The organism is Scytonema sp. UIC 10036 (assembly GCF_009725235.1).
This window is the reverse complement of the sequence record NZ_WJFC01000057.1, coordinates 1-57,671: the sequence shown is the minus strand read 5'-3', so window position 1 is coordinate 57,671 and position 57,671 is coordinate 1. Positions and strand designations below refer to the sequence as shown.

Below are 57,671 nucleotides of genomic sequence, written 5' to 3'. Positions count from 1 at the left end.
AAACCAGAATTAAGCTGTGGGTTCGCACATAAGATAAAATTTTAACAACGGAGTGAAGCAGGTTTGAGACGACGCAATTCGCGCATAAAGTGAAATCGATTGTAGCACAACGGTCTTAGCCTCAAGCGTCAATTCGCACACTATATGAAATTTTCCGACTTTGATTTAACGACAGCCCGAATGCTTTTTAAAGCGCACTTTTGAAGGACAAAAATACACACAACCCAAACGATGATAACGGGGGTGGGTCGGAAGATACAAGAGAGGATAGACTTGATGGAAGAAAAGCAGCTGGAGTTGATATCCCAGATATCTCGAGAGCAGAACAAGCCAAACCTACTAGGATTGTTCGCCAACTTGGGGGGCTTGAACTATAAGCTGTTGGGTGTGTTTGGAGGAATTCTGGTGAGCGCTTGTACTGCCACTGCCGTGATGACGAGAGCTGTGTTTGAGATGTCGCCTGCTCCTCTGCCAGTGGCTGAAAGTGAGAAGATACAGTATACTCGCGAGCAAGCGGGCTACACGAATGTGAAGTTACAGCGGGTTGAGAAGAAGCTGCGTACTGACCCACGGCAGAGATAATGACAGCACGGGCGATTAGCCCAATTGTCCTGTCAGCTGGTGTTGTAGTGCGGTTTGGTGCTGCTCTTTGAGTTGATTGAAGGGGTCTATGTTGCGGCGGTTGTTGAGTTGACCGCAGGCTGGGTGGTGATGTGAGCGCAAGCGTCCGAGGAACTGCCTGAGCCAATCGCCCGTCTGCTATTAAAAAAATGCACTGCTATACAATTAGGTTAAACTTCAATAAATTGCTGATATGGCTTCACCCCAATTTTGTGTTCGGATACCACCAGAACTCGAAGAACGGCTTGTTGCTTATGCAAAACAGAGTGGCATAAGTAAAACCAAGGTCATGGTTGATGCTTTGGCGTATTACTTGGGTTGTGCTGATGATGTGCCGTTGATACGTCGGGTGCTTGAACTTGAGGAAAGAATGGCAGCAATAGAGGCGGAAATAAAGAGCAAGTAAAAAGTAAGTAGCTCCTATTACAATTCTTCTCGCCGAATTTCAAATTCACGTAGTTTCTTTCTTGCTGGTGGTTTATTCTTTAGAATTGCTGTCACTATATTTGTATCAAGCAAATAAGCCATTCTTAAATTATCTCCCTGCGACAGCAGAATCAAACATTTCTATTTGTTCTGGTGTTAAATCATTTAATGTTCCCGAAACCGCCTCTATGACTAGCACACCATCTATTCTTTCTTTCAAATCATCATCATCAATAGCCTTTAATTGCTCTATTGAAAAGTTTTCTAGCAATAGATTTGACACAAGTTGAATCATTTCATCCTTATTTAGTCTTTCTCTAAATAAAATATTCTCTTGAAATAATTGCTCTACTATGGGTGATATCCGATTAGAAAGTTTGTTTTTATCACTAGAAACTTCGTACATAATTTACTCCTTATATAGTTGAATGAATTCATATACAACAAATTATTCTAAGCATAACTTATTTTTGTGAGATTAATGAAACGATCGCTGCTACCGCAACAGGTAGCTGATACTTTTTCCAAAATTAAGGTGCTACCAAAACAAGTGAGTATCAAGGAAATTATTTGGAACGGCAATGCGGAATATAAACTCCCTGGCGTAGATAACCAGGAGTTTTTTGGTAAGAGTGATTAACTAACATCATTACAAGCGATGCAGCAAGCTTAAGCCATGAGTATCAGTCCCACAACTGTTAAATAGGTGGTATTCACTGGCTAATTGTTGCACCTGTTCTGATTCCCTAACACTGGGTTTCCACGGGTTGGGGTTGTTGTAAGCGTAAAAAGATTCTACGCCATCAATACCAGCGGCGGCGGCGGCGGGAATCAAATCAAAGTGCGATCGCCGATAACGAGCCGGATGAGCCAAAACTGCCAGTCCTCCTGCTTCATGAATAGCAGATATCACGTTAGCTGCTTGATAGTCTTCGCCTGTGGTGACTTTTCTTTGAATGTAAGGTCTGATACTGGTTTGTTCTACATCGAAAGCATAACCCAGAATATGAACTTCTGTATTGAGAAGATTGGCGTTAATTTCTACACCAGTCCAAAGCTGGGGTGCAGTTGCACCTGGATGATTCCATCTCCATTGTTCTAACCAATTTTGCGCTACTTGATAACCAGCTATACTATGGTGGTCAGTAATGGCAAGCCCTTTTAAACCAATGGCAATCGCCTGCTCCATCAATGCACTTGGTTGTAATTTACCATCAGAGTGGACGGTGTGCATGTGAAAGTTGAAACTCATCGGACAACTCAATGCATTTATGCTTTGAAATATATACTTCAATTGTTCGCTTGAGGTGGATACCTCGGCAACCTTTACAGTCATACGTACCTCTTTTTCAAATAGGTCATTTTTTACACAGAAAAGCATGACGCTAATAGCCCAGAATACACCAGCACTACATAGGTGTGTTGGTAATAAGCTTCTGGGCATCTTTGGCAAATTTTTTCAATATGTTAAGACTACGTTAGCAAATTCAAAGGCTGACGGTCATGCGTATATTCGATTGGTTTTATAAGGAAAAGTAAGAAATATTGCAGCCCGTCTCCGTTCAATTCACAAGCTACAACTAGTAGGAATCATTTATCGAGAAAGGCAGAGGACAGGAGGAAATTCTAGTTCCTGCCCTATCTCAAGTGAGCGAATGTTCAAATGCACAAGAAAAAAATGGGATAAAAACGAAAAGAGGTTTTTAACAATATGTATAAAATATACTATTTAAATTGGTAATCCCAACAATTCACCAGAACCTGTAATAACCTCGCCAATGGAATGGGCTGTAATATTTTGTAAAGTAAAATGTGCCATTGCCGGCTCTACTTCATGAGGGGGAACAAGCAGTACAAACCCGATCCCCATGTTGAAAGTGTTATACATCGCTTGTGAATTCACAGATCCCTCTTCGGCTAGCCACTGAAATATAGGCGGGATAGACCAACTCTTGGGATCGATCTTAATCGCTTGACCTTTACCCAAGCAACGTGGCAAATTTTCAGGTAGTCCTCCACCCGTAATATGTGCCATCCCGTGGATTTCTAACCCTGCTTTCCGCGCCGCCAGCACGGGTTTAACATAAATGTAGGTAGGTGTGAGGAAAATTTCTCCCAGTGTTTGCCCTCCTAATATGTCAGGGCGATCGCTCCAAGAAAATCCTTTGTCGCTGACAATTTTCCTCACCAAGCTAAAGCCATTGCTATGTACACCAGCACTTGGAAGAGCGATCGCGACATCTCCCACCTGTACTTGAGAACCATCAAGCATCTGGCTTTTCTCCACAATTCCCACACAAAAACCCGCCAGATCGTACTCACCCACTTGATAAAAACCGGGCATTTCTGCAGTTTCTCCCCCCAGTAAGGCGCACCCCGCCTGCTTGCACCCAGAGGCTATACCTGCAACCACCTCAGTTAATTGTTCTTTTTCCAAATGACCCGTTGCCAGGTAATCTAAAAAAAACAGAGGTTCTGCGCCAGATGTCAACACATCATTAACACACATTGCCACCAAATCAATCCCTATGGTGTCGTGACGATTGAGAGACTGAGCAATTTTGAGTTTTGTTCCCACTCCATCAGTTCCTGAAACCAGAACTGGTTCCTGATAACCGTATGGTAGTTGAAAACAGCCGCTAAAACCGCCCAATCCACCAAGCACCTCTGGTCTAAAAGTACTATGAACTAAATTCCGAATTTGATTGACAAATTCTCGACCCGCCTCAACGTCAACCCCCGCCTCTTTGTAGTCCATCTGTCAATAATTGTTAGTAGTTAGTGGTTAGTGGTTAGTGGTTAGTGGTTGGTGGTTGGTGGTTAGTGGTTGATGGTTGGTGGTTGGTGGTTGGTGGTTGGTGGTTGGTGGTTGGTGGTTCGTACCCAATATCAACTAACCACTAACTACTATCAACTAACCACTAACTACTATCAACTAACCACTAACTACTATCAACTAACCACTAACCCTTAAAATACCTCATCTTCAATACCAATCCACCATTCCCCCAAATTCATCAAGTCTTGGCGGATATCCTCTAACTCTTGAATATAATCAACTTCCGTCATCGCGTCTTTACGCTCTTGAAGTTTTTTCAATCGCAACTGTACTAACAGCCAAGGCTTGGTTATGCTGTTAGTTTGTTCTAAGTACTTTGCCAATTGTATACTATCCATACATTCACTTTACCACAGCCCAGCATACGTAACTAAAAAACTATACCAATTGGTATGGCTTGAGCAAAAACAGCCACGAGCGAAGTCGTGACTGCTTCTAAAGAGCGTAAATCAATTATTTTTGTCTGACAAATTTCGCATAACCTACTATCGTTACCAGCACATAACTGACAGATAATTAGTAGGCTTTGGCATAATTTTCAGCCGCAAAATCCCAGTTTACTAACTGCTCTAGGAAGTTCTTGATATATGCAGGGCGAGCATTTCTAAAATCAATGTAGTAGGCATGTTCCCAAACGTCTAGGGTCAGAAGCGCCTTCTGTCCGTGAGCTAGGGGATTTTCTGCATTTGGTGTTTTAGTGACTTTTAAAGTACCACCATCATCAATTAGCCAAGCCCAACCGCTACCAAACTGAGTTGCAGCAGCGTTAGAAAACTCTTCTTTGAATTTGTCAAAGCTACCAAAATCTTTCTCAATCTTAGAAGCTAGTTCACCTTTTGGCTGACTACCAGCACCGGGTTTTAGGGAGTTCCAAAAGAAAGTGTGGTTCCACACTTGGGCGGCGTTGTTGAAAATCCCTGCTTTGGAGGAATCTTTGAAGGAGATTTTAATGACCTCTTCTAAGGATTTGTCGGCAAGTTCTGTACCGTCAGTCAGCTTGTTCAAGTTGTCTACATACGCTTTGTGGTGCTTACCATAGTGATACTCGAAGGTCTCACCTTTCATGCCGTATGGCTCTAAAGCATTAAAGTCGTATGGTAGTGGTTCCTGTACGAATGCCATTGTGTCTAATCCTCTCTTTACCGTATTTCAGTTTAAAGCCACCGGGGTAGCTATGGAAATGACAGGTTTGTGTTAAGCAGTTTCAGGAGCTTAAAACTACGATACCAAACTTAACAGTTCGATTTTACCTAAAAATCTCACTTGAATGACCCATTCTTCAGTAGGATTGAGACTTCGATCTGTTTGAACTGCAGCGAGCGGCGATTCCAATGGGGTTGCATACCTTTGGACAACGATTGCAGGGTGAGGGTTTGGTTGATTATTTGGCGTTGGTTGGGCGTGACGATCGCAGTGAATCGCCTGCTTTGTTGAGGCTGCTGGCGGAGAAATACGGGCTGGATTATGACTGCTTGCTGGATGAAGCCGATCCCCGTTGGGAGGATTTGTATGGTGAGGGCTAGTAACGGTTGTGGGATGATTCGAATGTAGACTTAGAAGCAAGGTTTTGGCAAAAAGTAGAGCAGTTTACTATTGACCCTTTCGAGCCAAGCTTGAAAACTCATAAATTGTCAGGCAAGCTTAAAGACTTATGGAGTTTTAGCTGAGAATATGATGAAAGAGTATTGTTCTACTTCATAGAGGATGGTAAAGCTGTGTTTGTTGATATTGGTAATCACGATGAAGTGTATTAAATAGTGCCAATCCTTACTTATTGTATCTGCTTCACCACTTACCCTACTGTCATAACTATTTTAACTTATTCATCATCGCTCTATAAAGAGCAGGATTTTTTGAGCGAACGAGGATAAAGTATGATTTTTTCATACTTTATACTTTATCCTTCTTCAAATGTTTCCCACTTTTTTGCCATCTCAAGTTGAGCAAATACAAGATGCAGATGCGATCGCTCTGCTTCAAAATATTGAACGAATTGCCATTACGAGTTCCTTAAGCCGCCAACCAATTCTTACAACATATATCCATCAAGGGAGTCAGGGAATACCAATTTTACTATTGCATGGTTTTGACAGTTCCATTTTAGAGTTTCGTCTTCTTTTACCGTTACTTGCACCTTACAATGAAACATGGGCAGTAGATTTGTTAGGCTTTGGCTTTACGCAAAAGCAAAAAGAAATAAACTATAGCCCAAGTACCATCAAAACTCACCTTTACCATTTTTGGGAAACCGCGATCGCTAAACCTGTGATATTAGTGGGTACATCAATGGGAGGAGCGACTGCAATTGACTTTACCCTAACTTATCCTCAAGTTGTGAAATCTCTAGTCCTGATTAATAGCATAGGTTATACTTCCGCTCCAGCTTTTAGCAAATACTTATTTCCACCATTTGATTTTTTAGCTGTAGAATATCTGCGTCAACGCAAACTTATGGTATTTAATTTAGGTAGTTCTTTTGCTAATTTAGACAAGAAAACGCTTGCAGATATTCAATGTGCTATGCTACATCAAGAAATGCCTGGGTGGCATGAAGCTATGATTTCTTATGCCAAGACTGGTGGATACGATGATTTAGCCGATAAAATTCCTCAAGTTGACAAACAAACGCTAATTTTATGGGGAGAAGCTGATGATATGCTAGCACCAGAAGACGCAGAAAACTTTCATAAGGATATTAAGCATTCTCAATTGATAAAGGTAAAGAATTGCGGTCACGCTCCCCAAATTGAACAGCCAAAAATTATAGCCCAATGTATTCTAGAATTTCTAAAAAATGGTACCTTTTAAATAGGTCAGCAATAACAAAGCGTCAAATTTTTAGGTTCCGTTCGTAGTTGCGCTTTAGCGCATACACTGCGTAATAGTAAAATTTGATAAAAACTATTACCACTGTCATCTAGAAAAAGTACGCCAACGCACTCCAAAGCTATTAGAAGATATTGTATGCCTAGAACAGCGCGAACAGTTACTGCTAGCCCTACTAGCCTATTGGAGTTGAACCTTGAGTAATTTGAGTTAAAGCTGATTTTACTTTCTCCAAGTGTCAGAAAGTCAGTAATAAGTCGAAGGTAACTCGAAGTTCTTGCAGTTGAACTCGGAATCAGTCATGTTTTGATGGAAGCGAATATGTCAATGTCAGTCTTATTCTTTCCAATGGAAAAACCCTAGCCATCAAGCTAGGGTGAGAATGGGAAGCCCAGATGTCGATAAGAGTTTCAAATAGCAAAATCCAAAAGACTTAACCAACTGCAAAAGCAACCAAAACTAAAGTAGTGACAAGTAACGTAGCAAACACGCCTTGGCTCACATATTGACGTTGCTCCCAAATAGCGGGGTATTCAGCAAAGTGCATTTTTGGCTCAGTTGGGTAGTTGTTAAGAACACCATCTTCGTTAACAGTGGTATACATAGCTCGTTTCCTTGTTTGTTATCTTATGTAAATAAAGATAACGATATTGTTACAAAACTTCAAGAGTGCTTGACATAGAAAAATGAATAGCATCCATAAGAGAAGTTAATCTGTAGGTGTTACAATACAGCTTTTAAATAGTTCTAACCGAACATTTTAGTTCGGTAAACACGACTTGATACTATTGCAAACAATACGTTTTGATATCAATTTAAAATAGAGACTTTATTAATGCCCAATACCCGAAACATTGGTTTTGTTGGCTTTTCGGTTGTAATAAACTCTTCTAGTTATACTTTGCACAGTCATAAGCTGAGCATTCAAATGAACAACATCCTTTGTAGGGGTGCAAGGCATTACGCCGCTACACTTGGTTCAAAAGCGCAATCTATACCCATGGGAAGTATAGACGAGCGATCGCGCTTACCGAACAGTGAAGCGCGATCGCACAACCGATAAGGCTTAAGCCATTAAGCGAAGCTTATCGCTAACAACGATAAGCACAAGCCGTAGGACAACGTTTTTTTGCATCATTTTATTCTGATGGTTTATTGAACTCAACTGCATCACGTTTAATTGTGATGTCATACTTTCCAAAAAAGTTTTGTCCTAAAAGACCAGTTTCTTTGTTAGAATTTAAAATAGCAACTTCTACATTATCAACCTTTACACCACCAACTTCTATTGAATTAACATAACCAACGGGAAATTTTTCTACTTTACCACTTGCCATAATAAATTTTTCTTCTCTCACTGGCTTAACCTTTAAATTATCTGCCGTCTTCTTATTAATAACTGTTGTACTAGCTCCTGTATCCAACATCATTTCTTCTTCTTCGTTGCCATTAAAAGTCACATCTAAAATTGGACAACCAGCATCTCTTCGTTTAATTTGAGCTGGACCGTCCTTACGTGGATAATAAATAATTAAAGCTGCTAAAAGAATAACTATGGCAAATTCCATGTCACGCCCTCCGTAAATCAACTCACATTTCAACTTGTTTGCAGAGTAAAGACAGTGGCGATAAGCTGGGTACAGCTTGTGTGCTCGATCGCTCGCACCAGTATTGTTGCTTAAAGCAACCGATGTATCTGCATTTGATAAATAGCGTCTTAACCGCGCTAGTCAAGTTTATATTTTCACTCTAAGTAATGTCATCAAACTGCAATAGTACCCTGGAGGGTGCTTTGCTATCGGGTTGTCACCAATTCACATCTAGCATGATAGAATCAATTCGTTATCATTAAGGGTGTGCTGAATTTTCTTCAGCTATACTTGCAGATTCTTAGCAGTCTAACTATTTCTCAATAAATTATTAGTAAACTTGGTTTTTCCAATCGAGTGAGTAACAACATAGCTGAACCTACATCACTTTAGGTTTCAACAAAAGTGCATACTTATTTACCTGCTTCGAGCGTTACATTATCCCATTTATAACTTTCATAAAACTTATGTCCTCAAAAAAAAAGCAAAATCGTCGCTCTAGACAACCTAATTCTAATCCGCCCTTAGTAGCATCTAATGACCGAATCTCTAAATTACTACAAAGTGAAGATTTAGTGCCAGATCCAAGTCAAGGTAGCGATAAGTTTTTCGATCTCATAACTTGGAATATCAAATTCTTCAACAACCGTGACCCGAAGCGAGTAGCTATTATCACAAACATTTTACATGAATTGAATGCTGACATTTTCGTATTCCAAGAGATTGAAGAGCATTCCCTTGACGTTGTAGCGCAAAATCTCATCGATTCCAGTGCTGGGCTTTATAAAGTCGCTTACGGAACTACAGGTGGCGACCAACGTGTAGCTATTATGTATGATACGGAATGGGTGAAAGCGTCAGAAGACATCAAAGAACTATTTGGTAACGAGGATTTAACTGTCAACGTAGAAAATTTGAAAAAGCAAGTTTTCCCACGTCTGCCATTAGCAAGCAACTTTGTGGTTCGCACGGCTGACGATCCCTTCGACTTTAACTTAGTAGGAGTACATCTTAAGTCTCAACGTGGTGGCGGTTTTGAGCAACGCAAAGCAGCAGCACAACGACTTGCAGAATACATTCAAAATGATGCAGCAGATGAAGATATTATTATTGCAGGTGATTGGAATGCCGATCCGAATCGACCTGAATGGGAACCTATTCAAGATCTAGAAAAGCAAGGCTTGCTCAAGTTTGAGGGTTTTAACTTTGTTAATTCTCAAGTGGAAGGCAGTCACCTAAGTGTAGGGGGTCGTCGGTCAAAACTCGATGTCGTAGCTGTCACTATCGATGCAGCTAAGGCAGTTGTCAAAGAAGCAGATGTGGTAGAGTGGACAATTCTAGACGATAGCCCTTTAGCATTAACAGAAAGGGAAGTTCGTAAGAAGGTGATTGATACCATTAGCGACCACTTACCAGTACTAACACGTTTCAACTTTACAGATCGCGATGCTGATGACGAGGCTTGAGCCTTTCACCGTTTGCTGATACAAATACCTCTGTAGGGACGCAAGGCCGCCGCGCCCCTACGACTAATAGATATGTATCATACATTTCGTTGTCCTCAATTTATAGTATCCATGTACTAAAAGGGTTACCTATCTCTTTTTACTGAAGATGAGGATAAGATTTATCTGCTACGGGCTGCGTTCATCTGCGGTTCCATAACTTTTTTTTATGTATTGCACCCAATTGAAAAGCCCTATATACGTACAAATCCACCGCCAAATGCAAAAGCACGGACGCCAAAAGGTGCATCCGGTTTGGGAGTCGTAGTAATAATACTAATCACACCTCCAAAAGCATCAGCACCGTAAATAGATGACGCCGAACCTTTAAGAACTTCTAATCGTTCGACTCGAAAGGGATCGCTTCCCAAATCCAGACCAAATTCTAAATTCGGTAAGCTTTCCCCATCCACCAGTACGCCAATCCGTTCTCCTGTCAATCCGCGAACGTTAGCAGAACCACTCAACACACCCAAACGGTTAATAACAATTCCTGGAAAAGCTTGCAGTTGTTCGCCAACAGTCCGAGGAAGGGCTTCTTCCCTCTCCAGTTCCTCTTCTGTTTTGATGTCTACCGTCGCTAGTATTTCCCGTAGAAGAGTCGTGGGGCGATTGGCGGTAACACTCAGTTCAATATCTGACTCTTGTTCTTGTTTTGCGGTGAGTTCTTGTGGTTCAGCGCTTGCAGATGTCTGTGCTGGTGCAGCTACTGTCAGCACCAAGTTACCATCACTTTGTTCTATCTTAACGGCAGGTGGACTATCAATACCAGTCACTACAGTACGTACACTACTGGTATTGAAGGAAGTGACGGTAACACTAGTGATACCATTAGCAGGATTGCTGACATTAAAAGGTTTTCCTGACTCCAAACGCAGTTGGGTATTTGTCAGTTCAGCGATATAAGTCTTTTCATAGGTAGAGCTAACAACTTTTGACAACTTGGGGCTTGTTGTCTGCAAGATAACCTCAATTCCTTCTTTAGCAGGATTGACGGTAACATCAGTGACTTGGTTCATTTCAGCCCATACAGGCTGAGCGGATAGGAGGGCGATCGCTCCTACGATATAACAGCTTGTTAACACGGGCAATTGTTGCACCATGACTCCTCACATAACATCCTATTTAATTTGGATGCAGAAACACACTTTGCTTTGAAAATTTTTCTCATAATATCATTCTACGGGACTAAATTCTACTTAAATTCCCTACAAAGATATAATTTTTTTTACAGGAGCTAGTTGTGCGACGTTACGGACTTCCAAATAAAAAATATGGCGTTGCTGAATTAAAATATGAATTATTTTTTAGCCTCACGCAAAGACGCAAAGACGCTAAGGTTTTTCTGTGACGAGTGCGTGCGATTTTCATACTATCAATCAGCAATGCTAAAAATAGCCTACAATTTCTTGTGGTGCAGAAATAACTTCTTCTCGCGCTCGGCTGCAAAAGCAAGACAAGCTTTTATGTCTTCCGAAGTTAGTTCAGAAAAATCTTCCAAGATTTTTTCTTCTGTCATACCGCCTGCAAGGTATTCTAAGATATCGTACACGGTAATTCGCATTCCCCTAATACAGGGTTTTCCATTACGTTTTCCAGGCTCGCTCGTGATAATGTTGTTATAATTCATGAATTAATCAATATATTGGCTCAGTACTAGTTGGAAGCGCTCGTAAAGTGTTATTGGTAGCAGGAACTACTTAAGACGATACAGTATTTCGCCAGCTTTCGGCACAAGCAAAATACCTTCATTCTCCCGATTAGCCCATTCTGTAGGTCGAATGGTAGCCGGATCGCAATAGTTTAAGTTATGAGCAGCACAGCGTTCGGGGGAAATACCAGTCGCTAGGGTGACACGAATCCGTGCTTGTTCGCCTTTTTTAGGATCGAAAGTACCCATACCTTTCAAGTGAGTACTGTGGGCTAGTACTCCACCGGGATAACCTTGGAATTTATCCCACTGTTTGAGGAAGTAATCTCGCACGTGGTAGCCAACTTCAGCCAAGATTTTACCGTGTGTATAGCTAAACTCACTAATGTGAGGTGCATATATAATTAATTCACCTCCATCAGCCACTACAGGCTCTAGCTTGTACATTCCTTTAGCTGCTGTCCAAATGTCATCATACATTTTGGGCATGACAGAAAGCACTTGTTTAAACGGCTTGTCTACGTATTTGATATGCAGTTTGGCTGATAATTGTGAAGCCGCTTCCCACGCTTCCTCTGGTTTCTCGATGTAAAGCCCAGCTAATTGATTCGTTTTTGGTGCGACTACCATTGCCAAACAAAGCTTTGGAGTAGGAATTAGGCTGGCGGCTCGGTTAATCAATCGCCGAACGGGTGTTATTCCTGGTGTACCAATGATTTCATAACAGGTAATTAATGCCCCCAGCCAGTGTGATAAATTGATGACTTCCAGACCACTAATACCAGGAAAAAAATATTTATTTCCACCGGAAAAACCAACAACTTCGTGAGGAAAGACTGGACTGCAAACAACAATTAAATCGTATTCTGTTACAAGTTTGTTAATCCTCACTTCTACTGGCTGATACAGCATTCCATTGCTGATTTCTCCTATTTCCGAAGCTGAAATAACTCCACAAGAAATAAAGGTATCCGGTTCATTCCAAAGATGGTTAAAGATGCGAACTTTTTTAAAAGTTGTTTCTCTCTCTTCGGGGGTTACTCCCACCAAGCGATTGATTTGTTCTTCACTCATGGGATTATGTGTACCCAAAGCAATCAAAAAATCCAGAGATACAGCCCTCTCACTCAATTCTTTGTGTAGCAATCGAAACATTTGAGGAATGGGAGCAGAGCGAGTTCCATCGGGAATTAACACTAGGATGCGCTGTCCATCTAACTTGGGGTCTGCCAAAGCTTCATGAACCAACTGAGAAACTTTTTCTTCGGAAAGTATTCCGTTAGTTATGGCTGCTGAATACATTTTTAAACTCCACTATAAATACTAAACCCACCGTCTACTGGCACGACTACCCCGTTGACAAAACTAGAACCAGCACTGCACAACCAAATTAAGGTGCTGAGTAATTCGTTTGGTTCTCCAAAACGACCTGCTGGGGTATGCTCAATGATTTTTTGCCCGCGAATGGTTAAACTGCCATCTGGATGTAGTAGTAAATCTCGGTTTTGCTCGCCTATAAAGAAACCAGGTGCGATCGCATTCACTCTCAGCCCAGCTCCATACTTTTGCGCGAGTTCTACAGCTAGCCATCGTGTAAAGTTATCTATCCCCGCTTTAGCGGCTGAGTAACCAACCACGCGACTGATAACACGTGTAGCGGACATAGAAGAAATATTGACAATACAACCGTGGGGTTGACTATCCATTCCATCTCTTTCGATCATTGCTTGACCAAAGACTTGGCTGGGTAGTAAAGTCCCCATCAGGTTGAGGCTAACCACTTCCTCAAAAGCTTTATGTGGCATATCAAAAATAGTAGCATCTGCATTAATGGTGGCGGCGGGGATATTGCCACCAGCCATGTTGACTAAGATGTCTATTTGACCCCAATGTCTTAAAATAGAGGCTCTGGCTATTTCTAATTGAGAGCGATCGCAAACATCTGCGAGCACAGCCATGCTTTCTCCACCGCTAGCAGTAATCGCAGCCACAATCGCAGCCGCCCGTGCTTCATTGCGACCTAAAACAACGACTTTTGCTCCAGCAAGAGCCAAACCTTCTGCCATAGCCCCACCAAGCACACCAGAACCTCCCGTGACCACAGCTACCCGGTCTTTCAGACTAAAAAGTTTATTCAAAATCAAGTCTGGCATTAATAATTCCTCAATACATAAAAAAGTTATGGAACCGCAGATGAACGCGGATGGACGCAGATCGATCTGTACTTGATTCAACTGAGAACCGCTATAGTTTATAAGCAGCTTTAGCGAGGTCGTAAGCTAAAGCCTGAGCCATCTCATAGCCTTCTTCTTCCTCAACCAATCCACGCATAACCAATCCAGCTATCCAGTTACAAGCAACACGCCGCCAGACAGCATGACGTGCAGGAATGGAAACAAAAGCCCGTGTATCATCGTTAAATCCTGCCGTATTGTAAAGCCCAGCCGTTTCCATGACCATATTGAAGTAGCGCTCCATACCATTTACGCTATCGTGAAACCACCAGGGTGGACCGAGCAAGACTGCGGGATAATGACCAGCAAGAGGAGCTAGTTCGCGGCTATAAGTGCTTTCATCCAATCCAAACAGGATTAAGTGAAAGTGTGAATTGTTACCATAAGCGTTCAACAGAGGGCGCAGATTTTCAGTCCACTCTATTTTTAAAGGAATATCAGCACCTTTGTCAGACCCAAAGCGTTCAAAGATATCGGGATTATGATTACGCATAATCCCGCAATGCATTTGCATCACCAACCCATCCTCCACACTCATACGAGCCATTTCCACGAACATATGACCAGTAAAACGCTCTGCATCACCTGGATTTAGCTTGTTAGTTAATGCTCTTGCAAAAATCGTTTCTGCTTCTTGCGCGGAAAGACGCGTAGTATAAGGTGTAGCTGCACTTTGGTCAGTAGCCGTCGCACCCATTTTTTTAAAGAAAGCCCGACGTTCTTCTAAAATTTGTATAAAAATAGCGTAAGTGTTAATTTCTCGTCCTACAGTGCTTTCTAGCTTAGTCAGATTTTCGCGCCAACTTGGAGTGTCTAGATTAACCACTGCATCTGGTCGAAAAGTAGGTTTGATTTGAGTAAAACCTTCTTGGTGGAGAGATTGATGGTTCTCAAGAGTATCGCTCGCTGCATCAGTAGTACAAAGCACTTCAATGTTAAAGCGTTTGAATAAAGCACGAGGTGAAAATGCTGGTAACGCTAACTGCTTTTCTAAATAATCGTAGATATAACCAGCATTGCGAGCATTTAAAGGCTCATCCACCCCAAAGACGTTAATAAGTTCGTCTTTCAACCACAAACCCGATGGAGTACCCCGAAATAGGTAAAAATGTTCGGCGAAAATTTGCCAGATTTTGCGGTGGTCAGTTTCTACAGGCGAACCATCGCTTGTAGGGATACCCAAAGCTTGCAAAGATATACCCCGACTGTAGAGCATGCGGAAAATGTAGTGATCGGGGATAATAAATAATTCGGTCGGCGACCCAAAACGGGCGGTTGGATTAGCTAACAAGGCTGGATCTACGTGACCGTGAGGACAGACTAACGGTAGAGCAGAGATGGTTTCAAAAAATTGATGGGCTAGCCGTCTTTGAACGGGTTCTGGAGCAAAGCAACGATTAGGAGATAAACTCCATTTTTTGGTCAACATATTTTTTTGGTTATTTGTCATTTGTCATTAGCAATTAGCAATTAGCAATTAGCCATTAGCAATTAGCCATTAGCAATTAGCCATTAGCAATTAGCCATTAGCAATTAGCCATTGATTATTGGTTCTGTAGTGCTACCTCGTTTTACTAGAAAAGGAGATAAAACAAGATTTTCTACACTTTTTTCCTGTAATACATCAAGTAACATTTGCATAGCAGAGCGACCAAGTTCTAACATTGGTTGGCAAACTGTTGTCAGTGGCGGGGTAACGTAACGCGACAGTGCAATACCATCAAATCCAACTAGGCTTAAATCTTGCGGTACTGAAATACCTAGCTCTTGACAAGCAAGCATTGCTCCAACGGCTACCATGTCGTTATAACAAAAAATGCCAGTTACGCCATTATTAAATAGTGTAGGTAGCAGTTGTTGACCGATCGCAACATCGTTGGTTCTGCCATATTCTTCATCACTCATTGCCACCCAATCAGTCTTTGGTGATAAACCAGCTTCACTCAGAGTCATGCGATATCCTTCCAAGCGCAGCTGGTTCGATCTACTGCGATCGCCTACACCCAAGTATCCAATAGAGGTATGTCCTAGACTCAAAAGATGCTCTACAGCCAATCGCGCACCCAAACAGTCGTCTATGGCAACAAAGTGAAACATTTCGGGCTGCTCTTGAGTCTGGCTATTGAGAAAAACTATTGGTACGGCAATTTGCGCGAGTTGCTGTGTATGGTGTTTGCTAATTCGCGAATCGGCTACCAAGATACCGTCCACCCGGCGGCGGTGAAAACTATCAATAGCTGCTACTTCTTGCTCAAAATCTCGGTGTGAAGTACTTAACAACACACTCAAGCCCGCCGCTCTAGCTACTTGTTCTATTCCTTCTACCACCTCAGCAAAAAAGGGATCTGCGATGGAAGTGACGACGACTCCGATAGTATTCGTGCGTTTATTTTGCAGGCTTTGAGCTACAGCATTAGGCACATAGTTCATTTCCCGCGCTATTTTCTTAATTTCCTCTCGCACCTGAGGGCTAATGAGAGAGTTATCTCGCAATGCGCGTGAAACCGTGGAATGAGAAACGCCTGCTCTTCGAGCAATATCTTCTATGGAAATTTTTCGTTTGCTCATTTGTCATACTTAATTTTTCTTTTGCACACGTGTGCATAAATATATTATAGTAAATTTTAGACAGTGCGATCGACAAATTACAAATCAATGATTATTATCTTAATGGGTGTTTCAGGAGTCGGCAAAACTACCATAGGAAAACTGCTAGCAGAGTCTTTACAGTGGGAATTTAGTGACGCTGATAACTTCCACTCGATAGAGAATATAGAGAAAATGCGAGGTGGTATCCCCCTCAGTGACGCGGAGCGAAAACCCTGGTTGCAAGATTTGCAGGCAGCTATTAAACACTGGTTGCAGGAAAATAAGAATGTGGTATTGGCTTGTTCCGCATTAAAAGACAGCTACCGCGAATATCTTGTATTGGATAGCGATCGCACCAAACTAGTGTACCTCAAGGGGTCTTACCAGTTGATTCAACAGCGATTGCACGAGCGTCAAAATCATTACATGAGCGAAAAATTGCTCAGCAGCCAATTTGAGACACTTGAAGAACCATCAGATGCTATATACATAGATGTTGCCGAGCCACCCCAGGTAATTGTACAAAACATTAGAATGGTTTTGGGAATTTAGCTGACTTTAGCTTTATCAGTATATTAATAATAAGTCAATACCACCAGGCGACAGCTTAACGCTAATTTTGTAAAGCGTTTATCTCTAGAAACAAAAAATGGCACTAAGAGGATGTTTGAAAAGTCATGATTGATGTATTAAATATTTTTTACCCCACCCTAACCCTCCCCTTGGAAAGGGGAGGGAACCGAATTTTTCTTATTTCCCCCCTTTACAAGGGGGGACTAAGGGGGGTAATAATGTGATTAAAATCACAACCAACCACTTTTCAAACATCCTCTAACAACATTAACCAACTCCGGACAAATTGCAATTCCTTTAGAAATTCGCTCTTGGCTCAAATTGCAACCAGGGGACTCGATTGATTTGGTCATTGACAAAGATGGCAAGGTTTATTTACAACCTATTAAGATTGATGTCAGAGAATTATCTCGGATGCTATATGAAGCAGACAGAAAAGCCATTTCTCTAGAAGAAATGGAAGCAGCGATTTCTCAGTGTGCAGGAGATTCTGCTTGAAAGAACTAGAAACTAACACACTCGTGCGCTTTTTGGTCAGGCTTTCTGTAGTGGGTACAATAAGAAATTTAGTCTTGAAAAACAGCGATCGCAAAGTCAGTAAAATGTTAAGCAGAAGAAAAACCCTAGCTCTATTTAAAGTAATTGCATCTACAGTGCTTGCTGTATGCATACCTAGAAAGTCCGTGTCCGCACAGACAGAATCAAGCGTATCCGTTAAAACATCTCCTCAAATAAGTGCTGCCACATTGCCTGGGTGTGTTGTCAGACCGGAACAGACCGAGGGACCTTATTTTGTAGAGGAAAAGCTTAAACGTTCCGACATCCGATCTGACCCTTCGGATGGTTCGGTGAAAGACGGCGTACCGCTCAAACTAACGCTTCGTGTTTCTCAGGTCACCAGTACTGGCTGTACGCCACTCACAGGTGCCACTGTTGATATTTGGCATTGTGATGCCCAGGGCATTTATTCTGATGTGACAGACCCAAGTTTTAATACCATTGGCAAAAAGTTCTTGCGCGGGTATCAGGTGACGGACGCAAATGGCAGCGTCCAGTTTATGACTATCTATCCCGGTTGGTACCAGGGCAGAACCGTTCATATCCACTTTAAAGTACGTACAGATGCAACATCAAGGCAAAGTTATGAGTTTACTTCACAACTCTACTTTGATGACTCTATTACGGAGCGCGTGTATACACGGGCACCCTATGCCAGTCAGGGACAGCGCAGGCTAAAGAACGCGCAAGATGGAATCTTCAGAGACGGTGGCGAGCAATTATTACTCACGCTTACCAAAACAAGCTTTGGTTACGCAGCAACGTTTGATATTGGGCTTCAGATAGCTTGAGCAATTTTAGCCATAGTTTACCGTAAACCACTCGTTAAAAAACTTAATACACGCTTTTGCACACGTGTGCAAAAATAAAAATAAGAAGAAAAAACAGTTTATGCACACCTGTGCAATACCGATTAGAACCTGAAACTACGATTTCATATCAACTACAAAAGCAGCGAAGATATGTTTCAAACTCTCAATAATTCCATCGAACTCGCTCAAAACAATCCCTTACATTCGTTAGAAGAATGGGAAGAAGATTTACTTAATCGCTATCCCGATCCGCACAGCATAGTTAAAGAGGGTAAAACCACTCAAGAGTACAGGAATTACGAAACTCCAACTAGAGATACAGTCAAAGAGTTCTATCGGTTAAATCATATTAACCAAACATATGACTTTGTATTGCAAAAAAAAGCAGAATTTCTGAAGTTTGACAAGAAAGAAATGGCTTTTTGGGATGCAGTTGAATTTTTGAATCAATTGGTGGATGATTCAGATCCTGATACAGATTTAGACCAATTACAGCATTTGTTGCAAACATCAGAAGCTATTCGGGCTGATGGTTACCCTGACTGGATGGTACTAACAGGCTTCTTACATGATATGGGTAAAGTACTGTGTCTGTTTGGGGAACCCCAATGGGCTACTGTAGGCGATACCTATCCTGTAGGTTGTGCATTTTCCGATAAAATTGTTTTCTCTGAATTTTTCCAGAATAATCCCGATTACAATAACCCAAAATATAACACTAAATATGGTATTTACGAGCCTAATTGCGGGTTAAGCCAAGTACATATGTCATGGGGACATGACGAGTATTTCTATCACATGATGAAACCCTATTTGCCCGAACCTGCATTGTACATCCTCCGCTATCATTCATTTTATCCCCAACACCGAGAAAACGGTTACACTCATTTGATGGATGAACGCGATCGCCAAATGTTTCAATGGGTAAGGCTATTCAATCCCTACGATTTGTATTCCAAAAATCCCAACCCTCCCAATTGGCAAGAACTCAGACCATATTATGAAGATTTAGTGGCTAAGTATTTGCCTGCAACATTAAAGTTTTAAACATCCGTTGATAGTGAAAACGAAGATGAAAAAATACAGGACAGAAATCAATACTTGTCAGTTAAGCAGAAAAAACCGAAAACACGTAGGTTGGGGAGCCACTCGCGTGCGGAGAGCAGCGCCGTGCGGGGGTTCCCCCCGTTGAGGCGACTGCGGAGGGTTTCCCCCGTTGAGCGATGTGGCGTTTGAGGAACGAAACCCAACATTGACAGACATTTGTTGGATTTTCCCACAGGTTTACCCAACTACAGCGTAACCAGTCAAAAGAAAAGTTAGTTTTTGCTAAAATTTGTTTAATGTAACAATATATTAAAAAACTAGCTTGAGCGACTTTGTATAACAATTAAGTGCATTTAGCAACTATAATTGGGTTAAGTCTGAAAACAAGGTAGAAGGATTTTCAGATTGATTACTGTACTACAAATTCACAGCCACCAAAATTCCAATTGACAATAGAATATTTACCTAGCGTGCTGTTAAATTTTGTGAATGCAATTTAAGGTTAAGCTGTGAAATTGTTAAATTAGACTTAATCTGACAATCGGTTAATTATCTCTATGAGATGATTGATAAAGTAAAAATTCAGAATCTGTAACCTGGGTTGAGGAACGAAACCCAACCAATATACAATTGTGTTAGTTTTCGCTGTGGTTCAACCCAACCTATATAATAGATTTTGCAATTTAAAATTTACTTTAGAAAACACCTCTAAATACCCATAGGGAAAGAAGTTGAATGACATAGAGAAGTAATAGCCTTCTTTATTTAGTCAAAGTCTTTCAAGAAAGGGAGTTTATTTTTGCATACTTGTAAAAATAAACGAATAGTAACTTCAAAGAAAAGAAAGATTAGCTCCTTTTATAACACAAACTGTAGTTAAAAACAGTGACCAGTGACCACTGGCGCTTTTTGACATACTTTATTTAAATACAAATGAACGTGAAAAGAATTTCGCTTGCAGTCGGCGTAATAGGTCTCATTAGCAGTACTGTTATAGGTTGTACAAAAACCTCTCAAAATACCGAAAGTGCTATAAATGGCTTCCAAAATAGTAGCAATGTTATAGAAGTTAAGGATAGCCATGAGGATGTAAAATTGCGCTCGGTTGGCGTCAGCCTTGGCGACTTGGGTAATCCCTTCTTTGTAGCTATGGGGAGAGGATCTGAGGCAGAAGTGAAGAAAATCGGAGGTGATGATGTCAGAATTAGTGTGGTTTCTAGCGGCTTTGACTTAAACCAGCAATTCAACCAAATAGAAAATTTCGTTGCTGCCGATACTGACATAATTATCCTCAGCGCCGTTGATAACAGAGGAATTAAAGCAGCGATCGACAAAGCAAAACTTGCAGGTAAAATTGTCATTGCAGTGGATGCAGCCGTTGATGCAGATGTAGACGCAATGGTTAGCTCTAATAATCTACAGGCGGGAGAACTTGCTTGCCAGTATATTGGCGATCGCTTGAAAGGTAAAGGCAATGTAGTTATCCTGAACAGCATTCCGATGGACTCAGTTATCCAGCGAGTGAAAGGTTGCGAGAAGGCATTATCCAAGTATCCCAGTATCAAAATACTCTCTAAAGACCAGAACGCAGAAGGAAGTCGGGATGGAGGGCTAAGAGTTATGAGCGATTTGCTGACAACCTTTCCCAAGATTGATGCTGTTTTTGCTACTAACGATCAAAGTGGTATTGGAGCAGACTTGGCAGCCCAGCAAGCAAGACGCAAAGAATTTTTTATTGTTGGGGTTGATGGAGGACCAGATGCAGTCAAAGCGATGGCTACCAAAGATAGTCTATTTGTTGCAACGGCTGCTCAAGATCCAGCAGGAATGGCTCAAAAAGCTGTTCGGGTAGGCAATGATATTCTGCGCGGGGACAAACCGGAAATACCCACGATTCTAATTCCAGTTAAGTTGGTAACTCGAAACAACCTTAGTAGCTACAAAGGTTGGTAAGACCGATTTTGGATTTTGGATTTTGGATTTTGGATTTTGGATTTTGGATTTTGGATTTTGGATTTAAAGTTGAGGAGCAAGATGAATGTGAAAAGGATTGCAACTGTCACTAGTGTATTAAGTATCATCAGTGGTGCTATTGTAGGATGCACAAATACGGCTCCCAACGACAACACCGCTACTAACACTGATACCAACACTGCTACCAACGTTAGCGTACAAACTCAAGATGGTGGTGATGCCAAAAAATTACAATCTGTCGGCGTTACTCTTGGCGATTTAAGTAACCCCTTCTTTGTTCTGATGGGGAAAGGTGCTGAGAAAGAAGCAAGAAAAATCGGAGGTGATGATGTCAAGGTGACTGTGGTATCCAGTGGCTACGATCTCAACCAACAAACCAACCAAATCGAAAATTTCGTTGCTGCTGATACTGACATCATTATCTTGAATGCTGCTGATAGTAAGGGAATTACACCAGCCGTTGAGAAAGCAAGACAAGCAGGTAAGATAGTCATTGCGGTAGATACAGCCATTAGTGGAGAAGTGGATGCCACAGTAACTACCAATAACGTGCAAGCAGGAGAGGTAAGTTGTCAATACATTGTCGATCGCCTCAAAGGCAAAGGTAATGTGGTCATCGTCAACGGTCCCCCAGTCGCCTCAGTGATCGATCGAGTCAGTGGTTGCGAAAAAGTCTTGTCTAAGAATCCCGGTATAAAAGTCCTCTCAAAAGACCAGAACGCAGAAGGAAGCAGAGATGGAGGGCTGAGAGTGATGAGCGATTTGCTCACAACCTTCCCTAAGATAGATGCAGTCTTTGCCATTAACGATCCGAGCGGTGTTGGAGTAGACCTCGCAGCCAGTCAAGCAAAACGCAAAGACTTTTTCATTGTTGGGGTTGATGGTGCTCCAGAAGCCATCGAAGCGATCGCATCTAAAAACAGTCTCTATGCTGCAACTGCGACTCAAGATCCAAGAGGGATGACTCAAAAAGCGGTTGAGGTTGGCAACAACATCCTGCATGGCAAAAAACCCAGCAATCCTAACATTCTAATTCCAGTCAAGTTAATTACCAGAGAGAACGTCGGTACTTACAAAGGCTGGTAATACAATTTTAGATTTTGGATTTTAGATTTTGGATTTTGGATTGAAAGAGTTTCAACGAGGTTGTTTTCAGCCAACTAAGTAGGTAGGTGGAAATAAACACAATCACATTACAAAATGTAAATGTTTTTAAAACCCTTACCAACGACCAACAACAAATGACAAATGACCACTGACAAATGACCAATAACAAATGACAAATGACCAACCACACTGAAACCCTGTTTCCTCACGCATCTACCACTACCCCTGTATTGGAAATGCAAGGGATTACGAAACGATTTCATGGTGTACCTGCTCTCCAAAACGTGAATCTCACGATTTATCCAGGAGAAGTTCACGCCCTGATGGGTGAGAACGGGGCGGGTAAAAGCACCTTGATGAAAATCCTGGCTGGGGCTTACATCGCTGATGAAGGAGAAATTCGCATCAATGGCGAACCCGTAAAAATTACCGATCCGGGTACAGCACGCAGATCGGGCATTAATCTCATTTATCAAGAACTGAATGTCGCACCCAACTTAACCGTTACCGAAAATATTTTTATGGGTAGCGAGTTGCGACGGGGTCAGTTTTTAGACCGCAAAGGTATGCAACTGGAAGCAGAGCAAGTGCTAGAAAGCCTTGGAGCTAGCTTTGGAGCTAACGATGTGGTTGGTACTTTGTCTATCGCCGAACAGCAACAGGTAGAAATTGCGCGGGCGTTGAAGGATAAAAGCCGCATTTTAGTGATGGATGAGCCAACCGCCGCACTGTCCGATCGCGAAACCGAGCGTTTGTTTGAAATTGTTCGCAAAATGCGGAATGATGGCATTGCAATTATCTACATCAGCCACCGCATGGAAGAAATATATGCCCTAGCTGACCGAATTAGCGTACTGCGCGATGGTCAATACATTGGTAGTTTAACACGGGATGAAATATCTCCACAGCGATTGGTGCAGATGATGGTGGGTCGTTCCATGCAAGACTTTTACGAGCATCAACGGCAAACCAATCCAGGTGCGGTAGTGCTAGAAGTCAGAAATATGAGCGACGGACGCAAGATTGAGCCAGCTAGTTTTAAAATTCGTGCTGGAGAAATTCTCGGACTAGCAGGGCTGGTGGGTGCAGGACGCACGGAGGTGTGTCGGCTCATTTTTGGTGCTGACCCTAAAGCAAGTGGTGAAGTTTTCTTAAACGGTCACAAATTAGATATTCATAGCCCCAGTGATGCCATTGCAGCCGGGATTGGTTACGTCCCGGAAGACCGCAAAGACCAGGGTTTATTTCTGGAAATGAGTTCCCGCAAGAATATTGCCCTCAACACACTTAAGGAGGATGCAAAAGCCGGTGTTGTTAACTGGGGTTCAGTGAATAAGCTGGCTACAGAAGCAGTGGAAAACTTTAATATCCGGCTCGCTAATTTGGAAATCAGAGCGGTGGATCTTTCAGGTGGCAATCAGCAGAAGCTACTGCTAGCAAGGTGGTTAGCCATTAAACCGAGAGTCATCATGTTGGATGAACCGACACGGGGTGTAGATATCGGTCCAAAAGCGAAATTTACCGAATTATGAGCGAGTTAGCAGCACAGGGCGTGGCTACTTTGATGGTTTCCAGCGAACTACCAGAGATTGTTGGGATGAGCGATCGCGTCCTAGTGATGCGGGAAGGAAAGTTAGTGGGCGAACTTGATGGCAGCTCTGGGAAAGAAATTACCCAAGAAAACATTATGCACTATGCAACTGGAGCATCGGAGGTAGTAGCATCATGAGTCAAACCTTAAAGCCTGTTAATAATAAAGTGGGCAAGAATGCAACACGCAAGCGCAAACCGATTAATACTCTGCTTGAGGTTGCAGGGATTCTGCCAATATTATTACTTATCTGCATCTTATTTACGGTCGTTTCTCCCAACTTCCTGACAGTCGGGAATGTTGTTAACATATTGCGTCAGGCATCAATTAATATTGTGCTGGCAACGGGAATGACCTTCGTGATTCTCACAGGAGGTATTGACCTTTCCGTTGGGTCAATCTTGGCTGTTTCGGCTGTAGTTGCAGTGTTAGTCTCGCTAATTCCTGCTTTAGGTTGGGCGGCTGTACCTGCTGGGTTGCTCACAGGATTGTTTTTAGGCTTAGTTAACGGCGCTCTCATCACCTTTTTGGATGTACCACCGTTTATTGTCACCTTAGGTTCGCTAACTGCTTTACGGGGTGCTGCCTTTTTGGTTGCTAACGGTACAACGGTTATTAACCGCGACATAAATTTTGCTTGGATAGGTAATAACTATTTAGGTCCCCTTCCCTGGTTAGTCATCATTGCCCTACTCACTGTAGCCGTTACTTGGTTTGTCCTGCGACAAACTGTTTTGGGGGTACAAATTTATGCTGTTGGTGGTAACGAACGAGCAGCACGACTGACTGGTATTAAAGTTAACCGCGTATTGTTATTTGTTTACGGTGTCAGTGGATTGCTAGCAGGCTTGGCAGGAATTATGAGTGCTAGCCGTCTTTATAGTGCCACTGGTATGTTAGGTCAAGGCTACGAGTTAGACGCGATCGCTGCCGTTATTTTAGGTGGAACTAGTTTTACAGGCGGTATTGGCACCATTGGCGGAACACTGTTAGGTGCATTAATCATTGCTGTTCTCAACAATGGTTTGACCTTGTTGAATATGTCTTACTTCTGGCAACTCGTCGTCAAAGGACTGGTAATTATTGTCGCGGTAATGATCGATCGCCTCCGCAGACGTTCGAGAAGATAGTAACAGTGACCAGTGACCAGTGACCAGTGACCAACTTCTAAGTCCTGGTCTCTGACCCCAATCCAAAATCCAAAATCCAAAATCTAAAATCCAAAATCTAAAATCCAAAATCCAAAATCCAAAATCCAAAATCCAAAATTACTATGCCCACAACTACAACTCGTCGTAAAGCTAACACGTATTACGTCATTCTGATTGCTGGTGCTGCTGCCCTCGGCGGCTTTTTATTCGGTTTTGATACTGCTGTCATTAATGGTGCAGTAGCAGCTCTCTCTAAAAACTTTAACGCTAATAGCGTACAAACTGGTTTAGCAGTATCACTAGCCTTGTTGGGTTCTGCAGTAGGAGCCTTTTATGCAGGGAAGATTGCAGATCGCTATGGTCGAGTCAAGGCTATGGTGGTGGCTTCAGTACTGTTTACTATCAGTGCTATTGGCTCTGGGCTTCCCATAACTATCTGGGATTTTACTTTTTGGCGAGTATTAGGTGGGCTAGCAGTCGGTGCTGCTAGCGTAATTGCACCAGCTTACATTGCAGAGTGTTCTCCTGCCCATTTGCGGGGAAGACTGGGTTCTCTCCAGCAACTCGCGATTGTAGTTGGTATTTTCATTGCTCTGCTATGTGATTACTTTATCGCCGTCTCAGCAGGTTCAGCTGAATCACCGTTTTTGTTTGGAATCGCCGCTTGGCGTTGGATGTTTTGGACAGAAATTCCGCCTGCCGTGTTTTATGGAATGGCTGCTTTAACGATTCCCGAATCTCCTCGGTACTTGGTGGCTCAAGGACGGGAGCCAGAAGCTGCTAACGTTCTTACCAAGATTGTGGGGGGAAACGTGTTCGAGAAAATTGAAGAAATTCGACAAACAGTGCTGCGAGAGCGCGAGCCTCAGTTTTCCGATCTTTTAGGAAGAAGCGGTAATCTGCTCCCTATTGTTTGGATAGGAATAGCTTTGTCGGTATTTCAGCAATTTGTTGGAATTAATGTAATTTTCTATTATAGCAGTGTTTTGTGGCGGGCAGTTGGATTTTCCGAACAAGATTCCCTCACCATCACGGTGATTACGGGAGCTGTAAATATTCTGACTACACTGATTGCGATCGCATTTGTGGATAAATTTGGTCGCAAGCCCTTACTCATTCTAGGGTCACTTGGGATGATCTTGACCTTAGGAACAATGGCTTCCATTTTTGGGAATGCTCAACTTGATGCTGCAGGTAACCCCACTGTCACTGGCTCTGCAGGTACTATAGCTCTCATAGCAGCCAACCTTTATGTGTTTTGCTTCGGTTTTTCCTGGGGTCCAGTGACTTGGGTACTGTTGGGAGAAATGTTTAATAACAAGATTCGAGCTGCTGCACTTTCAATTGCTGCGGCAATGCAATGGATTGCCAATTTTGTTGTTTCCACAACATTTCCTCCCATATTGCAATATTTCGGGTTGGGTGCTGCGTATGGTTTGTATACAACTGCAGCAGCTATCTCATTGTTTTTCGTTCTCTTCTTTATCAAAGAAACCAAGGGCATTGAGTTAGAAAATATGTAACTAATATGTTCGGTTCGTAGTAGCGCTTTAGCGCATGTATCTTAACTATGAACCGAATATATTTAACATTCATAGAAATCATTTATTTAACCGCAGAGACGCAGAGGACGCAGAGGTAAGAGATGAGAGGGTTGCGCGGGATAAGTGAGAAAATTCAACAAATGTCTGTAAGTGTTGGGTTTCGTTCCTACGTGTTTTCGCATTTTTAGGTTTAACCGACAAGTATTGGGCTTGCTATTTCATAGAGTTGGCTTTTACATAATACAAATTAGAACTGTTTATGCTTAAAAAAATTTTATACACCTTTCCCTTGATGTTGTTAATATGTCCATCCGTCTGGGCAGCACCTTTAGAAGAGAATTCTAGAAATTTGCAGGGACAAGTCACTTCTGTTTCTGAACTTTCTGATGTCCAACCAACTGATTGGGCATTTCAGGCATTGCAATCGTTAGTGGAACGCTACGGCTGTATTGCGGGTTATCCTGACTCTACCTATCGCGGTAACCGTGCTCTCAGTCGTTATGAGTTTGCTGCTGGTTTAAATACTTGTATGAACAGGATTGCTGAGTTACTTGCAACCAGTACTGGCGAACTAGTTAGCAAGGAAGACTTAGCTATGCTGCAAAAGTTGCAAACAGAATTTACGGCGGAATTAACAACTTTACGCGGGCGGGTGGATGTACTTGAAGCACGGACTGCAACACTGGAAGCACAACAATTTTCTACAACGACTAAGTTAAATGCCCAAATTATTACTGCTATCAGCGATACTTTTGGCGGTAGCGTGGGTGGTAACGGCGATCGCTCGGAAGTTTATTTTGCAGATCGAGGACGTCTGAACTTTGAAAGCAGTTTTACGGGTAAAGATTTATTACGGGTTCGTCTGGAGTTTGGCAATTTCTTAAATTCTAATGGTACAAGTCAAATCGCTTCAGTCACGGGTACAGGTATGACGCGGCTGAATTTTGATACTAACAGTAATAATACAGTCAGTATTCCTCACGTCCGCTATTACTTTCCGGTCAGTGACTCTGTTTCTTTTGTTGTTGGACCCACAGGTATAGGCTATACAGATATTACAGAAACAGTGACTCCTCCTAGTATCGCAGATGATGGTAATGGCGTTCCATCATTATTTGGGCAATACAATCCCATCTTCCGACGAGGCGGTGGCGGTGCGGCTGTTAACTGGAAGTTCACCGAAGATTTAACTTTGACATTAGGCTATTTGGCAAATAATCCCAATGTTTCATCTGATAAAAATGGGTTATTCAATGGTGGATACAATGCACTAGCACATTTAATGTATTATGGCAAACAAGGTGCGCTTGGTGTTGCTTACTCCCACGGGTATAACCCCAGTGGAACAACCAGTGTCATCGGTGGAACGGGTAGTGCCTTGGCAAATTCTCCCTTTGGAAACAACATTGCGACTTCTAATAATATAGTAGGGGCGCAGGGATACTATCGCTTTTCACCAAACTTTCAAATCCATGCTTGGGGTGGATATATCTGGGCAAATGCTAAAAACTCGGGTTTCAGCGATATTTCCAATGGAACTGGTGGCACGGATTCACTGTTTGTCAGAAGTGGTGACAATGCCAATGCCTGGTATGGGGCTATCGGTTTGTCTTTTCCAGATGTCGGCGGCAAAGGCAATTTACCAGGAGTCCTCTTTGGGTTACCACCACGCGTTTCTAGCAGCGATGTTCGTAAAGATAGCGATCGCTCTTACCACATTGAAGCATTCTATCGCTGGCGTTTAAATGACAACATTTCAGTAACTCCTGGTTTCTGGGTGATTCTTAACCCAGAAAATAATAGCAGAAATGATACTCAGTACGTGGGGGTGATTCGCACAACCTTTGATTTTTGAATTGCTTAGGACTTACGTTCAATAGCTAACCTAAATTAGGGTCTGAACCATAGTGTTTTTGCTTTTTCAAATTTGAGCAGTTTCAATGCAAACTGTCTGCTCTGTTGATTTTGGCAACGAGTTAGCTCGGAAAGTGCGGAACATCCCGAATCGGCAGAGTCCCGTGCCGAATGCAAGCCGCATCAGTAGCAGGGTAGGTACTTCTCGCAGAGATTTCATGAAACCAGATAGACCAAAACGCACTAATCCCTCTGGTCGAGCCACTCCTTGCCAAATGGAATCTAGCCAAGAAGGAAGTGTTTGTTCAGTCCAGTCTGCCGTCATCACTTTCCCTTCGACCAATCCCGTCGCTACCAAAAGCTCGGAAAAGCCTTCAATGCTGGAAAAAGCGGGATGAGACCACTGATCTAGGAGTTGTCGCATTACCGGTTTCTCCCAAAAATTGAGCGGATTTTGGCGATCGTCTCTTTGATTCCAGTCGGCTAAAACCATGACTCCACCCGGCTTTACCACCCGCATCAACTCTCTGGCAAAAATGGCCTTATCTGGCATATGTGGTCCAGCTTCAATCGACCAAACTACATCAAAACTAGCATCTGGGAAAGAAAGTGCCATAGCATCATCCACAAGAAACTTTACATCCAGTTCTTGAGAAGTTAACTGCTGGGCGCGTTGGACTTGTTGGGGACTGATAGTAATACCTGTGACTGCAAATCCGTAATCCCGTGCCAAAATGCGACTGCTACCCCCAATTCCACAGCCAACGTCTAAGACAGTGGTACCAGGGGGTAATTTATCGAAACCACCCCAACGCACCATTTCATGTACAAAGTCAGATTTAGCAGCTAGAAAATCTTTCCTTTGCGGAGGTGAACCATAATGACCTAAGTGGATATGTTCGCCCCAGTAGAACTCTAGAATACCGTCTTCAGTCCATTGGTCATAGGAATTGGCTACGGAGTTAGATGATTGATAACGCCTCGCAGTCATGAGATACAACGCGAGCAACACCGTCAGTAGTGCAAGAAGAACTCCCAGCGCAGAAAAAAACCAATTCATGGAAATAAAGCCTTAATATTCCTTTACAAGTTTATCCTATTGCTATAGCAATCCTATGTGATTTGTGAAAAAATCTCAGTACTGTAGGTAGGGCTATGCTGCACACATAATACTACTGGTGGGCTTTAGCCCTACCTACGTGTATTTCAAAAATTAAATAGGAGTCCTATAGACTAGAAGCAGCTCAAATTGCTCACTGAGAAATCATCCCAGCCTTCAATGCTAGAAGAAATGACTTGACATCTTCCCCGTGACGTTTCTACAGAAGTTTGTACTGTAGAAGAAGCGTCCTCAGTTTAGTCATTGATTCGGAGGCGAAGGAGCAGTTTTTCAAATAAACGCTGAAATTGTTAAAAGCCATTCTATCTGGGGAACCCTAACTCTAGTAGGTACAATTGGAAACTCAGTGATGAAAGCTACCTCTGGTTGGTTAGGTGTAATCAATGGAATTTTGACGGGTGGAATGTTGTTACCATTATGGATAACACTCCTGAACATGGGTTGTGCCAACGCCCAAGTGAGTGCTGATGGCACTCTCAACACCAGTGTCTCTCAAAGTGGCAATCATTTCACCATCACCAATGGCAACAGGGTAGGGAATAATTTATTCCATAGTTTCGCTCAGTTTTCAGTTCCTACAGGAGGAACTGCAATTTTTGACAATACCAGTGATGTACAGAACATTTTCGGTCGTGTTACAGGGGGTTATGCTTCTAATATTGATGGATTAATTCGGGTAAATGGTGCTACCAATCTGTTCTTGCTGAATCCATCTGGTATCTTTTTTGGTCCCAATGCTCAATTAAATATTGGTGGTTCTTTTGTAGGAACAACTGCTAATAGCATTAAGTTTGCCGATCGTACACAGTTTAGTGCTGTTAATCCCTCAGCTGCTCCTTTGTTGACGGTTAGCGTCCCTGTTGGGTTACAATTTGGACGAGATTCAGGACCGATTGCAGTGCAAAATTCAGGTCATCGTCTGAGAGTTGGTAGTTTTGTTCTCGCCTACGATCCAGCGCAAAATCCGATTGGATTAAGGGTAAATTCAGGGAAAACACTGGCATTGGTGGGTAATAAAATTGACTTTTCTGGTGGTGTTCTCGGTGCTACCAACGGGTCTATTGAACTCGGTAGTGTTGAGTCAGGAAGTGTTGGTTTGAACCAAACTACACAGGGTTGGGCATTTGATTATACTAATGTAGAAAACTTGAACGACATCCGATTGACTCAGCGATCGCTGCTAGATGGTACTGGTTTCGGCAGCAGTAAAATTCAACTACAGGCTAAAAATATTGCTATCTTGGGTAACTCATTTGTGGGGACTCAAAACCTAGGTTCTTTACCACAGGATCGGATTCAGGTCAATGCAACGGAATCTTTGACAATTGCCGACACAAGCTATTTAACAAGTATAACTTTGAATACGGGTAAAGGAGCAGACATATCTGTCTTTACCCGACAACTACAACTTCAAAATGGCGGACAAATTACTAGTAGTACTTTAAAATCAGGTACTAGCGGTGATATTTTTATCCGTGCATCTGAGTTTATCCACAACAATGGGTTTTCTTCAGACTCTTTTGGTTCTTCAACAATTTCGTCAAGCTCTTTGGGTTCCGGTAAAACTGGAGATATTCATCTACTAACTCAAAAACTGAGCGTGACCAACAGTGCTAGTATTCAAACATATACATATGGATCGGGAAACGGTGGCAATCTTTACCTTAATGTTTCCGATTCAATTGACGTTGTTGGGAACAATATCGTGACATCTATACTCAGTAGTGTAGGCTCATCAACGTTGGGTACTGGCAATGCTGGTAACGCGATCGTCACAACTGCAAAATTGACTGTGGACAATGGCGGTACTTTTGGCTCTTTGACTCTTGGTGCGGGGAACGCTGGTAACTTGAAAGTCATCGCTTCAGACTGGATTGAGGTACGCGGTGTAGCACCAAGTGGCAACGTGACAAGTAGCCTTGGGGCTTATGGACTGGTTTTGAATTCAAAGACTCGGGCTTTGTTGAATATCACAACCCCCCTCAGTGGAAATGCGGGTAGAGTTATACTGACAACACCGGAATTGCGAGTTTCAGATCGAGGAAATGTAGCAGTTAGAAATGATGGTATGGGCGATGCGGGCAATCTTGAGATTAATGCAGATCGGGTCATTTTGACAAATCAAGGTACGATTACTGCTGCTACGCAATTCGGCAATGGCGGAAATCTACTTCTCAATGTTCAAAAAACTTTACTCATGGGTGGTAACAGCAAACTTTCAGCAGAAGCAAGGGAAGGAGGTAACGGAGGCAATATTACGCTCAATGCTCCTTTTATTGTGGCAGTTCCTAAAGAAAATAGTGATATTGTTGCCAATGCTGTACGTGGACGTGGTGGCAACATTCAAGTCACCACTCAAGGATTACTGGGGCTAAAGTTCCGTCCTCAACTGACTTCGGAAAATGACATCACTGCTAGTTCCGAATTTGGGATCGGTGGTACAGTTCAAATCAACAACATCCGTGTCGATCCCAACATTGGTTTAGTAGAATTGCCAGCAAATGCTATCGATCCATCTCAGCAAATTGCCACAGGTTGCGCGGGTTCTCAAGGGAGTCGCTTTGTGGCAACTGGACGCGGTGGTATACCAGAAAATCCCAATCAACAAGTGATAAGCGATCGCGCTTGGGATGATGTGCGAGATTTGTCTGCTTACCGAAAAACGAGTGAAGTTGTCGTTCAAACGCCCCTATCTTCAGAACTTCTTGTCGAAGCCACAACTTGGCATCGCAATCCTAACGGAGACATAGAGTTAATTGCACCGCAATTTCTAGCTCGCTCTCAACAGTTACCGAGCTGTGCTTCAAACTAGTAGGTTGGGTTGAGGAACGAAACCCAACAAACCAATCTTCTCAGCCCTTGCAGTATTGAAGCCTTATTTCCTGCCCTGTGCGATCGCATATGTATAGCCTTTCTCAGTCTCATGAGATACACCCCCCTTTCATCCCCCCTTCGTAAGAGGGGACAGAGGGGGGTAATTTTCGTACCTCACTAAGTTGAAATTTGCTGTAAAAATTATTGAATAATTTGTAAAAAAATTCCCAATAGCCGTTCTATAGGTTCAAGTGGAATTTCTACTTTATTAATGTATAAAGTTTTATTGTCTAAACGTAAAAATCTCCAGAGTACACCAGTTGTCACGCAGCCAAAAATTGAATTGATATGATTTTTCTTATTAGCATTATATATCTGTGCTGCTATCATTTCCGCACCACACTGACCTAAGCCACTATTAATATCCTGATTCTTTGCTTCTACTAGCGTAATAACTGGAGCAGTAATAAAAAACTGCTCGCGGTTGCGACTAATCAAAAAATCGGGATTACCATTTAAACCTCGTTCTGCATCGACATTAAATTCTTTACCAGAAAATATAGATATTTGAAAATCTAATTTGCGTTTGACTTCTAGCAAAATAGGAAATATAATTAACTCTCCCCTTGCTTTTTCAGTATTAATAGCTGTAGCTAAAGGGATATTTTCCTCTAATATTGTCATTAGTAAATCGCTAGGTTTAGCAGGTTGGATACTAGGGAATAAGCTGGTATTTTCTACTATTTCTAAGTTAAAATCAGCCACCAATGTTGGAAGGTCAAATTGATTATACGGCATAAACTTTAATTATTTATTAGCCATAAACCATATCTATACGACTCAATTCTAGCGTTTCCGCAGGGGGTTGTACTGTGGAAACATTGTCCTCAGTTTGGTTATTGATTCGGAATCGAACGGGCAGTTTTTTCAAATTAACGCTCTCAAGTGTTAAACGCCATTCTATTTAGGGAACCCTAACAATATACAGATATGGATAGAAACTGAGTGATGAAAGCCACCTCTGTTTGGTTAGGTTTGCTCAAGAGAATGATAACAAGTGTAGTGTTATTACCATTGGGGATAGCGCTCCTTGACATCGGCTGTGCTAACGCTCAAGTCACTCCTGATGGTACGCTCAACACCAGTGTTTCCCAAAGTGGCAATAACTTCATCATCACTAACGGCAGTGTCGCAGGTAGTAACCTGTTTCACAGCTTTAGTCAATTTTCTGTTCCCACAAGTGGTTCAGCAACTTTTGATTTAGCTAACATGCCTAACATCTCTACCATCTTGAGCCGAGTCACCGGGAGCAGTGTTTCTAACATTGATGGCATAATTCAGACGCTCAACAGTCATCATCCTGTCAGTCTGTTTCTGATGAATCCGAGGGGTATTATTTTTGGCCCAAATGCTAGCCTGAATATTGGAGGCTCATTTATCGGTACAACTGCAACTGGCATTAAGTTTGCTGATGGAGTGGAGTTGAAGGCTAGCGACACCATGGTACCTCCCCTGCTTACTCTCAGTGTACCAGTCGGCTTGCAGTTTGGTCAAAGCTCAGGTGCGATCGCAGTCCAAAATTCGAGCAATTCTATCGCGAAAAATTCACCAGGTATGCAGGTGATGCCTGGAAAGACACTTGCTTTGGTAGGAAATGGACTTGATTTGGCAGGTGGCATTTTAAAAACTGTAGATGGCTCCATTGAACTTGGGAGCGTGCGATCGGGACAAATTGGACTGAGGGAAGCATTTCAAGGGTGGGCATTTGATTATTCCAATGTCGCAGAGGAACTCAGCAATATCCACTTGACTCAGGAAGCACAAATATCTGGCTCTGGATTTGGAAGTAGTATCATTCATCTGCAGGGTAGAAATATTAGCTTTTTGGAAGGTTCGGGTGTGACGACTCACAATCAAGGTACACTTTCATCGGATCGGATTGCGATTCATGCCACTGGGCTGTTCAGCCTGCAAGGAACAAACCCATTGGGAACTCAACGTAGCGAATTGAAAAGCATTTCCATTGGATCGGGACACGGTGGAGATATTACTATTTTTACCAGACAAATCTTGATGCGGGATGGAGCACAGATCGCGACTCAAAACTTTAGTTCGGGACAGGGTGGGAATATTGTAGTGAGTGCTTCCGAATCTATCTCAGCAAGTGGATTTAATCCTGTCAATCCTGCAGCAGGTACATTAATTCTGACAAACTCAACTGGTTCTGGAAAAGGAGGAAATGTGACTCTTTCAACCCAAAAACTTATAGTTGCTAACGGCGCTAGTATTGGCTCAACGACTTCTAGAACTGGCGATGGTGGCGATGTCCAGATTGACGTCTCAGACTTGATAGATGTTTCTGGAATGAATAACATCACATTTCTCCCTAGCATTGTGGCGTCATCAACAATAGGAGATGGCAATGCTGGTAATTTGAAGATTTCAACGGCACGATTAATCGTGAGAGATGGGGGTTTAGTTTCTTCTTCCACTGGCGCAACAGGAAATGCTGGCAATGTTCAAATCGTAGCCTCAGACTTTATTGATGTAAAAGGGACGTCACCGCATAGCTTTCTCAGCAGCATTGGCTCGAATGCACTACGCCTCGATCCTGTTACCCGCGCAACTTATCAGCTACCTGAATTTCCCGATGGTAATGCGGGAGGGGTAGTTCTGATGACACCTCAATTGCGCGTTACGGATCGAGCTGAAGTCGGGGTAAAAAATGACGGTACGGGTAATGCAGGTAATTTTGAGATTTACGTTGATTCGATTGTTCTGAGTGATGGAGGCGCAATTTCCGCAGCGACTCAATCTGGGAACGGAGGAAACTTAGTTCTCAATGCTCAACAACTGTTGCTCATGCGCGGGAATAGCAAAATTTCTGTGGAAGCGATGGAGGCTGGGGATGGTGGTAATATCACGATTAACACTCCCGTAGTTGTGGGTTTAAAAAATAGCGATATTATTGCTAATGCTATCAAAGGTCGAGGAGGCAATATCCAAATCACCACACAAGGAATTTTTGGACTGAAGTTCCGTCCACAACTGACTTCGGAGAATGATATCACAGCTAGTTCCCAATTTGGGGTGAGCGGTACGGTTCAAATTCATACCATCGGTATCGCTCCAAATACTGCCATAGTAGAACTACCAGCGAATGTAGTCGATCCCTCTCAGCAAATTGCTACAGGCTGTGCTGGTTCTCAAGGGAGTCGCTTTGTAGCCACTGGACGCGGTGGTATACCAGAAAATCCCAATCAACAAATGATAAGCGATCGCACTTGGGATGATGTGCGAGATTTGTCTGTTTACCGAAAAACGAGTGAAGTTGTCGTTCAGACGCCCCGATCTCCAGAACTTCTTGTCGAAGCCACAACTTGGCATCGCAATCTTAACGGAGACATAGAGTTAATTGCACCACAATTTCTAGCTCGCTCTCAACAGTTACCGAGCTGCGCTTCAAACTAGTAGGTTGGGTTGAGGAACGAAACCCAACATTGAACCTTATTGTTGGGTTTCGTTCCTCAACCCAACCTACGCAATACCTTAGGTGATTTAAGTGTAATCCACGCATCCAAAATCTAAAATCCAAAATAGTATGCTTTTTCAAATAAAACTATCTCGTTGGTTATATATCATCCTTAGTGTTATAAGTTTATGCTTAGCGATCGCCATTGCTCCTGTAAAAGCATCGTTACAAGTATCAACAACGTCTACCTTTAATGCACCATTATTTATTTCTCAATCGTTTTCTCAACCCACTCACTGGTTGGAACAAGGGAGAAAACTCTACCGCTTGGGACGGTTTGCAGAAGCAGTGACAGCTTGGGAAACAGCTGCACAGCAGTATAATATCCAAGGCGATCGCCTAAACGTTGCTCTCAGTTTGAGTTACCTCTCATTAGCACAACAGGAACTCAATCAGTGGGAAGCAGCCCGTCTGTCTATGGAGCAAAGTCTAAAACTGTTGCAAACAGCTACACCTCCAGCTGATGCAATTCTCTGGGCGCAAGCACTCAATACTCAAGCCAATTTGCAACTGCATTCTGGCAAAGCTGAAATTGCTCTTGAAAGTTGGCAACAAGCTCAAAAATTTTATGAGCAAGCAGGTGACACCATGGGAAGCTTGGGAAGTCAGATCAATCAAGCACAAGCTTTACAAAGTTTGGGATTTTACCGTCGCTCTAAACAGCAGTTGGAGGCGATCGCTCAAAAGCTCAAAGCGATGCCAAATTCTGAAATCAAAGTCAGTGGGTTGCGATCGCTTGGCTTAACTCTGCAAACTATTGGCGATGGCAAAACTCAAGAGTTTTTGGAGGAAAGTTTAGCGATCGCTCGCAAAATAGAAGCCAAGCCTCACTTAAGTTCTATCCTTCTCAGCTTGGGCAAAAATGCTGTTGAGTTACAAAATCCTAGCGCAGCACTGAATTATTTTGAACAAGCCGAACAAGTAGCAACCAACTCAGGCGATCGCCTGCAAGCAAATCTAGCTCGGTTTAAACTTTTCCTCAACCATGACAAACCTGAACTTGCAACCCCACTCGCACCTCAACTGTTACAACAACTGAAAACGCTTCCTACCAGTCACACCTCTCTTTACGCCGCTATCAATTTTGTTGCCATCCTTAATGGAAGCGAAAATAATTCCCAAATTTTACCATCCAAAGACCGGGCGCAACTCATGGCTGCCACAGTTCAATCTGCACGCCAGATTCAGGATGCTCGGGCAGAAGCTTATGCGCTGTACCAATGGGGACAAGTCTATCGTCGCACGCAGCAGTGGTTGGAAGCCAAGCAATTAGCTCAACAATCCCTCAATATTGCTCGTCAACTCCAAGCTGAAGATATCATTGCTCAATCCGCTTGGCAGGTAGGACAATTACACAAGCAACAAGGCGAAATATCTCAAGCGATTAGCGCTTATACTGAGGCAGTGAAGGCACTGAAAGCATTGCGAGGAGATTTGGTTGCTGTCAACCCTGATGTTCAGTTCTCTTTCCGCCAAAGTGTAGAGCCTGTCTACCGAGAACTCGTTGGTTTACTCCTAGATGGGCAACCGAGTCAAGCCGCACTGGTGCAAGCCCGTGAATTGATTGAGTCACTTCAGATCGCAGAACTCGATAACTATCTCCGGGAAGCGTGTTTGGATAAAACCCAGCAAATCGACCAAGTCGATCCTACAGCAACAGTCATTTACCCTATCATTTTACCCGATCGCTTAGCATTAATTCTCTCTCATGTCAAACAACCACTCCGTTATTATGTCACTCACAAATCTCAAGTAGAAATTGAGCAAACTCTAGATAATTTATTGATTGCCTTCAACCCAGTCTCAGATTCCAAAGAGCGCGATCGCTTGTCCCAACAAGTATATGATTGGTTGATTCGTCCCATGGAAGTGGATGGAGTTCTTCAAGATACTAAAACATTAGTGTTTGTTTTAGATGGTAAATTACGGAATATTCCCATAGCAGCCTTATATGATGGCAAACAGTATCTCATTGAAAAGTATGCTGTTGCACTTTCACCGGGATTGCAATTGATGGCGGCGCGATCGCTCCAGCATGACAACATAAAAGCTCTCGTGGGCGGTATCAGCCAATCTCGCACGGGCTTTAGCGCTTTGCCTGCTGTGGAAGTGGAAGTCAAACACATCTCAAAGACTGTAACGTCTTCAACGCTGTTGAACCAAGAGTTTACCAGCCAAGCCCTTGCTGCTCGGATGAAATCTAGTAGCGCTGATGTTGTCCACTTAGCAACTCATGCAAAATTTAGCTCTCGCCTTGAAAATACTTTCTTAGTCACTTGGGATGGACAAGTCAACATTAAAGATTTGTCAGAAATTCTGAAAAATCGGGGTAGCAATTCATCGAACACCATTGAGTTGTTGGTGCTGAGTGCTTGTGATACGGCAGCCGGAGACGATCGCGCTGTTCTTGGAATTGCGGGCTTGGCTGTTAAATCTGGTGCTCGCTCAACCATCGCAACTTTATGGTCTGTCAAAGATAAAGCTGCTGCCATGCTTATGACTCGCTTCTACAATCGACTGAAACAACCCGGAATCACTAAAGCTGAGGCATTGCGCCAAGCACAAATAGATTTGATTCACCAAACTGATTTCTACGATCCGTTCTTTTGGTCTGCTTTTGTTTTGGTTGGCAATTGGTCGTAGTTCAGTAATATTACTGAGGTTCATTGAAATAATTTAGGCAATTTTTTATGGAGTTTTATTTAGAGGTCGCTTATACTGCTAATAGTTTGTCACATTAATTTTGGTAAGGTGTAAAATCCCTGACTTTTCTCAAAAAACTTACCCATTTATCGCTCCGGTTCCTCTGGCTGAGATGCTGCTTCGCAATACAGGAGGCGGAGCCTCCATGAAGGCATTCCCAGGCTCCGCCTGGGAACGAGGTGGACGAGGTAGACGTAATGTATGTTTTATTACAAAGGAAAATGAGGTGAACGCAGTGAAATTTTGGTATTTAGTTAGTGCATTAAGCATTATTGTTTTCATCGCTGGCAATGCATGGACGAGCGCCCGCGCCATCACATTTACACCACCCCCTAACCAAGGTGCTCCCAGACAAGCAACTGGAGGAGCTTCCCGTGGTAATCTCTTTACTCCTGTGTCTGGAAAAGGTGCTCCCAGACAAGCAACTGGAGGGGCTTCTCGTGTTGGCAATGATTATGACAATGTTTTTATCAAGGTAAAAAGCCCAACATCGCTCATCGCACTCTTACCTGAAACTTTTTATGGCACAACGGTGTCCGAACGCCCTACGATTTTGGTTTATGTGCCTCCTTCTAATGCGGAAGAAGCTGTGTTCAGCCTTAAAGATGAAGCTGGTAAGATGCAATATCAGATGAAGATTCCAGTAGCTGGGAAATTTGGCGTCATTGCTGTCAAATTGCCAGTTCATGCACCAGCTTTAGCCGTTGGGAAAAACTATCAATGGTTCTTGGCACTGAAAGTGAATGGACAACTCAGCCCAAGTACACCTTATGTTGATGGTTGGGTACAGCGTATTCAGCCTAACGCTGAGTTAGCAACTGTAATGCAACAGAAAGATGCTCTGAAGCAAGCTGCTGCCTTGGGGAAAAACGGGGTTTGGTATGATTGTGTAGCAACACTTGCTACCCTACGCACTGCCCAACCTGCTAATGCAATTCTTACCAAGCAATGGACAGAACTTCTCTCCTCAGTTAGCTTGAAGGAAATTGCAACAGTGCCCTTATTATTGGCTAATTGACTTATATAGCAGTCCTAAATGATTTACAAACACCTTTTCCTTGTCTCCCTTGTCTCCCTTGTCTCCCTTGTCTCCCTTGTTTGGATCTCAAATAGAATTGCTATAGAGGTGTTGGTGGATCTGAGCTTCACCAACGCTAACTGATAATATTGATATATGTGGCGCAAATTTCAAGCTTTTATCCAACGCGCTCGGAGTGTTTTGATTATTACTCCCAGTATTGCCCTGACAGTCATTGTTGGGCAATCGCTGGGGCTGTTCAATTTGCCTGAGTGGAAACTTCGTGATGAATGGGTTCGCCTACAGTGGGCTACGCTGACGCAAGAGAAGATTGTTGACGAAATTGTTATTGTTACCATTGATGAACATGATATCCGATCTATAGGTAAATGGCCAATTCCAGATTGGGCACTGGCACAATTACTTGAAAAGATTCGGGCGCAACAGCCTAGAGCTATTGGTTTGGATCTCTATCGGGATCTACCGGAAGGAAAGGGGCACGAGCAACTCGTAAAAATTTTCCGCAGCACGCCTAATTTGTTCGGGGTAGAAAAAATTACTGGTGAACGTGTTAACCCCCCTCCAGAACTGAAAAAGCGCGATCGCGTTGGTTTTGCAGATTTAGTGTTGGATGGAGATCGTCACGTGCGCCGTGCTCTCCTGACAGCAAAAGATGCACAGGAGCACGATACTCTTAAAGCAGGGCTGGCGACTCGTGTGGCGCTCCATTACCTTGAAGCCGAAGGGATTGCATTAGAAAGTATTGACCCCCAACAGCAAAAGTTCCGATTGGGCAAAGAAATTTACTCACCACTTAAGAATCAAGAAGCAGGTTATCCTGATGTTGAGTTAGGAGGCTATCAAATTCTACTCAACTGGCATGGTTCGGAAGTAGCGTTTCGCAGAGTGACTCTAGGCGACGTATTAGCAGGGAAACTTCCAGCCAATTTAATGCGCGATCGCATGGTATTTATTGGTTCAGTCGCTGCTAGTACCAATGATTTCTTTGGCACACCCTTTAGTTCCTCCTTCATATCTGCCCAAAAACCCACCCCCGGTGTTGTTGTTCACGCCAATATTGCTTACCAACTGGTGCAAGGGGCAAAAGCCGGAAACACAAATCTCCATGGTGTTTCTGGCATTTTTCTACCGCTCTGGATTGTTTTGTGGACTGTCATCGGTTCTACGGGTAGTTGGTACTTAGCGAGCTTGCGTGGTGGGCGGCGAATTCCAGGTGGCAAAATTCTTTGGGCTACTGTAGTCATAACTGGGGCATATATGGGAAGTGCCTACGGAATGTTTCTGAATGGAGTGTTGGTTCCGGTATCACCTGTTTTAGCTGCATTTATCGGTAGTGCGATCGCAACAACAAATGCTTATAAACAAAGGAAGCTAGAAGAAACGAATTGCCAACTGGAAATTGCCAACAATCAACTATCTGATTATTCCAAAACCTTGGAGATAAAAGTCGAAGAGCGAACTTGCGAACTCTTGGAGGCAAAGCAATCTGCCGATGCTGCTAACCGGGCAAAAAGTGAGTTCCTCGCAAATATGAGCCACGAACTCCGCACACCGCTAAATGGCATCCTTGGGTATGCACAACTGTTAGAGCGATCGCCAAATCTCACAGATAAAAATCGGCAAGGAGTCAGTATTATCCACCAATGTGGATCGCATTTGTTAATGCTAATCAATGATATTCTCGATCTCTCGAAAATAGAAGCTAGTAAACTAGAATTGGTTACGACTGGCGTACATTTACCTACCTTTCTACAGAGTGTAACCGAGATTTGCAGTATCCGAGCCGAACAGAAAGGGATTGGGTTTAACGTTTTCATTAGCGATCGCCTACCATCTGCCATTCAAACAGACGAAAAGCGATTGCGGCAAGTGTTAATTAATTTACTAGGCAATGCTGTGAAATTCACAGATACTGGTAGCGTTACATTCAAAGTAGATGTCATCAGTCAAGAGTCATTAGTCATTTGTGATTCGACAACAATGGACAAGCCACAAATGACAAAGGACAAAGAACAAAGGACAAATTGCAAGATTCGCTTTCAAATTGAAGATACTGGTATTGGGATGTCGCCAGAACAACTTGAGAAAATCTTTTTGCCTTTTGAGCAAGTGGGGGATAGTGGAAAGCGATCTGAGGGGACTGGTTTAGGATTAACCATCAGTCAGAGAATTGTAGCATTGATGGGCAGCCAAATTCAGGTACAGAGTCGGCTGGGGGAAGGAAGCGTGTTTTGGCTGGATTTGACAGTACCCCTTTCTCATGATTGGGATGCAAGGGTTAGTTCACCCAATCGGCAAATCATTGGAATTCAGAATAGTACGCCTCAGATTCTGATTATCGATGATGATGACAAGCACCGTTCCATGTTGATTGGTTTGTTGCAAGAAATTGGCTGTCGAACCTTGGAAGCGACTGATGGCAAACATGGGCTGCAGATGGTTACCGAACACAACCCTGATGCGATTTTGCTCGATTTAGCCATGCCTCATATGGATGGCTTTGAGTTGATGGATTGTTTGCAGGCGAATTCGCAAACCCATGGCATTCCTATTATCGTCTCCAGTGCCAATGTATTTGAGGAAAATCGTCAGCAGAGTTTAGAAGCAGGAGCAGTAGCTTTCCTACCTAAACCCTTAGAGATTGGCGAACTATTTAATACACTGCAATCGGTACTGGGAGTAGAGTGGATTTATGCCCAACCCACACCTCAGCAGTTATTTCCCAAGAGTCAGGAAGTCCCTGAGAGTGAATGGGTTCTGCCATCCCAGGATGTTTTGCAACAACTTTATCATCTAGCAATGATGGGAGATATTCCAGCAATTGAGGGCATACTAGAAGCGTTGGTTCCTGCTGAGTCGGGATTAGCACCTTTTGTGGCTGAATTGAGCCAGCTGACAGCTAATTTCCAAACTAAAAAAATACGTACATTCTTAAAAAACTGTATAACAAAGGAGACAAATAAATGATGGCAGATTCTTTCTTGAAGTCAATACGTATTTTGCTAGTGGATGACAATCCAAATAATATTAAGGTTTTATCAGAAGCAATACAAGGATATGGCTGGAAAGCTCTCATGGCAACAGATGGTGAGTCAGCGATCGAACAAACCGAATATGCTCAACCCGATCTCATTCTCCTAGATGTTATGATGCCCGGTATGGATGGATTTGAGACTTGTCGCAGGCTAAAAGCCAATCCTAACACTCAGAATATTCCAATTGTGTTTATGACTGCTTTGTCAGATGCTACAGACAAGGTGAAAGGATTGGAAATTGGTGCAGTTGATTACATTACCAAACCCTTTCAGCAAGAAGAAGTTATTGCCCGATTAAAGTTACACCTTAAAATCTCTCATCTCACCCGTACCTTAGAGCAACGAGTGCAAGAACGCACTACGCAGTTAACCCAATCTCTACAACAATTGCAAGAGACTCAACTACAACTGATCCAAAGTGAAAAAATGTCTACTCTAGGACAACTTGTTGCAGGTATTGGTCATGAGATTAATAATCCGATTGGTTTTATTGGCGGAAATATCTCTCACATTGAGGAATATATTAAGGATCTGCTGCGTTTGTTGAGGCTGCAACAGAAAAAGCTACCGAATCGCGATCGGGATATTGAAGAGCTTGTTGAAGAAATTGATTTGGAGTATCTCATTGAAGATTTACCAAAACTCCTAGCATCAATGCATCAAGGAATTACGCGTCTGAGGGACATCAGCCTCTCGCTCAGAACCTTTGCTCGTGCAGATATGTCATGTAAAGTAGAGTTTCAGATTCATGAGGGCATCGACAGTACTTTGATGTTGCTGAAACATAGATTGAACGGCAATGGCGATTGCGCTAAAATCCAAGTTGTTAAGCAATATGGTGAGTTGCCACCAATTGCTTGCTATCCCGGACAACTGAACCAAGTCTTTATGAATATCATCGCTAATGCCATTGATGCATTCGACGCTATCGAGCGAAAAGATTCTTCTCAAGGGATTGCTGCTCCAAACACAATTGCGATCGCAACATCGGTTGATTCTCAGCAAAAAACTGTCACAATTTGCATCCAAGACAATGGTCGTGGTATAATTCCGGAAATACAAGCTCGAATCTTTGAGCCATCGTTTACAACAAAGCCCGTAGGTAAAGGGACTGGGCTAGGATTAGCTATCAGCCGTCAAATTATAGTCGATAAACATAAGGGACAAATCACTTGCTCATCAGTCCCTGGTAAAGGTACACAATTTACAATCTCTCTTCCAATTGAGAGCGATTGTTAACAAGCGAACAAACTTTCACTTCAAAATTTTAATAGGTGAAGTATGTAGTGCTTGCACAAGAGCGCGGTTTTCAGGCTTTCCGAACTTCTAAAAAATAGACATAGGAGTGAAAATTAAATATGCATTGCGTACAACCTTTGTAAAAACGTGCCATGGCGCGTCTCTACATTCTTTTCCACCAGATATCTATTTCATGCTTCAAAACTAAGGGTGAAAGTAGAGGAAGTTGTAAGCATTATTATGCATCGCGTCAACCGCAAATTTAATTTAAAATTAATTAATTATTAACTATTTCTTAAATTTAAAATAAAATTTTAATGGCAATTGGAGTAAATGAAATTATTAAGTTCTTATAGACTAGCTTTATTTTACCCAAGTCCCTACAATTAAAGACGTTATTTGAGGTCTTTCTAATTTAGAGTGTAAGCCATGCCTAAAGCGAAAGAAAGTAAATCAACCGTTAAATTGAATGAGCCACAATATTATTTCAATCGGGAACTGAGTTGGTTGGAGTTTAATAATCGAGTGCTACACGAAGCGTTAGACTCTAGAACACTACTGTTGGAACGTCTAAAATTTGCAGCAATTTTTAGCTCCAATTTAGATGAATTTTTTATGGTGAGGGTGTCAGGGCTTAAGGAACAGGTGGAAGCAGAGGTTAGCCAATTAACTCCAGATGGGCGCACACCTCAAGAACAGCTAGATGCTATTGAACGCCTTCTTCGTCCTCAAGTGGTTCAGCAACACCGCCATTTTGAGCAGGAATTACGCTCAAAGCTTTCTTCAGTGGGTGTTTACCTCTTAAAGGATACAGATTTGAATCAAGAACAGCGTGTTTACCTCGAACGCTATTTTGAGAAGCATATATTCCCCATCCTAACTCCCTTAGCAGTCGATCCAGGGCATCCTTTTCCTCATATGTCTAATTTGAGTTTAAATTTGGGAGTCGTGGTTAAAAACCCCAAAACAGGAGAGGAAAATTTTGCTAGAGTCAAAGTCCCTGATATCGTACCCAGATTTATTACTTTTCCTCAAGAACTGCAATGTCATAACGAACACCCAACTGTTTGGACTGGTGTACCTCTAGAACAAGTTATTGCTTGTCATATCCAGTCTTTGTTTCCAGGTATGGAAATCCAGGAATCTTGTGTCTTCCGCGTGACTCGGGATGCGGACTTTCCAGTACAGGAAGATGAAGCAGAAGACCTTTTGTTGGCAATTCAACACGAAATTAGCAAACGTTATTTTAAGGGATCTGCAGTCAGGTTAGAAATTCAAGCATCTGGTTGTACTTTTGTACGGAAAACGTTAATGCAAGGGCTCAAACTTGCAGAAAGTGATGTCTATGATATAGAGGGTCTGCTAAACTTAAAAGACTTGATGTTTTTCATGTCGTTACCGTTACCTGACCAAAAAGACTCACCTTGGACGCCTGTTGTTCCCCCTCGTTTAAGACAAGTTCACGAGCTCAGTAAAGACAAAGACTTACTTGAGATAGCAAACGGGGAGAATTTATTTTTAGCGATCCAGCAAGGGGATTTGTTAGTTCACCATCCCTATGAATCTTTTTCAGAATCAGTTGAACTCTTCATTACGAAAGCGGCTACCGATCCAAAGGTGCTAGCTATTAAAATGACTCTGTATCGCACATCTGGTGATTCACCAATTGTCAAAGCTTTGATTGCAGCAGCAGAAAATAAAAAACAAGTGGCTGTTTTAGTTGAACTAAAAGCCCGTTTTGATGAGGAAAATAATATCAGTTGGGCGCGACAGTTAGAAGATGCAGGCGTGCATGTCGTATATGGATTGGTGGGATTGAAGACTCACACCAAAACCACACTTGTGGTGCGTAAGGAGGGTGACGATATTCGTCGCTATGTTCACATCGGTACGGGCAACTATAACTCCAAGACAGCAAAGCTTTATACTGATTTGGGTTTATTTAGTTGCAGAGAAGACTTGGGAGCAGATTTGACAGATTTATTTAATTACCTAACGGGTTATTCTTTGCAGCACTCTTATCGCAAGCTACTAGTGTCGCCAGTAAATATGCGCGATCGCATGGTTTCTTTCATCCGTAGAGAAATTGACCACTGTCAGAACGGTCATCCCGGTCGGATTATTGCCAAAATGAATTCACTGGTCGATCCGCAAATGATTGCAACTCTCTACGAAGCTTCTCAAGCGGGAGTGCAAATTGACTTAATTATTCGGGGTATATGCTGTTTGCGTCCTGGGGTTAAAGGAGTTAGTGAAAATATTCGCGTGATTAGCATTGTTGGTCGTTACCTAGAACATTCGCGTATCTTCTATTTTCACAACAACGGACAGGAGGAAATTTACATTGGCAGTGCGGATTGGATGCCACGTAACCTCGATCGCCGGGTGGAAGCAGTCGTTCCTATAGAAGATGCTAACCTTGTTAAGCAGCTCAAAAACATTTTAGATATTATGCTGGCTGATAATCGTCAAGCTTGGGAACTTCAGCCTGATGGGCAATATTTACAGCGCCGTCCTGGTGCAGAAGAAACAGAACAAAGTGCTCAGAAGATTCTTATGGAAATGGCATTACAACACTCTCTGTGAACTATTAGTAGTCCGCCACAATGATTTCACCTCATTCCCAGGTTCTACCTGGGAATGAGAGTGGGGGTCTACCTTTAACGAACAAACGTCCACTCTAAGGTTTTGATAGGTGAGGCTTGCAGTGCCTCCGTAAGTTCTTCATTACTGTCAAATTTTAATTTCTCTAGGTAAGTGGCTTCTACATTAACAGTAAACTTTTCCTCTAAAAAAGGCCATGGCTTGACTGTCACCCCATCGCTGCGCTCTATGACATCATAACGATTGCCATCGGGCAAAGTCGCAATTTCTAAAGCACGTTCGCCAACAGGTAACGCTCGATTGCACAAGATAAGGGACAGGCGATCGCACCACTGAAAAAACTCGTATGCTTCTGCTGCGTCGTCTTTTGAAATATTCAACTCTTGCCGCCATTGTTCTTGATGCTGGAGTTGCTCGTCCAAAAACTTATCCAATTCTGGCGACTCTCCACGCTTACCTTCATTCAGAAAGCTCATGTGCATGGAAATCATCATTGCCACCCACCGTCCCCGGTATCGAGCATTTTGCGTTAGCTGCCGCAACTTGTTTATATCAGTTTTTTTTGCGAGAGTAAAGTCCAAAGGTGCGCCTGCTTCTGTCAGGTGGTTGCCTTCCCATTCCTTCTCTAAATCATCGTGATGGGAAATAGCAGCAATTGTTTCCAACCAACGTAGAGGACGTTTCGTAGGATGCCAATGTCCGGCAATCTGAGCAGCAAGCAAAGCATGGGCGCGATGGTAAATCACTTCCCAACCTTTTTCGTGTAAATTAGCAATCATGAATTAAACTTAGATGCTCGTGTAATATGGATTTGCTTTTTCATATTGCACTGATTCAAGACGAAAATTCATCTTATCTAAGATAGGAATTGAGCACTGAAAAGTACGAAAAAAGCATTCTATGAATAGATTGACATCTAAAGATTGGATTATTATTACACAGCGACTGACTCCCTACTTATTTTTGCTACCAGCAATGGTCATTTTAGGATTAACCGTTTTTTGGCCCGCATTGCAAGCGTTTTACCTGAGCTTTACCCGATATGAATACGACTTAACCCAGATGCCGCAATGGGTAGGTTTAGCCAACTTTAACAGATTGTGGAAAGACCCAGTTTTTTGGAAAACGCTGGGTAATACTTTATTATACCTTGTAGGTGTCGTACCAATTTTGGTCATCGCTCCCCTAGTACTCGCAATTTTAGTCAACCAAAAACTGCGTGGCATGAACTGGTTTAGGGCAGCTTATTACACACCAGTTGTCATTTCAATGGTAGTTGCTGGAATTGCTTGGAGGTGGTTGTATGCAGAAACAGGTTTGCTGAACCAATTGCTCAAGGGTATTTTTCCAGGAGGAATTCCTTGGCTCACCAGTCCCCAATTTGCACTATACAGCGTGATGGCTGTGACGATTTGGAAGGGATTGGGTTACTACATGGTGATTTATCTAGCCGGGTTACAATCCATACCCAGCGATATCTATGAAGCAGCAGCCATAGATGGTTCAGATGGTATTAGCAAGCACTGGGATATTACAGTCCCCTTAATGCAACCTTATCTAGGTTTAGTGGCAGTGATATCAGCGATTTCTGCCACTAAGGTCTTTGAAGAAATATATATCATGACCCAAGGCGGACCGCGTAATAGCTCGAAAACGATTGTTTACTATTTATATGAACAAGCATTTACGAACTTAGAAATTAGCTATGCTTGTACAATTGGGTTGGTACTCTTTTTAATTATTTTGGGATTGTCTGTTTTACGGTTAGCACTCGATCGCAATGTAACGGTGACCAGTGACCAATAACTGCTACCATTCTCCATGATAAACAAAAGTCGTCCATATCAGTAAACATTAAGACACCGTAGGTTGGGTTGAGGAACGAAACCCAACATTTATCAGCATTTGTTGGGTAACGCTTGTGCTCAACCCAACCTACAATTTCTCTCAGCCCTTGCAGTATTGGGTCAACGCCTCAAGTTCACAAGGCATACGCCTCTTTGACAATTGTACCCAGTAACAACGATTCAAAAAACGTTGAAAGTCGCTCAGGTAAACAGTTCGCTAATTTTTTTTGGGGGGAGGTTCCGCTTAAAGGAAACTGGTGAACCGGGAAAGTCAACCAGCAAACATCTCAGCTAAAGTATCGAGAACTGCTTTCTGTTCGTCAGCACTAATTTGACCAATTTGCTTGACTAATCGAGTTTTGTCAACTGTGCGGATTTGATCGAGAACAATTTGTCCCTCTTTACCCTGAAACTGACAAGCGACACGGGTAGGATATGCTTGACCTTTGGTAGTCATTGGAGCAACGATGACAGTGGCAATATGGCGGTTCATCTCATCAGGCGAAATCACCACGCAGGGTCTCGTTTTCTGAATTTCACTACCAACTGTAGGATCGAGATTCACTAAGAAGACATCAAAACGTTGGACTACCACTCCCATTCAACTTGCTCCCAGTTTGTCGCAGTGGCATCATCTAACAAAATATCATCGTTTTGCTCTGCCATCATTGCAAAGGCTTCGTCCCACCCAGCACGCAATTGTGGTGCTGCACGCACAATTAAGCGATCGCCTTCCACTTCAATTTCAACCTCTGTGTGAATTCCACTTTGCTCCAATAGAGGTTTGGGAATACGAATACCTTGGGAATTACCAATTTTAACAATACGAGTTCTAACTGTTGCGCTCATGTCCTAAGTCGGAATACATCTTTTCAGTAATTACATTGTAACCACAATTTACAAGATATGGTCAAGTTAACACTCGATCGCTGGTCACTGGTTACTGGTTCCTCATCTTTCTCCTCTGCGTACTCTCGTCCATATCAGAGATGATTTATAAAGTAAACATTAAGACACCGTAGGTTGGGTTTCGTTCCTCAACCCAACCTACGCAAAACTTTGCTCTTGTATAGAACAGATCCACTATTTTGCTGGACATCTTGGCTCTCAATAATTTCAAATAAGCCAGACACCTTCAAAATACCTTTTAGAGTTTTAATTCCATACTTTTTTGGTGTACACTCAGGTTCTTGACTCTTAATAAATTCACCTGCTCTTGCTAGCAAAGTCATATCACCTATTCTGTCTGTGTTTGTTTCAGCTAAACGCAGTAACTTGACAATTTGTGTATTCTCCCATGCTTTCTCAGATGGATTGGACAGATTTATGTATTTAACCTTAGAGGTAACTTCTTCCCTGAGTTGTTTGTATAACAAATCAATTTTTGGATGAGATTCGGCATAATTTTCCCGAATAAAGTAAAGCACACCCATTCAAGGAAGAGACGCGGAGGACGGAATCTGTCACTAGGAGCGAGTGCGATCGCTCTAACGATACACGGTTTAGACTTGCGCGGTATCGATCCCTTGCTCAACATGGGTGGGACTATCTTGGGAATCATCAACAAAGGGGACACCTTGGCACGTGCCAGTAAATATCGTTGCTGGATATAAGATGTTGGAGCTAGATGCACTTATTGGCATTGGTGGTGATGGTAGTATAAATATTCTCCACAACCTAACACAGTAAGGCAATTGGAATTTTATAGCTATTCCTAAAACGATCGCTTGCCCTTTCTACTGAATATTATCCATTTAGATAAAGTGCTATCACCCAAGCGATTTGTGATTATTTATAACACCCTTAATTATACTGTATGAAATTTTTAAGAAAATGCTTGTTTTGTTTGTTTTGTATATATCCAAACAACATAAAAGTTCTTTTTATAAGTAATTTCCGTAAAAATTGACCCATGGACAATTTAACTATTCTTAGAAAAATCAGAATGATTTTAGTATTTTTACTGAAGTAAAAGACTATAAAATTTTTTATACTATTTCCTGATGAGAACTAAAATAGATTTACTCCCTAAAAAGAGTGAAAATCTCTAGCAGAATTGTGAACCAATACATTGACTAAAAATAAAATTTACCTTGCGTGTTTCATATAGTGCATGAACCTCGAAAAATATGTCAAGCTCGAAAAATTCACAAATCGCTTACTGGAATCGTCTTTAAACTATAGATCCACTATTTGGAGCAAGAACATGGATAGCTAATGGAAAACGGGAAGCCCAAATCATGATGCGATCCCAATAAATTATGGGACTATCAATACATATCTGATGGTTTTAGATAGCAGATTCTCTATGATTTTTCTGTCCGAATCTTGAAATAACACACTCACATAGAAAAACCTTTTAGGATTGCCATATCAAACGCTGCTTCTGGGTTAGTGCAATCAATTGACCTCAAGGCAAATTTGGATAGCGTAGCTCAGGTAATAAAGTTATTTTTGGATTAAAAGAAAGCAGACATAATCAAATGTATACAAGCTTTTATCTGTAAGGTTGGCAGTGCCCGCCCTACTCTTCCAAAAAAGTGAAACCGCAGTCTTCCAAAAAAGTGAAACCGCAGCACTTTGAGAATTTTCTAGAATCATCAGTAACTTTTATTACGTACTTTTGCGTTTTTCCAGTATTTTTATTTAAAATATGGCTGGTAGCTGATGACAAAAACTTTTGATGCTTTTATCTCCTACGGACGAGCTGACAGTAAAGAGTTTGCGACAAAACTTCAAGCTCGCTTAAACGAACAAGGATTCCGAGTTTGGTTTGACTTCAATGACATTCCTTTGGGGGTAGATTTCCAAAATCAAATCGATGATGGGATCGAAAAGGCTTGTCACTTTTTGTTTCTTATTAGTCCTCATTCAGTAAATTCGCTTTATTGTCGCAAAGAGATAGAGCTAGCAATTAAGCTCAATAAACGGATCTTTCCGTTATTACACGTTATGCAAATTAGCCAGGAAACCTGGCAGCAAAGAAACCCGAATGGTACGGCACAGGATTGGGAGGTATACAAGCTCAAAGGGTTACATGATAGCTATCAAAATATGCACCCAACAATTCAAAAGCTAAACTGGGTGTATTTTCAAGAGGATAATAACGATTTTGAAAAATCCTTGGCTTCTTTAGTTACATTACTCCGCTCCCATCCTGATTATGTAGAACAGCATACCAAGTTTTTAGTCAAAGCTTTGGAGTGGGAGAGGAACCAAAAGCAAACGAGATACTTGTTAACAGGGTCAGAGAAACAACAGGCTGAAGCTTGGTTAAAAATACGCTTTAAAAACGAGCAACCGCCTTGTGTTTCCAGCAATTTACATTGCGAATATATCACTGAAAGTATCAAGAATGCTAATAACTTAATGACTCAGGTGTTTCTGTCGTATGCTCATCAAGATAAGGAGACGATGGAGAAAATTCGCGCTTCTTTAAGGCAAGAAAGCATTACTGTTTGGGCAAATACAACAGATATTCAAACTGGAGAAGCATTTGAGTTAGCGATTAAGCGAGGGATAGAACAAGCTGATAACATAGTATATTTGCTTTCCCCTGACTCAATAAAGTCTAGTTACTGCCAGATGGAATTGGACTTAGCTTTGTCGTTCAATAAGCGAATTATTCCCCTACTGGTGCGAGAAACTGATGAAATGCAGATGCCGCCAGTGCTACAATCTTTGCAGTATATTGACTTTACTGATAATGTAAAAGAAGAAGATTACCTCCTCGACTCCAGTCAATTGTTAAAGATTTTGCATGAAGATGCGGATTATTACAACGAGCATAAAATCCTGTTGACAAAAGCCCTCAACTGGGAGCGGCAGCACTATAATCCGAGCATTTTGCTGCGGGGATATAACTTGCAGAGCGCTGAAGCTTGGTTAAAGGTGGCAAACAAAAGGACACAGCATCCACCAATACCATTACAGGAAAAATTCATTAATGAAAGTTTACAGCAACCGCCATTAGAATCGCTAGATGTGTTCATTTCCTATTCCCGTGCGGACTCCGACTTTGCAAGAAAGCTGAATGATAGCTTACAGATACAGGGAAAAACGACATGGTTTGACCAAGAAAGTATTGCATCGGGGAGTGACTTTCAGCAGGAGATTTATCGAGGAATAAAAACCTGCGGTAATTTTCTATTTATTCTCTCACCCCGCTCGGTAAATTCACCTTACTGTAAGGATGAGGTGGAGTATGCAAGCAAGTTGAATAAACGCTTTGTAACAGTGCTGCTGACTGCGGTGAATACCAACGACTTACATCCAGAGTTAGCCAAAGTACAGTGGATTGATTTTAATCACAGTCAGCGAGATTTTAATGCTAATTTCAATCAATTAGTCATAACCCTTGATACCGATCGCGAACACGTTCACAGCCATAGCAAATGGTTGCAGAGGGCATTGGAGTGGGAGCAGAAACATAGAAGTGATGACTTGTTGTTACGAGGTAATGAATTTTTAATCGCTCAAACCTGGTTAATTGAAACCCAACAACAAAAGAAAAAGCCTGTTGCAACTTTGTTACAGGAGGTATTTATTGAGACGAGTAAAAAAGCTATAGAAGCGGCAGAGTTAGAAAAACGCCGACAAGCAGAAGTGCTGCGTCTAGAGTCAGAGCGGGCAAAGGAAGCTTTAGCACGACTCGCAGAACAGAAAAAAAATGCCAAAAGACAAAAGTTATTTCTTGTTACTATTACTATGGCATTAGTAGCCGCTGTTGGTTTTGGTACGATGGCTTGGAAGAAGGAGCAAGAAGCTGAAGCTGCTCAGGAAGCTCAACTTGGTTCTTTAAGTCAATTTTCATTGGCACTCTCGCAGCAAAATCTCAAGTTTGATGCCCTACTTGAAGCTATTAGGGTAGAGAGACAAGCACAAAATCTTGGTTCGGAGCTAAAGCCTGAAACTCAAAGTCTAATTTTGTCAGCATTGCAGGCAGCTGTTTATGGATCGGAGTTCAGAAAGCAATATTTTTTAGAACATACTAGTACAGTCACGGATGTCAGCTTCAACCCCAAAGATAAGACAATTGTCACAGGGAGTGAAGATGGTACCATCAAAATTTGGGGTCTTCATGGAGAGAAAAAAAGTACCATAAAAGTTGACAATGGCGGCATTGATGCTAATGTCAACAGCGTAGCTTGGAGTCCTGACGGGAATACTATTGCCTCTGGTGACGACAAAAATACCGTTAAACTTTGGAGCAAGGAGGGGAAACATATCAATACGCTCACTGGCCATACAATGTCAGTCAACAGCGTAGTTTGGAGTCCTGATGGGAATACTATTGCCTCTGCCAGTGATGACAAGACCGTCATACTGTGGAACAAGCAGAAGAAGCGCCTCCAAACCCTTAAAGGTCATAAATATTCGGTCAACAGCGTCAGCTTCAGCCCCGACGGTAAGACAATTGCCACAGCGAGTGATGATGGTAGCATCAAAATTTGGGGTCTTAATGGTGAGAAAAAAAGTACCATAAAAGTGAACAATAGTGGCATTGATGATAGTGTCAACAGCGTAGCTTGGAGTTCTGATGGGAATACTATTGTCTCTGGTTACGACAACGGTACCGTTAAACTCTGGAGCAAGGAGGGGAAACATATCAGGACGTTCACTGGTCATAAAGCATCAGTCAACAGCCTAGCTTGGAGTCCTGACGGGAAGACTATTGCCTCTGCTAGTGATGACAGCACTGTGAGACTGTGGGACAAGGAAGGAAAGCTCCTCGAAACGCTTAGTGGTCATGATGCTTTAATCAGAAGCGTCAAATTCAGTTCTGACGGTAAAACAATTGTCACTGCTAGTGAGGACAATACCGTCATAGTGTGGAGCAAGTCAGGTAAGAGACTCAAAACCCTCCAAGGAGATATGCCTCCAGCCTGGAATCTAGCTTGGAGTCCCGATGGGAATACCATTGCTCATGGTACCCCGGACGGTACCGTTAAGCTTTGGAACAAGAAGGGTAAGCTATTAAGAGAGTTTAAAGAACTTAATTCTCTACTCCCAATCATGAGTGTAGCTTGGAGTCCCGATGGAAATACTTTTGCTGCTGGTGGTGTGGACAATACTGTTAAGCTCTGGAACAAAGATGGTCAGCAACCCAAAACCCTCAAAGGACATACAGATCCTGTTTGGAGTGTAGCTTGGAGTCCCGATGGAAATACCATTGCTTCTGGTAGTCTTGACAATACTGTTAAGCTCTGGAATAGGGATGGTCAGCAACCCAATACCCTCAAAGGGCATAAAGCTGGAGTCATGAGTGTAGCTTGGAGTCCCGATGGAAATACCCTTGCTTCTGGTAGTCTGGACAAGAGTATCAAACTCTGGGACAAGAAGGGTCAGCTACTCCAAGACCTTAAAAGACATAATAGTAAAATCACTAGCGTTAGTTTTAGCCTTGACGGCAATGTGCTTGCTTCCGCAAGTGATGACAATACTATTATACTATGGAGCAAAAAAGGCCACTCATACAACTACAAAACAACCTTGGAAGGGCATAAGGCTGGTGTTTTTAGCGTCACTTTTAGCCCTGACGGAAATACTATTGCATCTAGCAGTCTAGACAGTACTGTGAGACTTTGGAACAAGAAGGGAGAGCCACTCCAAACCCTGTTTGCACACAATCAGATGGTGAGTAGCGTTAGTTTTAGTCCTGATAGCAAAACCCTTGCCTCTGCCAGTAATGACAAAACAATTCTCTGGAATCTAAAAGACTTACAGCTAGACTTGCTAATGAAAAATGGTTGCGCTCAAATGCGGGATTATTTGGACTACAATGCACAAGGCTCAAATCGAGACCTCTGTAAAAATATCAACAAAAATTGAAGAAGGCATAAACATTAAGACACCGTAGGTTGGGTAGAGCGTAAGCGAAACCCAACAAATGCTGATAAATGTTGGGTTGAGGAACGAAACCCAACCTACTTATTGTTTACACTTTCTCCCTTGCGGGTGGTACAATACCAAACTTGCTGAGACCTTCATCAAGTTCCCTAAGTGTTTTAAAATCTTCTTCTGGCAGGGGATAACTGCTACTGCTGAATATACCTGCACTGACAGTCGGATACTTTTCCAAAAAGGAGAATGCTTGACGAAATTGCTGCGGTTCAGCTTTAATTGGTGCATCAAAATGACAAGAAATAATCCACTGAAAATCCCAACTCGCTACTTTATTAGCCCAATGAATAGTTTCTTGAGGTGCGCGATTAAGAATGAGAGTTTGTAAAATTGGCGCTACAAATAGACGCCCATCTCCTCGCAATGCATCAAATGATTGTTTCCAATCAGGTTTCCATTTGAAAGGAAATAACCCAAAATAAGCTTTTTTGGAACGTTCGGATGCTTTTAAGACGTTGCGAAATACTTCCCCCCATTTTATGACTTCCAACATACTTGGTTGGAAGTATAAAGCAAATAACACAATCCTTTGCCATCCCTTACGGCGATTGGCTTGATTGTCTTCGATGACATCGGATGCTTTATCTTTAGCATGGAATAGTAAGGGGTATGGATCTAATTGCACGATCGCGGGCGGTTCTTCTGATACGGAAAGGACGGAATCTGTCACCAGGAGTGAGTGCGATCGCTTGTGAAAGAAGGCCACTTCTGCAAATCGACCTGGTCCCAGTTCAATCGGACCGAGTATTGCATAATCAAATTCGTTACCAAAGGGAGTTTGACTGCTATCTTCTGGGAGTACCTGAGTGCGTTTTCGAGGTAAGCCAAGCCAACTGAGTGGAAGATTGAGAGGGAAACTCCACTGCTTGGGAGCCACATATATCCTAGCTTCTGGAAAATATCTGGCAAAAGGACCGACAAAAACTTTATGTTCCAAACCCGAAACAGTTGGCAGAATGATGTACTTGACATTACCATGTTCTGCCACCAACTCATTCACCAGGCGGATACATTCTGGGGTTGGTGCAACAGGCGCGTAAACGAGAAGACCTCCTGGTTCTAACTTTACCACTGTCATACGAATAGGCACAACGACGTAGAAAATACCTTGAAGCTGGTCAAAAGTCCAGATTGTGTCCCTGACCAATTCTTTGCGAATTGTCCGCCGTTCACCAAAGGGATAAAGTGGCAAAGCCGGCCAGAATTGCCATGAAAAGTCCCTATAATTATTCTTTTGTCCCTGCCTTTCCTGCACCTTCATTTAAGTTGAGCCACTCCACTTTTGAATTGGGATCGCGAAAATAAGTATTGCCCTCACAGTTTCCTCAAATGTTTTGCCTAATTTTAGGTTAGTACAGCATTGTTGTAAATATTTCTTAATTAAATAGTTTTATGAAAAATTGCAAACGAATTGGTATTCTTACAAGTGGTGGAGATTGTGCGGGACTTAATGCTGTGATTCGCGCTGTTGTGAGTCATGCAAAGCTCACCTACGATTGGGAAGTACTGGGAATTCCTTACGCAACGCAGGGTCTACTAGAAGGTAGAGCGATCGCTCTAACGATACACGGTTTAGACTTGCGCGGTATCGATCCCTTGCTCAACATAGGTGGGACTATCTTGGGAACCATCAACAAAGGGGACACCTTGGCACGTGCCAGTGAGATCGTTGCTGGATATAAGATGTTGGAGCTAGATGCACTTATTGGCATTGGTGGTGATAGTAGTATAAATATTCTCCACAACCTAGCATATCAAGGTAATTGGAATTTTATAGCTATTCCTAAAACGATCGATCTTGATTCCGGAAATTCCTTATTCCATTGAGGGTGTTTGCAAGCATATCAACCAGCTACGCGATCGCTGGCAACCCAAATTTGCGATTGTGGGCGTCGCAGAAGGCATTGAAGCGCTAAGAGCTTTTGGTAAAACTGCTATGGATTTAGTGGCGCATGAACAATATGACCAAATGGTAGCTTGGCAGCACGGACAAGTTGTTGCTGTTCCCATTTCAGAGGCTATATCTCGGAGTCCTTCTTCGGTAGATGCCAATGGATATCTAGTTCAAACTGCTCGCTCTTTAGGTATATATCTTGGTAAATTGTGATACGGAATTGGAGTTTTAGAGGATGTTTGAAAAGTGGTTAGCTGTCATTTTCATCACATGATTACCCCCCTTAGTCCACGCCACTTGCTACAAGTCGGGAAACCCGCGATGGCGCAGTGGCTCCCCCTTATAAAGGGGGGAAATAAGAGAAATTGAGTTCCCTCACGCCACGTGCTTCAAGTCGGCAAAGCCGCGATGGCGCAGTGGCTCCCCTTTATAAGGGGAGGGTTAGGGTGG

The 57,671-nt window shown here is 42.5% G+C and carries 47 protein-coding genes and 3 pseudogenes; 28 read left to right on the top strand and 22 right to left on the bottom strand.

Features of this window, described 5'->3' with window-relative positions:
* Window positions 1-187 precede the first annotated feature (187 nt).
* Entirely contained in the window at window positions 188-748 is a 561-nt protein-coding gene (locus tag F7734_RS25530; protein ID WP_155747443.1) for a hypothetical protein, read from the bottom strand.
* 66 nt (window positions 749-814) lie between these two features.
* Between F7734_RS25530 and F7734_RS25525 the strand changes: the two genes are divergently transcribed.
* Window positions 815-1,027, top strand: a complete 213-nt coding sequence (locus tag F7734_RS25525; protein WP_155747442.1) for a toxin-antitoxin system HicB family antitoxin — start codon at window positions 815-817, stop codon at window positions 1,025-1,027.
* 17 nt (window positions 1,028-1,044) lie between these two features.
* Here F7734_RS25525 and F7734_RS65495 read toward each other — a convergent pair whose 3' ends face one another.
* Window positions 1,045-1,149 (bottom strand): type II toxin-antitoxin system VapC family toxin, encoded by a 105-nt coding sequence (locus F7734_RS65495; RefSeq protein ID WP_166482141.1) that lies wholly within the window; start codon window positions 1,147-1,149, stop codon window positions 1,045-1,047.
* A 7-nt stretch (window positions 1,150-1,156) separates the two neighbouring features.
* Window positions 1,157-1,453, bottom strand: coding sequence for a hypothetical protein (locus F7734_RS25520; RefSeq protein ID WP_155747441.1), 297 nt, complete (start codon window positions 1,451-1,453; stop codon window positions 1,157-1,159).
* A gap of 66 nt (window positions 1,454-1,519) precedes the next feature.
* Here F7734_RS25520 and F7734_RS25515 point away from each other — a divergent pair, with 66 nt between their 5' ends.
* The gene (locus F7734_RS25515) at window positions 1,520-1,687 is read left to right on the top strand and encodes a hypothetical protein (protein ID WP_155747440.1); all 168 of its coding nucleotides are present in this window, start codon (window positions 1,520-1,522) and stop codon (window positions 1,685-1,687) included.
* A 9-nt stretch (window positions 1,688-1,696) separates the two neighbouring features.
* Here the strand turns inward: F7734_RS25515 and F7734_RS25510 are convergent, their stop codons facing one another.
* The 4 genes from F7734_RS25510 to F7734_RS25495 all read right to left on the bottom strand — a co-directional run bounded on the left by F7734_RS25510 (window position 1,697) and on the right by F7734_RS25495 (window position 5,008).
* Complete coding sequence (locus F7734_RS25510) at window positions 1,697-2,383, bottom strand: PHP domain-containing protein (RefSeq protein ID WP_155747439.1); 687 nt, start codon at window positions 2,381-2,383, stop codon at window positions 1,697-1,699.
* Between the two features lie 393 nt (window positions 2,384-2,776).
* Window positions 2,777-3,805, bottom strand: a complete 1,029-nt coding sequence (gene purM, locus F7734_RS25505) for a phosphoribosylformylglycinamidine cyclo-ligase (RefSeq protein WP_155747438.1) — start codon at window positions 3,803-3,805, stop codon at window positions 2,777-2,779.
* Window positions 3,806-4,017: 212 nt separating this feature from the next.
* Window positions 4,018-4,224, bottom strand: coding sequence for a hypothetical protein (locus F7734_RS25500; protein ID WP_155747437.1), 207 nt, complete (start codon window positions 4,222-4,224; stop codon window positions 4,018-4,020).
* Window positions 4,225-4,402: 178 nt separating this feature from the next.
* Entirely contained in the window at window positions 4,403-5,008 is a 606-nt protein-coding gene (locus F7734_RS25495; protein WP_155747436.1) for a superoxide dismutase, read from the bottom strand.
* A gap of 179 nt (window positions 5,009-5,187) precedes the next feature.
* Here F7734_RS25495 and F7734_RS25490 point away from each other — a divergent pair, with 179 nt between their 5' ends.
* Both F7734_RS25490 and F7734_RS25480 read left to right on the top strand, forming a co-directional pair.
* Window positions 5,188-5,409 (top strand): cobaltochelatase subunit CobN, encoded by a 222-nt coding sequence (locus tag F7734_RS25490; protein ID WP_347566283.1) that lies wholly within the window; start codon window positions 5,188-5,190, stop codon window positions 5,407-5,409.
* Window positions 5,410-5,797: 388 nt separating this feature from the next.
* Window positions 5,798-6,694, top strand: a complete 897-nt coding sequence (locus F7734_RS25480) for an alpha/beta hydrolase (protein WP_155747434.1) — start codon at window positions 5,798-5,800, stop codon at window positions 6,692-6,694.
* Window positions 6,695-7,145: 451 nt separating this feature from the next.
* On the opposite strand, the gene F7734_RS25475 is transcribed toward F7734_RS25480, so the two are convergent.
* Window positions 7,146-7,316: a ssl1498 family light-harvesting-like protein gene (locus F7734_RS25475; protein ID WP_155747433.1), complete on the bottom strand. Its 171-nt coding sequence runs from the start codon at window positions 7,314-7,316 to the stop codon at window positions 7,146-7,148.
* A 324-nt stretch (window positions 7,317-7,640) separates the two neighbouring features.
* Here F7734_RS25475 and F7734_RS65490 point away from each other — a divergent pair, with 324 nt between their 5' ends.
* Complete coding sequence (locus tag F7734_RS65490; protein ID WP_279239759.1) at window positions 7,641-7,775, top strand: hypothetical protein; 135 nt, start codon at window positions 7,641-7,643, stop codon at window positions 7,773-7,775.
* Window positions 7,776-7,851: 76 nt separating this feature from the next.
* Here the strand turns inward: F7734_RS65490 and F7734_RS25470 are convergent, their stop codons facing one another.
* Complete coding sequence (locus F7734_RS25470) at window positions 7,852-8,280, bottom strand: retropepsin-like aspartic protease (RefSeq protein WP_155747432.1); 429 nt, start codon at window positions 8,278-8,280, stop codon at window positions 7,852-7,854.
* Window positions 8,281-8,768: 488 nt separating this feature from the next.
* Here F7734_RS25470 and F7734_RS25465 point away from each other — a divergent pair, with 488 nt between their 5' ends.
* Entirely contained in the window at window positions 8,769-9,767 is a 999-nt protein-coding gene (locus tag F7734_RS25465; RefSeq protein ID WP_155747431.1) for an endonuclease/exonuclease/phosphatase family protein, read from the top strand.
* 233 nt (window positions 9,768-10,000) lie between these two features.
* Here F7734_RS25465 and F7734_RS25460 read toward each other — a convergent pair whose 3' ends face one another.
* The 6 genes from F7734_RS25460 to F7734_RS25435 all read right to left on the bottom strand — a co-directional run bounded on the left by F7734_RS25460 (window position 10,001) and on the right by F7734_RS25435 (window position 16,259).
* Window positions 10,001-10,909, bottom strand: coding sequence for a TonB-dependent receptor plug domain-containing protein (locus F7734_RS25460; protein WP_207714204.1), 909 nt, complete (start codon window positions 10,907-10,909; stop codon window positions 10,001-10,003).
* A 296-nt stretch (window positions 10,910-11,205) separates the two neighbouring features.
* On the bottom strand, window positions 11,206-11,436 hold the full coding sequence (locus tag F7734_RS25455) for a DUF433 domain-containing protein (protein WP_155747430.1): 231 nt from the start codon (window positions 11,434-11,436) through the stop codon (window positions 11,206-11,208).
* Between the two features lie 66 nt (window positions 11,437-11,502).
* Window positions 11,503-12,759: a lactate racemase domain-containing protein gene (locus F7734_RS25450; protein WP_155747429.1), complete on the bottom strand. Its 1,257-nt coding sequence runs from the start codon at window positions 12,757-12,759 to the stop codon at window positions 11,503-11,505.
* Between the two features lie 2 nt (window positions 12,760-12,761).
* Window positions 12,762-13,691 carry an SDR family oxidoreductase gene (locus F7734_RS25445; protein WP_243147077.1) on the bottom strand — a complete coding sequence of 310 codons (930 nt, stop codon included), beginning with the start codon at window positions 13,689-13,691 and terminating at the stop codon, window positions 12,762-12,764.
* 10 nt (window positions 13,692-13,701) lie between these two features.
* On the bottom strand, window positions 13,702-15,120 hold the full coding sequence (gene uxaC, locus F7734_RS25440; RefSeq protein WP_155747428.1) for a glucuronate isomerase: 1,419 nt from the start codon (window positions 15,118-15,120) through the stop codon (window positions 13,702-13,704).
* Between the two features lie 104 nt (window positions 15,121-15,224).
* Window positions 15,225-16,259, bottom strand: coding sequence for a LacI family DNA-binding transcriptional regulator (locus F7734_RS25435; protein WP_155747427.1), 1,035 nt, complete (start codon window positions 16,257-16,259; stop codon window positions 15,225-15,227).
* 87 nt (window positions 16,260-16,346) lie between these two features.
* On the opposite strand from F7734_RS25435, the gene F7734_RS25430 reads away from it, so the two are divergent.
* The 11 genes and pseudogenes from F7734_RS25430 to F7734_RS25385 all read left to right on the top strand — a co-directional run bounded on the left by F7734_RS25430 (window position 16,347) and on the right by F7734_RS25385 (window position 28,492).
* Window positions 16,347-16,832, top strand: coding sequence for a gluconokinase (locus F7734_RS25430; protein WP_155747426.1), 486 nt, complete (start codon window positions 16,347-16,349; stop codon window positions 16,830-16,832).
* A gap of 294 nt (window positions 16,833-17,126) precedes the next feature.
* Window positions 17,127-17,351 (top strand): annotated as a pseudogene (locus tag F7734_RS63845) (AbrB/MazE/SpoVT family DNA-binding domain-containing protein); the annotation flags it as partial.
* Window positions 17,348-18,202: an intradiol ring-cleavage dioxygenase gene (locus tag F7734_RS25420; RefSeq protein ID WP_243147076.1), complete on the top strand. Its 855-nt coding sequence runs from the start codon at window positions 17,348-17,350 to the stop codon at window positions 18,200-18,202. The pseudogene F7734_RS63845 and the gene F7734_RS25420, both read left to right, overlap by 4 nt.
* A 171-nt stretch (window positions 18,203-18,373) precedes the next feature.
* A complete protein-coding gene (locus F7734_RS25415) occupies window positions 18,374-19,270 on the top strand; it encodes an inositol oxygenase family protein (protein WP_155747425.1) in 897 nt (298 codons plus the stop codon).
* Between the two features lie 933 nt (window positions 19,271-20,203).
* A complete protein-coding gene (locus F7734_RS25410; protein ID WP_155747424.1) occupies window positions 20,204-21,223 on the top strand; it encodes an ABC transporter substrate-binding protein in 1,020 nt (339 codons plus the stop codon).
* 81 nt (window positions 21,224-21,304) lie between these two features.
* Window positions 21,305-22,330, top strand: a complete 1,026-nt coding sequence (locus tag F7734_RS25405; protein WP_155747423.1) for an ABC transporter substrate-binding protein — start codon at window positions 21,305-21,307, stop codon at window positions 22,328-22,330.
* A gap of 197 nt (window positions 22,331-22,527) precedes the next feature.
* Window positions 22,528-23,883: a sugar ABC transporter ATP-binding protein gene (locus tag F7734_RS25400; RefSeq protein ID WP_243147075.1), complete on the top strand. Its 1,356-nt coding sequence runs from the start codon at window positions 22,528-22,530 to the stop codon at window positions 23,881-23,883.
* A complete protein-coding gene (locus F7734_RS63840; RefSeq protein WP_243147074.1) occupies window positions 23,880-24,080 on the top strand; it encodes a hypothetical protein in 201 nt (66 codons plus the stop codon). The genes F7734_RS25400 and F7734_RS63840 overlap by 4 nt, the downstream gene beginning before the upstream one ends.
* On the top strand, window positions 24,077-25,072 hold the full coding sequence (locus F7734_RS25395; RefSeq protein ID WP_155747422.1) for a ribose ABC transporter permease: 996 nt from the start codon (window positions 24,077-24,079) through the stop codon (window positions 25,070-25,072). Before F7734_RS63840 ends, F7734_RS25395 begins: the two co-directional genes overlap by 4 nt.
* Before the next feature lie 143 nt (window positions 25,073-25,215).
* Window positions 25,216-26,616, top strand: coding sequence for a sugar porter family MFS transporter (locus tag F7734_RS25390; protein WP_155747421.1), 1,401 nt, complete (start codon window positions 25,216-25,218; stop codon window positions 26,614-26,616).
* A 280-nt stretch (window positions 26,617-26,896) separates the two neighbouring features.
* On the top strand, window positions 26,897-28,492 hold the full coding sequence (locus F7734_RS25385; protein WP_155747420.1) for an iron uptake porin: 1,596 nt from the start codon (window positions 26,897-26,899) through the stop codon (window positions 28,490-28,492).
* A 66-nt stretch (window positions 28,493-28,558) separates the two neighbouring features.
* On the opposite strand, the gene F7734_RS25380 is transcribed toward F7734_RS25385, so the two are convergent.
* A complete protein-coding gene (locus tag F7734_RS25380; RefSeq protein ID WP_155747419.1) occupies window positions 28,559-29,551 on the bottom strand; it encodes a methyltransferase domain-containing protein in 993 nt (330 codons plus the stop codon).
* A gap of 409 nt (window positions 29,552-29,960) precedes the next feature.
* On the opposite strand from F7734_RS25380, the gene F7734_RS25375 reads away from it, so the two are divergent.
* A complete protein-coding gene (locus F7734_RS25375) occupies window positions 29,961-32,423 on the top strand; it encodes a filamentous hemagglutinin N-terminal domain-containing protein (RefSeq protein ID WP_155747453.1) in 2,463 nt (820 codons plus the stop codon).
* Window positions 32,424-32,626: 203 nt separating this feature from the next.
* Here the strand turns inward: F7734_RS25375 and F7734_RS25370 are convergent, their stop codons facing one another.
* Window positions 32,627-33,223, bottom strand: a complete 597-nt coding sequence (locus tag F7734_RS25370; protein ID WP_155747418.1) for a hypothetical protein — start codon at window positions 33,221-33,223, stop codon at window positions 32,627-32,629.
* A 249-nt stretch (window positions 33,224-33,472) separates the two neighbouring features.
* Between F7734_RS25370 and F7734_RS25365 the strand changes: the two genes are divergently transcribed.
* The 6 genes from F7734_RS25365 to ppk1 all read left to right on the top strand — a co-directional run bounded on the left by F7734_RS25365 (window position 33,473) and on the right by ppk1 (window position 46,559).
* Window positions 33,473-35,896: an S-layer family protein gene (locus tag F7734_RS25365; protein WP_166482140.1), complete on the top strand. Its 2,424-nt coding sequence runs from the start codon at window positions 33,473-33,475 to the stop codon at window positions 35,894-35,896.
* A gap of 130 nt (window positions 35,897-36,026) precedes the next feature.
* Window positions 36,027-38,600 (top strand): CHAT domain-containing protein, encoded by a 2,574-nt coding sequence (locus F7734_RS25360; protein ID WP_155747416.1) that lies wholly within the window; start codon window positions 36,027-36,029, stop codon window positions 38,598-38,600.
* Between the two features lie 295 nt (window positions 38,601-38,895).
* On the top strand, window positions 38,896-39,678 hold the full coding sequence (locus tag F7734_RS25355) for a DUF928 domain-containing protein (protein ID WP_166482142.1): 783 nt from the start codon (window positions 38,896-38,898) through the stop codon (window positions 39,676-39,678).
* Window positions 39,679-39,834: 156 nt separating this feature from the next.
* The gene (locus F7734_RS25350) at window positions 39,835-42,666 is read left to right on the top strand and encodes a CHASE2 domain-containing protein (protein WP_155747414.1); all 2,832 of its coding nucleotides are present in this window, start codon (window positions 39,835-39,837) and stop codon (window positions 42,664-42,666) included.
* Window positions 42,663-43,973 carry a response regulator gene (locus F7734_RS25345; RefSeq protein WP_155747413.1) on the top strand — a complete coding sequence of 437 codons (1,311 nt, stop codon included), beginning with the start codon at window positions 42,663-42,665 and terminating at the stop codon, window positions 43,971-43,973. Before F7734_RS25350 ends, F7734_RS25345 begins: the two co-directional genes overlap by 4 nt.
* A 429-nt stretch (window positions 43,974-44,402) precedes the next feature.
* Entirely contained in the window at window positions 44,403-46,559 is a 2,157-nt protein-coding gene (gene ppk1, locus F7734_RS25340) for a polyphosphate kinase 1 (protein ID WP_155747412.1), read from the top strand.
* Between the two features lie 74 nt (window positions 46,560-46,633).
* Here ppk1 and F7734_RS25335 read toward each other — a convergent pair whose 3' ends face one another.
* Window positions 46,634-47,356, bottom strand: coding sequence for a DUF3891 family protein (locus tag F7734_RS25335; RefSeq protein ID WP_155747411.1), 723 nt, complete (start codon window positions 47,354-47,356; stop codon window positions 46,634-46,636).
* 121 nt (window positions 47,357-47,477) lie between these two features.
* Between F7734_RS25335 and F7734_RS25330 the strand changes: the two genes are divergently transcribed.
* Window positions 47,478-48,383: a sugar ABC transporter permease gene (locus tag F7734_RS25330; protein WP_155747410.1), complete on the top strand. Its 906-nt coding sequence runs from the start codon at window positions 47,478-47,480 to the stop codon at window positions 48,381-48,383.
* A gap of 312 nt (window positions 48,384-48,695) precedes the next feature.
* On the opposite strand, the gene F7734_RS25325 is transcribed toward F7734_RS25330, so the two are convergent.
* The 3 genes from F7734_RS25325 to F7734_RS25315 form a co-directional block, all read right to left on the bottom strand.
* On the bottom strand, window positions 48,696-49,025 hold the full coding sequence (locus F7734_RS25325) for a type II toxin-antitoxin system PemK/MazF family toxin (RefSeq protein ID WP_155747409.1): 330 nt from the start codon (window positions 49,023-49,025) through the stop codon (window positions 48,696-48,698).
* Window positions 49,013-49,273 carry an AbrB/MazE/SpoVT family DNA-binding domain-containing protein gene (locus F7734_RS25320; protein WP_155747408.1) on the bottom strand — a complete coding sequence of 87 codons (261 nt, stop codon included), beginning with the start codon at window positions 49,271-49,273 and terminating at the stop codon, window positions 49,013-49,015. Before F7734_RS25320 ends, F7734_RS25325 begins: the two co-directional genes overlap by 13 nt.
* A 188-nt stretch (window positions 49,274-49,461) precedes the next feature.
* Window positions 49,462-49,800, bottom strand: a complete 339-nt coding sequence (locus F7734_RS25315) for a hypothetical protein (RefSeq protein ID WP_155747407.1) — start codon at window positions 49,798-49,800, stop codon at window positions 49,462-49,464.
* 102 nt (window positions 49,801-49,902) lie between these two features.
* Here F7734_RS25315 and F7734_RS25310 point away from each other — a divergent pair.
* Together F7734_RS25310 and F7734_RS25305 are read left to right on the top strand one after the other, a co-directional pair.
* Window positions 49,903-50,110, top strand: a pseudogene (locus F7734_RS25310) (6-phosphofructokinase); the annotation flags it as partial.
* A gap of 981 nt (window positions 50,111-51,091) precedes the next feature.
* On the top strand, window positions 51,092-55,255 hold the full coding sequence (locus tag F7734_RS25305) for a TIR domain-containing protein (protein WP_155747406.1): 4,164 nt from the start codon (window positions 51,092-51,094) through the stop codon (window positions 55,253-55,255).
* Window positions 55,256-55,361: 106 nt separating this feature from the next.
* Here the strand turns inward: F7734_RS25305 and F7734_RS25300 are convergent, their stop codons facing one another.
* On the bottom strand, window positions 55,362-56,588 hold the full coding sequence (locus tag F7734_RS25300; protein ID WP_155747405.1) for a DUF4336 domain-containing protein: 1,227 nt from the start codon (window positions 56,586-56,588) through the stop codon (window positions 55,362-55,364).
* A gap of 131 nt (window positions 56,589-56,719) precedes the next feature.
* Here F7734_RS25300 and F7734_RS25295 point away from each other — a divergent pair.
* Window positions 56,720-57,434: pseudogene (locus F7734_RS25295) on the top strand (6-phosphofructokinase).
* Window positions 57,435-57,671: the final 237 nt, after the last annotated feature.

Coding starts and splice junctions, on each gene's coding strand:
- F7734_RS25525 (WP_155747442.1), top strand. CDS start 815: ATGGCTTCACCCCAATTTTGTGTTCGGATACCACCAGAACTCGAAGAA.
- F7734_RS65495 (WP_166482141.1), bottom strand. CDS start 1,149: ATGGCTTATTTGCTTGATACAAATATAGTGACAGCAATTCTAAAGAAT.
- F7734_RS25520 (WP_155747441.1), bottom strand. CDS start 1,453: ATGTACGAAGTTTCTAGTGATAAAAACAAACTTTCTAATCGGATATCA.
- F7734_RS25510 (WP_155747439.1), bottom strand. CDS start 2,383: ATGACTGTAAAGGTTGCCGAGGTATCCACCTCAAGCGAACAATTGAAG.
- purM (WP_155747438.1), bottom strand. CDS start 3,805: ATGGACTACAAAGAGGCGGGGGTTGACGTTGAGGCGGGTCGAGAATTT.
- F7734_RS25500 (WP_155747437.1), bottom strand. CDS start 4,224: ATGGATAGTATACAATTGGCAAAGTACTTAGAACAAACTAACAGCATA.
- F7734_RS25495 (WP_155747436.1), bottom strand. CDS start 5,008: ATGGCATTCGTACAGGAACCACTACCATACGACTTTAATGCTTTAGAG.
- F7734_RS25480 (WP_155747434.1), top strand. CDS start 5,798: ATGTTTCCCACTTTTTTGCCATCTCAAGTTGAGCAAATACAAGATGCA.
- F7734_RS25475 (WP_155747433.1), bottom strand. CDS start 7,316: ATGTATACCACTGTTAACGAAGATGGTGTTCTTAACAACTACCCAACT.
- F7734_RS65490 (WP_279239759.1), top strand. CDS start 7,641: ATGAACAACATCCTTTGTAGGGGTGCAAGGCATTACGCCGCTACACTT.
- F7734_RS25470 (WP_155747432.1), bottom strand. CDS start 8,280: ATGGAATTTGCCATAGTTATTCTTTTAGCAGCTTTAATTATTTATTAT.
- F7734_RS25465 (WP_155747431.1), top strand. CDS start 8,769: ATGTCCTCAAAAAAAAAGCAAAATCGTCGCTCTAGACAACCTAATTCT.
- F7734_RS25460 (WP_207714204.1), bottom strand. CDS start 10,909: ATGGTGCAACAATTGCCCGTGTTAACAAGCTGTTATATCGTAGGAGCG.
- F7734_RS25455 (WP_155747430.1), bottom strand. CDS start 11,436: ATGAATTATAACAACATTATCACGAGCGAGCCTGGAAAACGTAATGGA.
- F7734_RS25450 (WP_155747429.1), bottom strand. CDS start 12,759: ATGTATTCAGCAGCCATAACTAACGGAATACTTTCCGAAGAAAAAGTT.
- uxaC (WP_155747428.1), bottom strand. CDS start 15,120: ATGTTGACCAAAAAATGGAGTTTATCTCCTAATCGTTGCTTTGCTCCA.
- F7734_RS25435 (WP_155747427.1), bottom strand. CDS start 16,259: ATGAGCAAACGAAAAATTTCCATAGAAGATATTGCTCGAAGAGCAGGC.
- F7734_RS25430 (WP_155747426.1), top strand. CDS start 16,347: ATGATTATTATCTTAATGGGTGTTTCAGGAGTCGGCAAAACTACCATA.
- F7734_RS25415 (WP_155747425.1), top strand. CDS start 18,374: ATGTTTCAAACTCTCAATAATTCCATCGAACTCGCTCAAAACAATCCC.
- F7734_RS25410 (WP_155747424.1), top strand. CDS start 20,204: ATGAACGTGAAAAGAATTTCGCTTGCAGTCGGCGTAATAGGTCTCATT.
- F7734_RS25405 (WP_155747423.1), top strand. CDS start 21,305: ATGAATGTGAAAAGGATTGCAACTGTCACTAGTGTATTAAGTATCATC.
- F7734_RS25400 (WP_243147075.1), top strand. CDS start 22,528: ATGACCAACCACACTGAAACCCTGTTTCCTCACGCATCTACCACTACC.
- F7734_RS63840 (WP_243147074.1), top strand. CDS start 23,880: ATGAGCGAGTTAGCAGCACAGGGCGTGGCTACTTTGATGGTTTCCAGC.
- F7734_RS25395 (WP_155747422.1), top strand. CDS start 24,077: ATGAGTCAAACCTTAAAGCCTGTTAATAATAAAGTGGGCAAGAATGCA.
- F7734_RS25390 (WP_155747421.1), top strand. CDS start 25,216: ATGCCCACAACTACAACTCGTCGTAAAGCTAACACGTATTACGTCATT.
- F7734_RS25385 (WP_155747420.1), top strand. CDS start 26,897: ATGCTTAAAAAAATTTTATACACCTTTCCCTTGATGTTGTTAATATGT.
- F7734_RS25380 (WP_155747419.1), bottom strand. CDS start 29,551: ATGAATTGGTTTTTTTCTGCGCTGGGAGTTCTTCTTGCACTACTGACG.
- F7734_RS25375 (WP_155747453.1), top strand. CDS start 29,961: ATGAAAGCTACCTCTGGTTGGTTAGGTGTAATCAATGGAATTTTGACG.
- F7734_RS25370 (WP_155747418.1), bottom strand. CDS start 33,223: ATGCCGTATAATCAATTTGACCTTCCAACATTGGTGGCTGATTTTAAC.
- F7734_RS25365 (WP_166482140.1), top strand. CDS start 33,473: ATGATAACAAGTGTAGTGTTATTACCATTGGGGATAGCGCTCCTTGAC.
- F7734_RS25360 (WP_155747416.1), top strand. CDS start 36,027: ATGCTTTTTCAAATAAAACTATCTCGTTGGTTATATATCATCCTTAGT.
- F7734_RS25350 (WP_155747414.1), top strand. CDS start 39,835: ATGTGGCGCAAATTTCAAGCTTTTATCCAACGCGCTCGGAGTGTTTTG.
- F7734_RS25345 (WP_155747413.1), top strand. CDS start 42,663: ATGATGGCAGATTCTTTCTTGAAGTCAATACGTATTTTGCTAGTGGAT.
- ppk1 (WP_155747412.1), top strand. CDS start 44,403: ATGCCTAAAGCGAAAGAAAGTAAATCAACCGTTAAATTGAATGAGCCA.
- F7734_RS25335 (WP_155747411.1), bottom strand. CDS start 47,356: ATGATTGCTAATTTACACGAAAAAGGTTGGGAAGTGATTTACCATCGC.
- F7734_RS25330 (WP_155747410.1), top strand. CDS start 47,478: ATGAATAGATTGACATCTAAAGATTGGATTATTATTACACAGCGACTG.
- F7734_RS25325 (WP_155747409.1), bottom strand. CDS start 49,025: ATGGGAGTGGTAGTCCAACGTTTTGATGTCTTCTTAGTGAATCTCGAT.
- F7734_RS25320 (WP_155747408.1), bottom strand. CDS start 49,273: ATGAGCGCAACAGTTAGAACTCGTATTGTTAAAATTGGTAATTCCCAA.
- F7734_RS25305 (WP_155747406.1), top strand. CDS start 51,092: ATGACAAAAACTTTTGATGCTTTTATCTCCTACGGACGAGCTGACAGT.
- F7734_RS25300 (WP_155747405.1), bottom strand. CDS start 56,588: ATGAAGGTGCAGGAAAGGCAGGGACAAAAGAATAATTATAGGGACTTT.